Annotated in this window: 49 protein-coding genes and 1 pseudogene (1 of these 50 only partly in view); 21 read left to right on the top strand and 29 right to left on the bottom strand. The window is 42.7% G+C overall.

Annotation, left to right across the window (positions count from 1 at the left end; genetic code table 11):
- The 4 genes from L990_RS17430 to priA all read left to right on the top strand — a co-directional run.
- Positions 1-812: the 3' portion of a 4-hydroxy-3-methylbut-2-enyl diphosphate reductase gene (locus tag L990_RS17430; protein WP_047452086.1), read on the top strand. It extends 64 nt beyond the left edge of the window; 812 of the gene's 876 nt are visible here — the last part of the coding sequence; its start codon lies beyond the left edge, outside the window; the stop codon is at positions 810-812.
- A gap of 6 nt (positions 813-818) precedes the next feature.
- The gene (pfkA, locus tag L990_RS17435; protein WP_047452087.1) at positions 819-1,808 is read left to right on the top strand and encodes a 6-phosphofructokinase; all 990 of its coding nucleotides are present in this window, start codon (positions 819-821) and stop codon (positions 1,806-1,808) included.
- A gap of 201 nt (positions 1,809-2,009) precedes the next feature.
- On the top strand, positions 2,010-3,896 hold the full coding sequence (locus tag L990_RS17440) for a beta-N-acetylhexosaminidase (RefSeq protein WP_052181124.1): 1,887 nt from the start codon (positions 2,010-2,012) through the stop codon (positions 3,894-3,896).
- 138 nt (positions 3,897-4,034) lie between these two features.
- Positions 4,035-6,512, top strand: a complete 2,478-nt coding sequence (priA, locus tag L990_RS17445) for a primosomal protein N' (protein WP_047452089.1) — start codon at positions 4,035-4,037, stop codon at positions 6,510-6,512.
- A gap of 63 nt (positions 6,513-6,575) precedes the next feature.
- Here the strand turns inward: priA and L990_RS17450 are convergent, their stop codons facing one another.
- Together L990_RS17450 and L990_RS17455 are read right to left on the bottom strand one after the other, a co-directional pair.
- Entirely contained in the window at positions 6,576-7,070 is a 495-nt protein-coding gene (locus L990_RS17450; RefSeq protein ID WP_047452091.1) for a hypothetical protein, read from the bottom strand.
- Positions 7,070-8,350 carry an AAA family ATPase gene (locus L990_RS17455; RefSeq protein WP_047452094.1) on the bottom strand — a complete coding sequence of 427 codons (1,281 nt, stop codon included), beginning with the start codon at positions 8,348-8,350 and terminating at the stop codon, positions 7,070-7,072. Before L990_RS17455 ends, L990_RS17450 begins: the two co-directional genes overlap by 1 nt.
- A 699-nt stretch (positions 8,351-9,049) precedes the next feature.
- Here L990_RS17455 and L990_RS17460 point away from each other — a divergent pair.
- Both L990_RS17460 and L990_RS17465 read left to right on the top strand, forming a co-directional pair.
- A complete protein-coding gene (locus L990_RS17460; protein ID WP_052181125.1) occupies positions 9,050-10,399 on the top strand; it encodes a metallophosphoesterase family protein in 1,350 nt (449 codons plus the stop codon).
- A 162-nt stretch (positions 10,400-10,561) separates the two neighbouring features.
- The gene (locus tag L990_RS17465; protein ID WP_047452096.1) at positions 10,562-11,290 is read left to right on the top strand and encodes an SH3 domain-containing protein; all 729 of its coding nucleotides are present in this window, start codon (positions 10,562-10,564) and stop codon (positions 11,288-11,290) included.
- A gap of 52 nt (positions 11,291-11,342) precedes the next feature.
- Here L990_RS17465 and L990_RS19505 read toward each other — a convergent pair whose 3' ends face one another.
- A complete protein-coding gene (locus L990_RS19505) occupies positions 11,343-13,568 on the bottom strand; it encodes a DUF5018 domain-containing protein (RefSeq protein WP_052181126.1) in 2,226 nt (741 codons plus the stop codon).
- Positions 13,569-13,737: 169 nt separating this feature from the next.
- Between L990_RS19505 and L990_RS17475 the strand changes: the two genes are divergently transcribed.
- Positions 13,738-15,027: a S28 family serine protease gene (locus tag L990_RS17475; protein WP_047452097.1), complete on the top strand. Its 1,290-nt coding sequence runs from the start codon at positions 13,738-13,740 to the stop codon at positions 15,025-15,027.
- Positions 15,028-15,051: 24 nt separating this feature from the next.
- On the opposite strand, the gene L990_RS17480 is transcribed toward L990_RS17475, so the two are convergent.
- From L990_RS17480 to L990_RS17490, 3 genes are all read right to left on the bottom strand, one after another.
- On the bottom strand, positions 15,052-15,408 hold the full coding sequence (locus L990_RS17480) for a protease inhibitor I42 family protein (protein WP_081981786.1): 357 nt from the start codon (positions 15,406-15,408) through the stop codon (positions 15,052-15,054).
- A gap of 138 nt (positions 15,409-15,546) precedes the next feature.
- On the bottom strand, positions 15,547-15,921 hold the full coding sequence (locus tag L990_RS17485; RefSeq protein ID WP_197057328.1) for a protease inhibitor I42 family protein: 375 nt from the start codon (positions 15,919-15,921) through the stop codon (positions 15,547-15,549).
- Positions 15,922-15,923: 2 nt separating this feature from the next.
- The gene (locus tag L990_RS17490; protein WP_047452103.1) at positions 15,924-16,544 is read right to left on the bottom strand and encodes an NADPH-dependent F420 reductase; all 621 of its coding nucleotides are present in this window, start codon (positions 16,542-16,544) and stop codon (positions 15,924-15,926) included.
- A 180-nt stretch (positions 16,545-16,724) separates the two neighbouring features.
- Here L990_RS17490 and omp85 point away from each other — a divergent pair, with 180 nt between their 5' ends.
- Both omp85 and L990_RS17500 read left to right on the top strand, forming a co-directional pair.
- Complete coding sequence (omp85, locus tag L990_RS17495) at positions 16,725-18,053, top strand: Omp85 family outer membrane protein (protein ID WP_047452105.1); 1,329 nt, start codon at positions 16,725-16,727, stop codon at positions 18,051-18,053.
- 125 nt (positions 18,054-18,178) lie between these two features.
- A complete protein-coding gene (locus tag L990_RS17500) occupies positions 18,179-18,772 on the top strand; it encodes an acetate uptake transporter (protein WP_047452108.1) in 594 nt (197 codons plus the stop codon).
- Positions 18,773-19,222: 450 nt separating this feature from the next.
- Here L990_RS17500 and L990_RS20640 read toward each other — a convergent pair whose 3' ends face one another.
- Positions 19,223-19,621 carry a DUF2752 domain-containing protein gene (locus L990_RS20640; RefSeq protein ID WP_081981788.1) on the bottom strand — a complete coding sequence of 133 codons (399 nt, stop codon included), beginning with the start codon at positions 19,619-19,621 and terminating at the stop codon, positions 19,223-19,225.
- Positions 19,590-19,868, bottom strand: a complete 279-nt coding sequence (locus L990_RS17510) for a CD225/dispanin family protein (RefSeq protein ID WP_047452109.1) — start codon at positions 19,866-19,868, stop codon at positions 19,590-19,592. The genes L990_RS20640 and L990_RS17510 overlap by 32 nt, the downstream gene beginning before the upstream one ends.
- A gap of 260 nt (positions 19,869-20,128) precedes the next feature.
- On the opposite strand from L990_RS17510, the gene L990_RS17515 reads away from it, so the two are divergent.
- Positions 20,129-23,077, top strand: a complete 2,949-nt coding sequence (locus tag L990_RS17515; protein ID WP_047452111.1) for a PD-(D/E)XK nuclease family protein — start codon at positions 20,129-20,131, stop codon at positions 23,075-23,077.
- Between the two features lie 65 nt (positions 23,078-23,142).
- On the opposite strand, the gene L990_RS17520 is transcribed toward L990_RS17515, so the two are convergent.
- Entirely contained in the window at positions 23,143-24,747 is a 1,605-nt protein-coding gene (locus tag L990_RS17520; RefSeq protein WP_047452113.1) for a YfcC family protein, read from the bottom strand.
- A 113-nt stretch (positions 24,748-24,860) separates the two neighbouring features.
- Positions 24,861-25,391, bottom strand: coding sequence for an SRPBCC family protein (locus tag L990_RS17525; protein WP_047452115.1), 531 nt, complete (start codon positions 25,389-25,391; stop codon positions 24,861-24,863).
- Positions 25,392-25,663: 272 nt separating this feature from the next.
- Here L990_RS17525 and L990_RS17530 point away from each other — a divergent pair, with 272 nt between their 5' ends.
- Complete coding sequence (locus L990_RS17530) at positions 25,664-27,274, top strand: fumarate hydratase (RefSeq protein ID WP_047452117.1); 1,611 nt, start codon at positions 25,664-25,666, stop codon at positions 27,272-27,274.
- Positions 27,275-27,659: 385 nt separating this feature from the next.
- On the opposite strand, the gene L990_RS17540 is transcribed toward L990_RS17530, so the two are convergent.
- The 3 genes from L990_RS17540 to L990_RS17550 all read right to left on the bottom strand — a co-directional run bounded on the left by L990_RS17540 (position 27,660) and on the right by L990_RS17550 (position 30,194).
- On the bottom strand, positions 27,660-29,069 hold the full coding sequence (locus tag L990_RS17540) for a M56 family metallopeptidase (RefSeq protein ID WP_047452120.1): 1,410 nt from the start codon (positions 29,067-29,069) through the stop codon (positions 27,660-27,662).
- Positions 29,069-29,437, bottom strand: coding sequence for a BlaI/MecI/CopY family transcriptional regulator (locus L990_RS17545; protein WP_047452122.1), 369 nt, complete (start codon positions 29,435-29,437; stop codon positions 29,069-29,071). The genes L990_RS17540 and L990_RS17545 overlap by 1 nt, the downstream gene beginning before the upstream one ends.
- 130 nt (positions 29,438-29,567) lie before the next feature.
- The gene (locus L990_RS17550) at positions 29,568-30,194 is read right to left on the bottom strand and encodes a carbonic anhydrase (RefSeq protein WP_047452123.1); all 627 of its coding nucleotides are present in this window, start codon (positions 30,192-30,194) and stop codon (positions 29,568-29,570) included.
- Between the two features lie 154 nt (positions 30,195-30,348).
- On the opposite strand from L990_RS17550, the gene L990_RS17555 reads away from it, so the two are divergent.
- The gene (locus tag L990_RS17555; RefSeq protein WP_052181127.1) at positions 30,349-31,161 is read left to right on the top strand and encodes an ATP-binding protein; all 813 of its coding nucleotides are present in this window, start codon (positions 30,349-30,351) and stop codon (positions 31,159-31,161) included.
- A gap of 285 nt (positions 31,162-31,446) precedes the next feature.
- Here the strand turns inward: L990_RS17555 and L990_RS17560 are convergent, their stop codons facing one another.
- The 5 genes from L990_RS17560 to L990_RS17580 all read right to left on the bottom strand — a co-directional run bounded on the left by L990_RS17560 (position 31,447) and on the right by L990_RS17580 (position 35,150).
- Positions 31,447-32,139 carry a response regulator transcription factor gene (locus L990_RS17560; RefSeq protein WP_047452125.1) on the bottom strand — a complete coding sequence of 231 codons (693 nt, stop codon included), beginning with the start codon at positions 32,137-32,139 and terminating at the stop codon, positions 31,447-31,449.
- Positions 32,140-32,246: 107 nt separating this feature from the next.
- Positions 32,247-33,011 (bottom strand): sensor histidine kinase, encoded by a 765-nt coding sequence (locus L990_RS17565; RefSeq protein WP_047452127.1) that lies wholly within the window; start codon positions 33,009-33,011, stop codon positions 32,247-32,249.
- A gap of 74 nt (positions 33,012-33,085) precedes the next feature.
- Entirely contained in the window at positions 33,086-33,586 is a 501-nt protein-coding gene (locus L990_RS17570) for a hypothetical protein (protein WP_156121667.1), read from the bottom strand.
- A gap of 50 nt (positions 33,587-33,636) precedes the next feature.
- Positions 33,637-34,314, bottom strand: coding sequence for a hypothetical protein (locus tag L990_RS17575; RefSeq protein WP_047452131.1), 678 nt, complete (start codon positions 34,312-34,314; stop codon positions 33,637-33,639).
- 275 nt (positions 34,315-34,589) lie between these two features.
- On the bottom strand, positions 34,590-35,150 hold the full coding sequence (locus L990_RS17580; protein WP_197057330.1) for an outer membrane beta-barrel protein: 561 nt from the start codon (positions 35,148-35,150) through the stop codon (positions 34,590-34,592).
- Positions 35,151-35,412: 262 nt separating this feature from the next.
- Between L990_RS17580 and L990_RS17585 the strand changes: the two are divergent.
- Both L990_RS17585 and pepT read left to right on the top strand, forming a co-directional pair.
- Positions 35,413-37,413 (top strand): annotated as a pseudogene (locus tag L990_RS17585) (OPT family oligopeptide transporter).
- 46 nt (positions 37,414-37,459) lie between these two features.
- The gene (pepT, locus tag L990_RS17590; RefSeq protein ID WP_047452135.1) at positions 37,460-38,686 is read left to right on the top strand and encodes a peptidase T; all 1,227 of its coding nucleotides are present in this window, start codon (positions 37,460-37,462) and stop codon (positions 38,684-38,686) included.
- A 134-nt stretch (positions 38,687-38,820) separates the two neighbouring features.
- Here pepT and L990_RS17595 read toward each other — a convergent pair whose 3' ends face one another.
- On the bottom strand, positions 38,821-39,906 hold the full coding sequence (locus tag L990_RS17595) for a glutaminyl-peptide cyclotransferase (protein WP_052181128.1): 1,086 nt from the start codon (positions 39,904-39,906) through the stop codon (positions 38,821-38,823).
- A gap of 4 nt (positions 39,907-39,910) precedes the next feature.
- The gene (locus L990_RS17600; RefSeq protein WP_047452137.1) at positions 39,911-40,291 is read right to left on the bottom strand and encodes a hydrolase; all 381 of its coding nucleotides are present in this window, start codon (positions 40,289-40,291) and stop codon (positions 39,911-39,913) included.
- Between the two features lie 296 nt (positions 40,292-40,587).
- Between L990_RS17600 and L990_RS17605 the strand changes: the two genes are divergently transcribed.
- Entirely contained in the window at positions 40,588-41,424 is an 837-nt protein-coding gene (locus L990_RS17605; protein WP_047452139.1) for a CDP-alcohol phosphatidyltransferase family protein, read from the top strand.
- Positions 41,425-41,482: 58 nt separating this feature from the next.
- On the opposite strand, the gene L990_RS17610 is transcribed toward L990_RS17605, so the two are convergent.
- Positions 41,483-41,974 carry a YkgJ family cysteine cluster protein gene (locus L990_RS17610; RefSeq protein WP_047452141.1) on the bottom strand — a complete coding sequence of 164 codons (492 nt, stop codon included), beginning with the start codon at positions 41,972-41,974 and terminating at the stop codon, positions 41,483-41,485.
- 346 nt (positions 41,975-42,320) lie between these two features.
- On the opposite strand from L990_RS17610, the gene L990_RS17615 reads away from it, so the two are divergent.
- The 3 genes from L990_RS17615 to L990_RS17625 all read left to right on the top strand — a co-directional run bounded on the left by L990_RS17615 (position 42,321) and on the right by L990_RS17625 (position 43,984).
- Positions 42,321-43,022, top strand: coding sequence for a Crp/Fnr family transcriptional regulator (locus L990_RS17615; RefSeq protein WP_047452143.1), 702 nt, complete (start codon positions 42,321-42,323; stop codon positions 43,020-43,022).
- Between the two features lie 78 nt (positions 43,023-43,100).
- Positions 43,101-43,385, top strand: coding sequence for a LysO family transporter (locus L990_RS17620; protein WP_047452145.1), 285 nt, complete (start codon positions 43,101-43,103; stop codon positions 43,383-43,385).
- The gene (locus L990_RS17625; RefSeq protein WP_047452147.1) at positions 43,382-43,984 is read left to right on the top strand and encodes a lysine exporter LysO family protein; all 603 of its coding nucleotides are present in this window, start codon (positions 43,382-43,384) and stop codon (positions 43,982-43,984) included. Before L990_RS17620 ends, L990_RS17625 begins: the two co-directional genes overlap by 4 nt.
- Here L990_RS17625 and L990_RS20550 read toward each other — a convergent pair.
- Positions 43,968-44,096, bottom strand: coding sequence for a hypothetical protein (locus L990_RS20550; protein WP_262480656.1), 129 nt, complete (start codon positions 44,094-44,096; stop codon positions 43,968-43,970). The genes L990_RS17625 and L990_RS20550 overlap by 17 nt on opposite strands.
- A gap of 136 nt (positions 44,097-44,232) precedes the next feature.
- Here L990_RS20550 and L990_RS17630 point away from each other — a divergent pair, with 136 nt between their 5' ends.
- A complete protein-coding gene (locus L990_RS17630) occupies positions 44,233-46,572 on the top strand; it encodes a Sua5/YciO/YrdC/YwlC family protein (protein ID WP_047452149.1) in 2,340 nt (779 codons plus the stop codon).
- A gap of 39 nt (positions 46,573-46,611) precedes the next feature.
- Here L990_RS17630 and L990_RS17635 read toward each other — a convergent pair whose 3' ends face one another.
- The 4 genes from L990_RS17635 to L990_RS17650 form a co-directional block, all read right to left on the bottom strand.
- Complete coding sequence (locus L990_RS17635; RefSeq protein WP_047452151.1) at positions 46,612-48,249, bottom strand: S41 family peptidase; 1,638 nt, start codon at positions 48,247-48,249, stop codon at positions 46,612-46,614.
- Positions 48,250-48,260: 11 nt separating this feature from the next.
- Positions 48,261-48,707, bottom strand: coding sequence for a deoxycytidylate deaminase (locus L990_RS17640; protein ID WP_047452152.1), 447 nt, complete (start codon positions 48,705-48,707; stop codon positions 48,261-48,263).
- A gap of 224 nt (positions 48,708-48,931) precedes the next feature.
- The gene (locus L990_RS17645; RefSeq protein ID WP_047452153.1) at positions 48,932-50,968 is read right to left on the bottom strand and encodes a M13 family metallopeptidase; all 2,037 of its coding nucleotides are present in this window, start codon (positions 50,966-50,968) and stop codon (positions 48,932-48,934) included.
- 122 nt (positions 50,969-51,090) lie between these two features.
- Entirely contained in the window at positions 51,091-52,305 is a 1,215-nt protein-coding gene (locus tag L990_RS17650; RefSeq protein ID WP_047452156.1) for an acyloxyacyl hydrolase, read from the bottom strand.
- A gap of 223 nt (positions 52,306-52,528) precedes the next feature.
- On the opposite strand from L990_RS17650, the gene L990_RS17655 reads away from it, so the two are divergent.
- Together L990_RS17655 and L990_RS17660 are read left to right on the top strand one after the other, a co-directional pair.
- Positions 52,529-53,485, top strand: coding sequence for a TIGR01212 family radical SAM protein (locus tag L990_RS17655; protein ID WP_047452158.1), 957 nt, complete (start codon positions 52,529-52,531; stop codon positions 53,483-53,485).
- 20 nt (positions 53,486-53,505) lie between these two features.
- Positions 53,506-54,078 carry a 3'-5' exonuclease gene (locus L990_RS17660; RefSeq protein ID WP_047452160.1) on the top strand — a complete coding sequence of 191 codons (573 nt, stop codon included), beginning with the start codon at positions 53,506-53,508 and terminating at the stop codon, positions 54,076-54,078.
- Positions 54,079-54,125: 47 nt separating this feature from the next.
- Here the strand turns inward: L990_RS17660 and L990_RS17665 are convergent, their stop codons facing one another.
- The 3 genes from L990_RS17665 to pnuC form a co-directional block, all read right to left on the bottom strand.
- A complete protein-coding gene (locus L990_RS17665) occupies positions 54,126-54,857 on the bottom strand; it encodes a NigD-like protein (RefSeq protein ID WP_052181129.1) in 732 nt (243 codons plus the stop codon).
- A 259-nt stretch (positions 54,858-55,116) separates the two neighbouring features.
- Entirely contained in the window at positions 55,117-56,697 is a 1,581-nt protein-coding gene (nadB, locus tag L990_RS17670) for an L-aspartate oxidase (RefSeq protein ID WP_047452162.1), read from the bottom strand.
- A 114-nt stretch (positions 56,698-56,811) separates the two neighbouring features.
- Entirely contained in the window at positions 56,812-57,411 is a 600-nt protein-coding gene (gene pnuC / locus L990_RS17675; protein ID WP_197057331.1) for a nicotinamide riboside transporter PnuC, read from the bottom strand.
- Between the last annotated feature and the right edge of the window lie 260 nt (positions 57,412-57,671).

A 57,671-nucleotide genomic window follows, 5' to 3' on the forward strand; every position in this document is an offset into this window, starting at 1 on the left:
CCGAGGAAATTCTCGCATCCGAAAGCGAGCTGTACTGCCTAGGCGAAATTGTCCACAACGACGTGGAGGTAAGCCGGCTTGCCGATAAAGGGCTTGTAACCATCGACCACAACCTGCTAAAAAATATCAACAATCGTAAGGTGCTCATCCGTGCTCACGGAGAACCTCCTACTACCTACCAGCAAGCCAAAGCCAACGGGCTGGAGATCATAGACGCCTCCTGCCCCGTGGTGCTTAAGCTGCAGGAGCGTATCCGCAAAAGCTACGCTACGGCCCTGCAAAACGGAGGGCAAATTGTAATCTACGGAAAGAAAGGCCACGCAGAGGTTAACGGCCTTGTTGGACAAACAGAAAATAGCGCCATCGTTGTAGAGAGCATCAACGATATCGACGCTATTGACTTTGGGAAGCCAATATGCCTATATTCGCAAACAACAAAGAGCATCGAGGGCTTTAAGGCACTCAAGGCCGAAATTGAACGGCGCATTGCCGAAACAGGCAGCGATCTTTCCACGTTTGAATCGCACGACACCATCTGCCGGCAGGTTGCCAACCGCCAACCTCAGCTGATGCAGTTTGCCAAGACAAACGACGTCATCATCTTTGTAAGCGGGAAGAAGAGCTCGAACGGCAAGGTGCTTTACGAGGTATGCCGATCGCAAAACGAGCAAACCTACATGGTGGAAGACGAAAGCGAAATTGAGAGCAGCTGGTTTAACCAAGCACAAAGCGTGGGTATTTGTGGAGCAACATCAACCCCGCGCTGGCTAATGGAGAGAGTTGCCCAGCATATAAGAGAAATCAAACTATAACATCATATGGCAAAAATTAAAAAACTCGCAGTTCTTACTTCAGGAGGCGACGCCCCAGGAATGAACGTAGCTATTCGTGCGGTTGTTCGCACTGCCATCTATAACGGACTAGAAGTTGTTGGCGTAAAAGAGGGATACTCTGGAATGATCAACAACGATTTTATCCCAATGGCGTCAAAAAATGTGAGCGACATCATATCTAAGGGTGGAACAATTCTTAAGACTGCTCGATGCGAAGAGTTTCGTACCAAAGAAGGCCGCCAGATAGCTTACGACAACGCCAAGGCACAAGGCATCGACGCGCTTGTGGTTATCGGTGGTGATGGTAGCTTTCAAGGAGCAAAGCTTTTCTCTGAAGAATTTGACATTCCTACTGTAGGTATCCCAGGAACTATCGACAACGACCTATTCGGAACCGACTCTACCATTGGATACGACACGGCACTAAACACCGTTATCGATGCTATTGATAAAATTCGCGACACAGCAACATCGCACAAGCGTATGTTCTTTGTGGAGGTAATGGGTCGTGATGCTGGCTTCCTTGCACTACGTAGCGGTATCGGATCTGGCGCAGAGGCTATCCTTATTCCAGAAGTCCACACCCCATACGAAAAACTAAAAACCTACCTTAACGACAAAACCAAAGGACACAAAAGCAGCTCTATCGTAATTGTTGCCGAAGGTGCCGAAGGTATGAAGGAAGGTGGCGTATTTAAGCTTGCCGAGCGCGTTAAGGCCGACTACCCAGAGCTGGATATTCGCGTATCTGTTCTTGGCCATATGCAACGTGGAGGCGCCCCCTCTGCATTCGACCGCGTACTTGCTAGCCAGCTAGGCCGTGCTGCTGTAGAAGCACTTCTTGATGCGCAGCAATCTATCATGGTGGGAATTCAGAACAACAAAGTTACCCACGTTCCCTTCAATCAAGCCATCAAAAACAAGAAGAGCGTCAACTTAGATCTTCTAGCGCTGTCGGAGATCCTATCTATCTAGCATTTGCTTACATACCATACATGTTGAGCCAGGGAATCCCTGGCTTTTCTGCTTTATAAAAGGCAGCAGTGCAAAGCTTCGCCCTAAATCTGCCCATATTTGCCCAATTAATGCAAATCGTGCTTTACAACCAGCTCCGGTAAGTCCCTTTTTACTATTTTAGGCAGCAAATAAATCATTACTAATCAAACCTCATCACCAATGAAAAAAATGCTACTTGCAATGGCCCTCATAGGAACAGTACTGCAAGGCTCGGCGCAGGCTAGTTCGGAGTCGAATATCGACCCAAAAATTCAGGCACTAGGACTTATCCCGCTGCCAACAAGCGTAAATGTAAAAGAAGGTAAACTTGCCTTATCGCATAAAGTAACCATCGCAGCCTCATCGAAGGATGAAAAGAACGTAAGCTCATTCATCACCAGCTTTCTTAAGGGAAAAGGCGTTGCGGCTACCAACACCTCAAAAAAAGGAACCATCACCCTTAAAATAAACAAGACTGCCGATAGCCGATTCGGAAACGAAGGCTACGCGCTAACGGTAACCGGAGCTGGCGTAACCATCACCGCAAACGCAGGTGCAGGTCTTTTCTACGGAGCGCAAACCTTTATGCAGCTATTTCCTGTAGGACAATCGGCCACCATTCCTCAGCTCGAAATCGTGGATAATCCAACATTCAAGTGGAGAGGTATGATGCTTGACGTAGCACGCCACATGATGCCCGTTGAGTTCATCAAGCAGTACATCGACATGCTTGCCCAGTATAAGATAAACACCTTCCACTGGCATCTTACCGACGACCAAGGATGGCGCATCGAAATAAAGAAGTACCCTAAGCTAACCCAAATATCATCAAAAAGAAAAGGAACGCTTGTGGGCTGGTATGGCGACTACCCCAGCATGAACGACTTCAAGTTTGATGGCAAAGAGTATGGCGGTTACTACACCCAAGAGCAGGTAAAGGAAATTGTTGCCTATGCCGCCAAACGCTACATCACCGTTGTTCCCGAAATTGAAATGCCAGGACACTCGGTTTGCGTACTTGCCGCCTACCCAGAACTCGCCTGCAAGCCGGGCAACTACGAGGTGGCAACCTACTGGGGTGTATTCGACGATATTGTTTGCCCAACAGAGCAAACCATAAACTTCTTCCAGGATGTGCTTACCGAAGTAATTGGCCTATTCCCCAGCACCTACATCCATATTGGTGGCGACGAAGCCCCAAAAACGGTTTGGAAGCAAAGTCAGTATGTGCAGGATCTTATGAAAAAAGAAGGAATTGACGATGTTGAAAAGGTACAAGGTTGGTTCAACCGCCGTATCGAAGATTTCCTAAAGAAGCACAACCGAAAGCTTATTGGTTGGGACGAAATTCTTGAAGGAGGGATCTCTGAAAGCGCAACTATTATGTCGTGGAGAGGCGAGAAAGGAGGCATCGAGGCTGCTAACCACGGTAACGATGTGGTTATGTCGCCATCTAGCCAAGCCATGTACTTCGACCATGCACAAGGCAAAGTTGAATATGAACCTAAGAATATTGGACGCCGCGAAGGAAATGCAACGCTTTACAGGGTGTACAGCTACAACCCAATACCTGCCGAGATTGATGCAGAAAAGCGCAAGCACATCATCGGCGTTCAGGCAAACATCTGGACCGAGTACATCAAAACACCCGAAGCAACCAACTACGTAACCTATCCACGCATATTTGCCCTTTCTGAAACACTTTGGAAACCCGCTGATAGCAAAAGTTGGAATGGATTTACCGGCAGAATGGCAAAACACTTTAGCAAGCTAGACGCACTAAAGCTCACCTACCGCATTCCAGAACCTTTTGGGCTTGAACAAATGAGCAAAACGGGTACCGAATTTACCGTTTCCCTTTCTACTCCATTCGAAGGGGCAACCATTCGCTACACAACCGATGGCAGCATGCCCAACGCCAGCTCGGCAGCCTACGCTGCTCCTGTTACCGTAAAGGCTCCTAATAACCAAAAGGTAACCTTCCGCGCAGTAACCTTCCTAAAGGATGGAAGAACCAGCGCCCCTGCAGAGGCTACCTTCAACGAGCCCGCTCCCGAAAAGAAGTAGCACAGCTATCGCATAAAATAAAATCGCCGGAGATGAATTAATCTTCGGCGATTTTTATTTTATATACCCCTCCCATGCAAATGAGCCACCCCATCTTCCTCCGAAAAAGCTACCTTTGTGCTACAACCCCTGTACGATATGGAAAGTAACCTTTTTGTTGATGTTGTTTTACCGCTAGCCCTTCCCAGGCTGCTGACCTACTCGGTTCCTAACGAGCTGGCTGCCGAAGTGCAAGTTGGCATACGTGTTGGCGTACAGCTCGGCAAAAAGAAAATTTACTCGGCCATCGTACAGCGCATACACAGCGAAAAACCAAAAGAATACGACACCAAAGATATTCTTCTGATACTCGACAAGGCACCCATCATTCTGCCACAGCAGTTCGAGATTTGGAATTGGATATCTGGCTACTACATGTGCACACTAGGCGAAGTGATGAAGGCAGCGCTTCCCTCCGGACTCAAGCTCGAGAGCGAAACCAAGATCACCGTCTCCTCCTCCGAGGAACTCGATGTTGAGGCGCTAGGCGAAACGGAAAAGACCGTACTCGCATTCATATCATCGCGCAAAAGCACCACCCTAGCAGATCTTGCCGAGCTGCTCCCAAGCTCGCGCATCCTCCCCACCATTCGCACCATGCTCGACGATAAGCTCGTGCTGCTCGACGAGGTGCTTACTGGTGGATTCAAACCCAAAAAAGAGTATTTCGTTAGGCTGCATCCATCCATCATTTCGGAGGATGACGTGAATACCGCCTTCACCAAGCTCGACCGCGCTGCGGTACAGCAGAAGGCTTTTCTAGCCTACATCTCGATGGCCAGCCCCATCGACTTTGCCAAGCCAAAGGAGATAGAGCGCAAGCTGATTATCGAGAAGGCGGAGGTGAGCGCACAGGTTATAAAGGGGCTAAAGGATAAGAATATTTTGGATGTGTACGAGCGCGAAGTTGCCCGGCTGGGCTTCGACGATGACCCATCAAAGGCCATCAACCCGCTTTCGGAAACGCAGCAGGCGGCCATGGATTCCATCGGTACCGAATTTGAGACAAAAGACGTGGTGCTGCTACACGGCGTTACCGGCTCGGGAAAAACGGAGGTGTACATCCATCTGATAAATAAAATGCTCGACGAAGGCAAACAGGTGCTATACCTGCTGCCCGAAATTGCCCTAACGGCGCAAATCATCAACCGCCTAAAAAATGTTTTTGGTTCGAAAATCGGCATATACCACTCCAAGTTTAGCGACGAGCATCGCGTGGAGACCTACCTCAACCTGCTCGATGAGGACAACCCGAACCAGTACCAGATAATACTCGGCGTGCGCTCGTCCATATTTTTGCCCTTTAAAAATTTGGGACTGATAATTGTTGATGAGGAGCACGAAAACACCTACAAGCAGTACGACCCGGCCCCACGCTACAACGCCCGCGATGTGGCCGTGATTATGGCCCATATCGCCAAGGCAAAAGTGCTTATGGGAACTGCAACTCCCGCCATCGAAACCTACTTTAACGCCAAAACAGGCAAGTATGGGCTGGTAGAGCTGGCCAACCGCTTTAACGACGTGGCGCTACCATCCATCGAGATTGTAGACATACGCCGCGCCCGTAAGCAGAAGCAGCTGCACTCGCATTTTACCGCTACGCTGCTCGACACCATTGGCGCAGCCCTCGAAAAAAAGGAGCAGGTTATCCTCTTCCAAAACCGCCGAGGCTTTGCGCCCTTCCTCGAATGCGAGGAATGCGGCTGGGTACCCGAGTGCGAGCACTGTAACGTGAGCCTTACCTACCACAAACGCAGCAACCAGCTGGTATGCCACTACTGCGGCTACTCGGTGGCGGTGTACAACACCTGCCAGGCCTGCGGATCGCCATCGATGGTTACCAAAGGCTTTGGTACAGAAAAGATAGAGGAGGAGCTACAGATATTCTTCCCCAACGCCTCCATCGAGCGCCTCGACCTCGATACGGCTCGCAACCGCAACTCGTACGAGCGCATCATCAGCGACTTTGAGGAGCGGCGAATAGATATTTTGGTGGGCACACAGATGGTAACCAAGGGGCTCGATTTCGACAACGTGTCGCTAGTGGGCGTGCTCGATGCCGACACGATGCTGCGCTTCCCCGATTTCAGAGCCTACGAGCGCAGCTACCAGCTCATATCGCAGGTTAGCGGCCGGGCGGGACGAAAGGAGAAGCAGGGCCACGTAATTGTGCAAACCTCGCAGCCCGATAGCGACGTGCTGGCCCTAGTGAAGCGCAACGACTACAACGCCCTTTACCAATGGCAGCTGGTGGAGCGCCACGAGTACCTCTACCCTCCCTTTTACCGCATCACCAAAATCACCATAAAGCATGTAGACCGCAGGCTACTCCACGAAATTTCCGAGGTGCTAGGCTACCGCCTGCGCGCAATATTCGGCGAGCGCATCCTCGGTCCCGAGGAGCCCGCCATCAACCGTATACAGAACCGCTACCTGCTCAACTTTGTGCTAAAGATGGAGCGCAACAAGCCCACCGCCAAGGTAAAGGAGCTGCTCTGGAACGCCATCTACGAGGTGCAGGGCCAGCCCCAGTACAAGGGCATGACTGTTAGCGTGGATGTTGATCCGATGTAAGATTGCTTAAACGCAGAGGCGCGGAGATACAGAGGACACAGTTATTTATTTCACCATGAACTGCTACTTCTTCAAATCGAAGAATTTATCCAGAAAAACTTCAATACAGATTGCTTCGAAAGGTGATTTAAGTTTATACAAGCGTCGTAGGTCGGCTTGTGCTTGAGAGACCATATTCTTTGGAGTAATCAGGTAGTACTTCTTTTCTATTTGAATGCAATGGCCGAGTATTTGTACCGATCCTGCAACCTTTGCATCAAGATCAGTAGTGCTAAAGTTCTTGGGCTGCTTTTTCCTAAACTTAAAGTCAGTGAGCACCATTTTCCGATTACGTTCCCTTTCATCTGCAATCCCAAATGCAATATCCATTGTAGAAAGGGTTCGTCCGCTCCGCTGAGCATTAGCAATTTCATCGAGGCTAATTACAGGTTTATTATCCTCCGTTTTTACCAACTTTTTCCCTCCTTCCTGAGATATCATGGTGTTAAGACCAATAACAACAGAAGGGTACTTTCTACATATTGGATGATCTAACGTGGTTTGTTTATGGTATAGCATTACTCTAATGTTCCGTATAGGTTTATTCTATCAAAGGCAATATTAAACGAGCCGAATATATCATCTATCTCGGTTCCCAAATGGCGGTAGGTGTAGGTGAATTCGTTCTCTTCCTTTTCTGCTAGATAGTAGTTGAGGTTGCCATCGGTTTGCTCCTTTTCGGAGATGTATTTTATGGCACTCACCATATCGGGGTTGTGGCTGGCAATAAAAAATTTTACTCCAAGTTCCTTGTTGAGCAGCACCATCAGGCGAGCATACTCTACAATCCATTGCGGGTGCAGGTGTACCTCTGGTTCGTCAATAATTAGCAGCGTTTTGTCGCTGAGGTGTCCATTCTTGTAGAGCAGCTGCAGTATGGCAAACGATTTTACGCCTGTGGCGCAGTTCAGCAAGTCGAACTCTTTCCCGTCGTTGCGCTTGTAAAGAAAACGTTCGGTAATACTATTCTCAACAACAACCTCTCCGCTTAGGATTTGGTGTTGAATTAAAGCCAAACTTCCATTGGCCGATTGGCCACGCACTTCGCTAAGCATTTCGTTAAGATCGTTCCAATGCTCATTCTTTTTTGACCTTTCAAGGCCGACCATCATTGGAGTATCTACATACACGGCTTGTCTTACCGTGCTAATGTATTCTATATCCTCTTTCTCAGTTGAAAAAATCTGAATACCGAACTCTTTTAACTCTAGATATTTTAAAGTACTGCCTACTCCAAACGAATTTTCGAATATTCTCTCAAAAAGTAGAGTGGGCCTTTTGTCTCGGATAGCATAGAAGTCTTCGAACTTTTGAACTACCAATTCCTCAACTTGCAAAAGCAAGTACTCAATACTAAGTTTAGCATCAAAAGGGTCGATTTCTACTTTAAAATTATTATTGAGAGTATGAGCAATTCTTTGCAGCAATATAGTATCGGATAAGCCGCGATTCTTTCTGTCAGCGAAATCACGTTTTAAAGCTTGAATTCTTTTGGAAATATTCGAATAATAATCTTCAAGTGTAGAATTATGCTCAATTTGAAAAGGAAACTTTTCTGCTGTATTTTTCAGGATATAGTCTAGTATGAATGTAATGCTTTCCAGCTCATTTTTTACTACTCCTACTAGGTTAAACTCATACTCATTCGCCGTTTTAAACAGGTAGTAAAGCAGCTTCGAGAGGGTACTTTTTCCGCAGCCATTTTCGCCAGCTACCACGGTGATGCCGTCAAGTATTATTTCGGCTTTTTTAATAGCCCTAAAGCCTTCAATATCTACAACAAGCTGATGATTTTTCATGGGAGTATAAATTCTACAAGCAAATATACTGATATAAACAACATGTTCATGCTTTACTTAAAACATCAATTATAGTGGCCTCATCAGCAAGTTCATTTCCTCCTGCTCCACCTTTTCACCGCTAACATCCCCAACCTAAAAGCTGCTGCAATTCTGGCTTCCGAAAAAATAGGGTAGAGACAGCTCCATGAATACGCCCCTTTTTCGCTCTCCATAGCCGCTTTTAGCCAGAAGCAGGACGTTTTAAGCGGCAAGGCCAACGCTCTTACCCCCAAAATCGGCGGTTGAACGCTCCGTTTTTAGCTTAAAAGGGAAAAAGTTCTCCCAAAAAGGGAGAAAAAGGTCGTTCTGACCGAGAAAAAAGTCGGTTTTAGACTGGCCGTTGCTGCCGCCCCCCTCAAAAAGGTCGCTTTTTTCGAGAAAATGGAAGGAAAAAACCTTGGTTTCACCGCTTTCACCCTCCTTTTTGTGGCTCGAAGCGGCGGTTAACTCCCCAAAAGCGACCTTTTTCTCGGTTAAAGTGAGGATTTTCTCACTTTTTTGGAAGATTTTCTCGGTTTTTTAGTGGCAAATCGCCCCTAGCAACTCCCTAGGCTTAACATAAGCGACATCACAACTTTAGGCAATAGTAAAGAAGGGGTAGCTTAGCCGTCATACGTTTTTTGGAGCTTTGAGGAAACCAACAAAAACCGACAAAAGATGCTTTTAAGAACGTTGAAACGATGGCTACAAGCGATAACCTGCGCAGCTGCGCTCATTTTGGCAGCCTCGTGCTCCGAGAGCAACGACGGAGCCGACGAAAATCCGCTACAAAAGATTAAGATTGCCGTAATATCCGACACGCACCTGATGGCTCCTTCGCTGCTGGTACAGGACGGCAAGGCGTTTCAAACCTACCTGGCGGGCGACCGCAAGATGCTGGTAGAAAGTGAGGCGATCATGAAGGAGGTGGTCAGCCAGCTGCTCGCCGAGAAGCCAAACATTGTGCTGGTAACGGGCGATTTAACCAAGGATGGCGAGCTGGAGTCGCACCAACTCATGGCCACCTACCTCAAGAAGCTTACCGACGCGGGCATTAAGGTGGTGGTAACTCCGGGCAACCACGATATCAACAACCCGCACGCCATGCGCTTCGACGGCGACGCCGCCACCAAGGTGGCCAGCATCAGCCCCACCGAATTCAAAAATCTCTACAACCCCTTCGGATACGGCAACACCGTGGCGCAGGATAACGCCTCGCTGAGCTACGTTACCGAACCGGTGCCCGACTTCCGCATCATCGCCATAGACGCCTGCGAGTACTACAAGAACGACGCCAGCACCTGCGTTACGGCAGGCACCATCAAACCCGAAACGCTGGCGTGGGTAAAGGCTCAGGTAGGCGAGGCGCGCGCCAAAAATAAGGAGGTGATCGCCATCATGCACCACGGGCTACTGCCGCACTACGCCTCGCAAACCACCTTCTTCCCCGAGTACGTGGTGGAGGGATGGGAAAACGCCTCCAGCCAGCTGGCTGCGGCGGGGCTTCGCGCCGTCTTTACGGGCCACTACCACGCGCAGGATATCGCGCTACGCAACAGCCTCCCCGAAGGGTTTATTTTTGATATCGAAACCGGATCGACAGTTACCTACCCATCGCCCTACCGCGTGATGGTGTACCAGAATGGGGTGCTCGACATCACCACCAAGCAGGTAGAGCAAATTAGCGCAAGCTCGCTTCAGGGCAAGCCATTCCCCGACTTTGCAAAGAATTTTCTCGAAAAGGGACTAGAGGGACAGGCCAGCTACATGCTCACCCACGCGCCCTACAACCTCCCCGCCTCAACGGCTGCTGCCATTGCGCCATCCATACGCAACGCGTTTGTGGCCCACTACAGCGGCGACGAGAACCTATCTGCCACCGAAAAGGCCACCGTGGATCAGATAATTGCAGGTGCGGGCAGCTTCGGCACCACCTTCAAGGCGCTGCTCTACGGGCTCTGGTCCGATGGCGCCCCAGCCGACAGAAATGTATCGATCAACCTAAAAACTGGCGAGTATACGCGATAAGCACACATTAAAGGATGTAAGGGGGCTTCTGCTGGGGCAACGAGGAGGGAACAAACCGCCGCGCTGCACCAACAACGCCCCCTTTACGCTGCAAAAGGGAGGTCGATTTATAAATCGCAATATTTTTGATATTTTTAGGCATCATTTAAAAATACGTTTAGCATGAAAAAATGGCTATTGATTGTTGCCGGCTTGCTGGTTGTTATTGGCGGCGTTAGCTACTGGCTACTTACAAAGGATAAGGATGTTTCGGGCGGACTTGGCATTACCGAAAAGGATGCCGTTTGCCTTACTGATGGTGTTGCCCTAAAGGATGCTCCAGGAAAAGAAGGCGCCTACGTGGGTACCATCAACTTCGGAGAGAAGCTAACCATTACCGACAAGAAGGAGATCGAAACCTCGAAGGGATCGAAAATATACTACCAGGTGGAGCTTAAGGGTGGTCAGAAAGGATGGGTAAAAGAAACGGCCATCATCGTAGCCGCCCGTCCAGCAGCCATTGCCGAAGACGCCACCGTGTACAAGCGCCCCGACCTCATTACGCAAACCACCAAGGTATTTAGCCCGCTCGACATTATTGCCGTTACCAAAAAGCAGGGCGAATTTATTGAGGTGTACGGCAAAACCAAGGATGGCAAAAAGGTAAAAGGAGGATGGATTAAGAGCAGCGCCATCTCGTTTGAGGATGTAGACGTAGCTGTAGCCATCTACGTAGCTAAAGCCAACAAGAAGGGGAGCAACGATGCCCGCTTAGCCGCACTAAAAGAGATTGTAGAAAATCCCGACTTTAGCAGCTCGCGCTTTATCGGAGAGCTAACCGCCCTAACGGCTGAGGCTGCTCCCGTACCCGAACAGGTAACCGAAGAGCCAGATACTACCATGGCCGACTAAATAAAAAAACAAAAAGAAGGCGGAGAACATTTCTCCGCCTTCTTTTATTTTACTATTTCACCTCAAATTCCGTTGAGAGCAAAACTGATCCCTGTATACTCTTTATAACTAAAGTGTGCTTTCCCACACTTAAAGAGGGAGGCGTAATCGAAATAGTTTTTAAATCCACAATCTTATATGAACTACCCCATTCACCATCAACAAGGATGTTCATCATCCTATTTTCAGTATTATCGTAAATATATTTCCCATTTACAACAATCTCCTCGTTTGGTTTTACCGCAGAAGATGCTAATCCTGTTAGCGCTAGATTTCCATATGCTATACCAATCTTCGTCCCATATGAAGTAGTCTTTCCATTTGAAGTCACTTCAAGCGTATAATCAGAAGCCATTCTATCAGTAGGGAGCTGAACTTTTATTTGGGTAGCGCTTTCAGAAATAATAGTTGGCCTAAAATCGTATGCAAAAGATTCTTTAAACAACACCCCATTGCCAGATGCTGCAAAATTTGTTCCGTCGATGGTAAGAATATCACCAAAGAAAAGAGAGGTGGAACTTACAGTCGATATAGTAGGCGCTGGTTTTGTGTTTTCTAGAATGGTAACTTTAACAACACCTTCAACCTCTGAACCATCTGTATAACCCATATAAATTTCCTGTAGCCCCAAAGGAGAGCTCATTGGAACAACCAAAGAAGCCTGAGTCCCTGCATCGTTAACGCTAATATTGGTTAGATAACTTCCTATTTGGACAGTTGGGATTTTTCCTGCCTGCTTTAGGTTTTTTCCAGAAAGAATAAGCAAGTCAATCCCTCTCATAAACGACTGCTTATTGACACCCGTAATTACTGGTGCATTAGGATTAACAACCGTAATTTTTGAACCATAAGCCGTCTTCACTCCGTCTGACTTAACGGTTAGCGTATAGTTTCCTACCTTAATGTTTGCAGGAAGCATCACCTTCAATTCAGAAGATGATTCCGATGCTATCGTTAGCACATAGTTAGTTGTACCCTCTAGAACAACCTCTGTTTTTGATGGAGCAAAATTTCCTTTAATTGTTAAAGATTCCCCCTGCCCAATGGTTGTTGAGCTAAGTTCCTTAATTTCTGTTTTGAAAGGTTCAACCACAACAGAAACCGTATAGTTCACTTTAACCCCACTTTCTGAGGTCACAGCATAAACAACCGGATTAGAAAAATTTTGTGCCACTTCGGAATTAGGAGAAATAGCCGCATTTGCAGAATAGGTAACTGAAGGAACTATGCTAGCAACATTAGTACCGTACGGTACAGTTAACTTAACTGTTTTTTCAGCCTCATTTACGACACCCTCAACTGCTGGGTTAAGTCCGGCAAATTTAAATTTAAGAATCTTAGCTTCCGCATTTTTTGCCACCTCTACAGACACTATATATGCTTGCTTTGAACCATCCTGCGCGGTAACAGTATACTGTACATCACTGCTAAAATCCGTAGCAACACCAGATGCTGGATTAGCGGTAGCATTCGCAGAAACCGATAAAGTAGGTACTAAAGCCTTTACGTTAGTGCCAAAAGGAACAACTGCTTTAACGGTTTTCTTACCCTCATCAACTGCTGCAACAACAGCAGGCGAAATCCCTGCAAACTTGAACTCTAATAGCTGCTTTTCGGTGCTTTTACCAGCCTCTACAGTAACTGTATACTCTCTCTTGCTCCCATCTTCGGCAGCAACAGTATACACTACCGGTTTTGTAAAATCCTGCTTAACACCAGCGGCTGGAGTTACAGTTGCCTTTTCTGAAATCTCAATGGTGGGCACCAGCTCCTTTACGTTCGTTCCGAATGGAACAGACAGCCTAATCGCACCAGTCTCCTTATTAATTCCACCAACAACAGCAGGTGTCAAGCCCGCGAATTTAAACGACTTAATTTCCTTATCTCCGCTCATTACAATTACCGTAACAGTAAAAGTTTGTTTTGAACCATCTTCTGCGGTAACAGTATAAGTCACGGGTGCTGTAAAATCTTGGCTAACGCCGCTAGCAGGAACTACAGTAGCATATTTCGAGACCATCACCATTGGAACTAACGCTTTCACATCAGTACCTGCAGGAACTTTAAAAGTCACCGTTTTAGCTTTCTGATCAACGATACCTTTAGCATTTGCAGCTAATGATCCAATCGAAAATTCTGTAATCTCCTTTTCTGAACTCTTAAACTCTTCCTTCGAACAGGATAGAATAAAGGTTGCTCCAACCACAATCCCCAACACAAGGGACAAGAACTTTCTCATTTGTACTAAATATTTAAATTAAAATTAAAAAATGACTACAAAGGTAACCCTGAAAACGGTTAAGCCATGAGCAATTTAAAAACTTTCTCTACAGTATATCTTTCTTGGCTGAGTGACTTCCAAATACAATTCCTTTTTATCTTTGAAACTTACTAAAACCACACGACCTATGAAAAAAACAAAAGCAACATGCCTGCTACTATTACTGGTGGTGCAGGCATTTATTGGAACCGCGCAGTCAAACATTCCGCAGCAGCTAAAATCGCTTTACGGCATTAAATCTGTAGAGGCGGTTAAGAGTGAGCAGTATCCCGAAAAGTATGAGGCATTCATTGAGCAGCCGCTCTCCTACGCCGATACCACTTTAGGAAAATTCTCGCAGCGCTTTTTTGTGGCACACGTAGGTTACGACCGACCAACGGTTATTGTTACCGAAGGCTATAGCGCCGACTATGCGGCCAACCCTCGCTACAAAGAAGAGCTATCTAAGCTTTTCAATGCAAACCTTGTGTTTGTAGAGCATCGCTACTTCTCCAAATCTACCCCACAAAATGCCGACTGGAAATACCTAACAGCCGAAGCCTCTGCCAACGATTTACACCGAATTACTCAGGCGCTAAAATCGATCTATAAAGGGAAATGGATTAGCACAGGCATCAGCAAGGGTGGGCAAACAACCCTTCTTTACCGTGCCTACTTCCCAAACGATGTAGATATCTCGGTTCCATACGTTGCCCCTCTTAATTTTGGAGAGGAAGATGGACGCCACGAACCCTTTATTGCCAGTTTTGTGGGCACTAAAACCGATCGTCAAAAGGTACTTGACTTTCAAACCGAAGTTTTAAAGCGTAGAGAAAATCTCCAGCCTATGTTCGAAGCGCTATGCAGTAAGGAAGGACTAAAGTTCAATGCGCCATTAAGCGAGATTTACGACTACTCGGTGCTTGAGTACTCATTCTCTCTATGGCAATGGGGCACACCAGTAAGTACAATCCCCAGCATAGACGCACCTGACTCCACCATTTTTAAGCATTTTATTGCCATCTCTCACCCCAGCTACTTCCAGAATACGAGCCCAACCACCTCCTTTTTTGTGCAGGCAGCCAAAGAACTTGGCTACTACGGCTACGATATAAAACCATTTAAAAAGCTGCTTACCATTAAGAGTGCAAAAGGATACCTTCGCAAGCTCATGGTTCCTGAAAATGCAGCGCCGAAATTTAGCAAAGAACTCGCAAAAAAATGTCAGAAGTTCCTAAACGAAAATGATCCTAAAATGATATTTATTTACGGCGAATGGGATCCATGGAGCGCTGTTGCCGCCAGCTACAAGGGAAAGAAGGAGAACCTCTCCAGATATTTCCAACCTGGAGGTAACCACAGAGCCCGAATTTCAACATTACCCGCTCCGTTAAAAAAAGAGGTAACTGAGAAGATTGAAAAATGGCTAAAGGAATAAAAAAGGGCGGTTTTTACCGCTCTTTTATTTTACAACCAAAGAAACGCTCTTAACTTGAGCTGGATTTTTAGGATCCCAAGGCCTCACATACCTAAACTTCAAACTAAAAACGCCCTTAGAAATTGCCTTAAAACTCCAAGTTTCAGTACCACCACAAACAACTAACCCATCAATCGATTTTTCATACCGGTGCCCAATAGAGTCAACTCCGTTTACAGAATCAGCCTTGTCCCAAACCCATGAAAAACCAGTAGTATGGTTGGCGCTCATAATGACATTAAAAACATCACCTTGTTGAACATGAATGGAATCCTCCATTTCCACATGAATAGTTCCGACAAAAAGACTAGAGATAAAGAAATAAAAGACGGTTAAGTTCATAGCATATTACTTATAAAAAATTTCTATTAAAATAGTACAGCACCAATCATCTTCACAGATCAAACTATTACATACCAAATATAATTAATATTTTTAACACTATGCCGTTGTTTTTATAAAAATGTTGCATAAAGATTATCAATATACAATTATTACAATTTCCTTTCTTTTTACTACTACATCATTCTCCCATGGCCTAACATATGAAAAATGAAGATAGTAAACGCCTTCCTTTTTAACTTTAAATGTCCAAACATCAACTCCAGCGGCACCAATTGCTCCCGTTTTATTAGCGACAAATTTGCGCGATACAGAGTCTACATTAGCCACAGAACGATCTTTGTTCCATTTCCAGCTATACCCTGTAGTTGGGTTAGAAGGCATCTTCACTACAAAAGGCTTCCCCTTTTTCACCCGACAGCTATCAGAAAATGCAGCAGCCGACGCTCCTATTCCACTGAAAAACAGTAATGCAAAAAAAGGAATCATCATTCTTCCGAATATATATTTCATAATCATCCTCGCTTAAGTAACTTAAATGCAATATTTCTTCCTTGCCCTTGAAATAAGGCTAGATTAATCCAGACCTTTGCGAAATCCTCAAGAAGTTCAACCTCTTCTACTCCTCCAAAATCGTAGCATTCTGAGAACCCAATATCCCTTGCCAACTTGCGGACAACATCTTTCGAATGCTTATCACGCCCTGCCATAAAAGTGTCAATCGAAATTCCTCCAAAATTGGGATGAAGAATATTTTCAAAGCCAGTAGTGTTGAAGGCCTTTACAACATGACACGAAGGATAGATATGAGATAGTGCTTCAAAAGTATTTTTATGAGTCTCGGGATGCGAGTGCACCGAGTTCATCGTATCAACTATAATTTTTTCTTGAAGAGGCCCTATTCGACTGCAAACATCAGTAATAGCGGGAGGAACGGTGCAAAAAATAAAAATATCAGCCAATTCGCCCAGCTCTTCGATTGCATGAGTAGATATATTCTCGTGATAATTTTCGAGCGCAACAATTTTTGCTTCTCTACTTTCGCGAATCCCTACATACACTCTATAGCCAACCCTTGCCAAAGCGCGTGCAAGTGCACCTCCCATATTTCCAGCTCCAACAATAGCAATTTTCATAATTATAAGAATTAGGTATACTACATAAAACCAACATTATGTCAATTTGATCATAAAAAGAGCCTGTTTTTATCCTTACATTCTTCAACTCTCCATAAAACAAGACATGATTATCAATTTTAAATATATTTTTATACCGACAAGCAACGGAACAACCAACAATTAAACAGCTAATTTTACATGAGCAGAGCCCTACTTACGGCCCTATTGTTATTTCAAATACTTGCTGCTGCGGCTACTGACACAACCAGCACCCGTCAACCCGATCTTATAAAAAAAGGATGGAACCTTGGACCTATACCCGTCGTAGCATTTGACTCCGATTTAGGGTTCGAATATGGCGCCGTGATTAACTTTTTCAACTACGGAAATGGAAGTACCTATCCAGAATACCGGCACTCTATTTTTATGGAAGCCTCACGCTATACGAAAGGATCTGGTCAGTATCGTATTATCTACGACAGTAAATTTGTTCTAGAAGGCATAAGAATCATGGCTGATCTGCAATACCTTCCAACATTAGCCGCTGAATTTTACGGCTTCAATGGTTCTGAAAGCAGGTATAATAAGCAATGGATAAGGCCAGGGAATAAGGATTACCACTCCGAACTTTTTTACAAAATGAACAAGGATATTCTAAGGGCTGGGCTTGATCTACAAGGCCACTTTGAAAATCCCAAATTTGGATGGATTGCAGGCACCTCGTTTCAAAGATATAATGTTGGCCCATTAAAGATGAATAAGTTGAATGCAGAACCAAGCCCTTACGATGAATCGGACGTGCTGTACAACAAGTATGTAAAATGGGGAATAATAAAAGAATGGGAAAAACGAGGAGGCGCCCATATCACCTTAAAAGGGGCATTAATTTACGATACACGCGATAATGAGCCAAATCCAATGCGGGGCACTTGGGCTGACGCACTAATTTACTACGTGTCGCCAAATTTAAACGAAAAAGGAAAAGGTCATGCCAAACTTGCTCTTTCGATTCGAAAGTATTTTACCATTGTACCCAACGACCTGTCGTTTGCGTTTAGAGCAATGACACAAAATACAATTGCAGGAACATGCCCATTCTACATGCTCTCACAAATAGTTACGGTATCTCCCCGTCGATCCTTTTTCGAAGGATTAGGAGGAGCATACTCCCTTCGTGGAATCATGCGCAACAGAGTTGTTGCTGATGGGTTTGCCCTTGCAAACGCCGAGTTTAGATACAAATTTTGGCGACTTCATCTATTACGTCAAAATTTTTACTGCGCAATTACGGCATTTGGTGATGTAGGCCTCATTACGCAAAAAACAAAGTTAGACCTCGCAAAAGTCCCCATATCGGAATACAACAGCTACTTCAGCAACACGGCTCAACGGCCCCACTATTCGGTTGGCATTGGAGGAAAGTTGGTCATGAATCAAAACTTTGTTATATCGGGTGACATCGGAAAAGCACTGGACAACCAAGACGGAAATATGGGCGTATATATTGGCGTAAACTTCCTATTTTAAAGGTATTTTATTGCCGACATCAAATTTAACGAACTAATTTTGATCACTTCATTCCCTCCTATTTGAAAAATCAAAAAGCCGCTCTATTTTCGCGCGCCGCTGATGGCATAACCTAAAATTTAATCATGGAAAAAAATGACGGCGTTCTTACGCTAAAAGACACGACCGCCAATCCCGCACCTCTTGGGCTTCTTGGCTTTGGAATGACTACCATTCTCCTAAACCTACACAATGTGGGCTTCTACGAATTAAATGCGATGATTATTGGCATGGGGATATTTGTAGGAGGACTAGCACAAGTAATTGCAGGTGTAATGGAGTTCAAAAAAAACAACACGTTTGGGGCTACCGCCTTCTCCGCTTACGGCTTCTTTTGGATCACCCTTGTGGCAATATGGCTACTTCCTCGTACCGAAATGGGCGCAGAACTTAAGGCAACTGCAGATTCAATGGGATGGTTCTTATCTGTATGGGGAATATTTTCTGCATTCATGTTTATAGGAACTCTCCGAATGAACAGAGTTATGCAAATTGTATTTGGTTCGTTGGTAGGTCTATTTGCGCTACTTGCAATTGCAGACTTTAGTGGCAACGAATCTATTAAAGTTCTTGCCGGTGTTGTCGGAATTTTTTGCGGAGCAATGGCCCTGTATGCCAGCGTTGCACAAATCCTGAATGAAGTTTACGGAAAGGAACTTCTTCCTCTAGGAGCAAAGTAGTCTTGTTTAAAAAAGACCTTAAAACTACTTATAGCAAATAACAAGAGGCTCTTCCCGGAGCCTCTTGCTTGTTTTGGGATGTCTGTTACCTTCAACATTTAAGTTAATAAGGTAAATCCCTTGTTGATGCTCGTTTTCAGAATGGCATTGAAATTCAGCACCCATTCTCTTTCCCTTTTACACTCGTTGTCTCCTTTACACAAAAATTCTTCAGCAGGCTTACAATAAGAGCAAGCCAGAGGATGCTCTCGCAATTAAAGATTTCGTTAAAAGGACAGTTGAGAATAAAAGCATACGTGATTAGAATATTAGTTAGACCTTGAAATACAATCGCAAACTACACATTTTAACACAAACAATCAATAGAAATAGCCCTTTTTTCGACGTTCTAAAAAACAGGCTGCAAGAGCTTTCATACAGCCTATTTTTACGGAAGTACAAAATATGATTTTAGATATTCCTAAAGATCCAAAAAGCAAGAACAACGGTAAACATTATCCAAATTGCATAAACTCCGTATATTTTTTTTCGAATTTCAAGCATCCGTTGTGTCAAATTATTAGTCATATCAAACCAGATTCCTCCAAGAACGTATGGAATAAGTATAACTAACAGAGGATTTTGTCTAAAAGCCTGACCAATTTCCAAATTCAAAAGATGGTGAATTGCTCTTTGAGAACCACATCCTGGACACTTAAACCCAGTTAATACAAGGAATGGGCATTTTGGAAAAAAATCAACCCCGCTTGGATTGTAATTTTTGTATATAAAAACAAAAATTACAAAAAGCAAAAAAGCGAATATCCATTTTATACGGCTATAGCGCCATGAAAAGACTCGTTGCAACACCTGCCACTGCTAAAATAACATATAATATTACCACTACAAGTCCCAGCCAGAAGGCAACTTTCGTCCATTTTCCAGCTTCCTGAGAAGCACGCATAGCACCCTCAATATCACCAGCATAATAACGAGATTCTACTCGAGAAGCATTAACGATACCAACAATACCAAAAGGTAAACAACAAAAAATCGTTACAAGAATAGATTCCACCAGCCATGATTTAGGCGGTTTTTGCCCAGTTTGAGTTTCCATTTTCTAAAATTTATATTGTTAAACAAAAATATCTGAGACTATTTAAAGATTTCCCTCTCATCTTTTTCACAGTCCCAAATATGCATAAATAAATTTTATTTACAATATTTAGCTTAACAATCTTCAAAATAAGTGCTGTCCATACTGCCTTTTTATTTAAAAAGATGGAGGGTTAAATCCTACCATAAAAAGATAATACCCAACAGTTAAGTCCCATCCCATTTTACTATCTTCGCTTACATCGTAAACGAGATTACAAAATGACCGCATTCCTCTCCGATCTAGCTCAAGTTCTGTATCAAAAATATGGCAATAACATCCATACGCTTACCATTGTATTCCCTTCTAGACGTGCACGCTACTACTTTTCGCGCAGCTTAGCCGCATTGATAGATCAACCTATATGGCAGCCTAACTATGTGGGTATTGACGAGTTTATACATGGGCACACGCAGCTTAAGGTGGCCGACAGCTACCGACTGCTAATTGAGCTATACCGCGTTTTTGAAGAGGTAAAACGGTCCAACGAAACCTTTGATCAGTTCTATTTTTGGGGAGAAGCTCTACTAAACGATTTTGATGGTATCGATAAATATCTGGTCGACCCCGAAATGATGTTTCGCAACCTAGCCGAAGAAAAGGTGCTAACTGACGACTTCTCCTTCTTGACCAGTGAGCAAAAAGAGCTAATCGCCTCGTTCTGGAAGGCTTTTGAAACTTCTGAAGGAAAAAATCGGGAATACCAAAGCCACTTTTTATCCGTATGGGAAGCGCTATTCCCCATATATCGCCGGTTTAACGAACGATTACGAAGTCAAGGCATTGCCTATTCAGGAATGATATACCGCGACATGGCAGAACGCCTACAGGCTGGAGAAGAACTATTTAAAAAAAACGGTCCGATCGTATTTGCTGGATTCAATGCCCTAAATCGATGCGAGCAGGTTCTTTTTGACCATCTCAAAAAGCGGAATGCCGAATTTTACTACGACTACGATAGCTACTACGTAAACAATAAGGATCAAGAGGCAGGCCTTTTTCTGCGTAAAAATCTTGAAATGTTCCCTGAGTCAACCAACCTGAACCCTAACGGACTGTTTTCTAACAGCAGTAAATGTATTGATATAGTTGCAACCCCATCAGACACTGTACAGGCCAAATATGCAGCCGAACTGGCCACAAGCATAATTAGTTCAGGAGGAAAAGCAGAACAAACTGCCATTATTTTTACCGACGAAAATCTACTTACACCAGTGCTTTCTGCCATCTCTGAAGATGATAAAGCAATTAGCGGCAAGATCGAAACAGTAAACGTAACAATGGGATACCCCCTCAAAATTACACCTGTATACTCTCTAATTGAGCATATACTCTCGCTATACCGAACTCTAAAATCTAATAGCGAAGGTATTTTCTTTTACCATAAAGATGTAGCTGCAATTGTTGGCCACCAGCTGCTAAAAGGACTAAACATTGTAGAGTTTGACAAAATACGAACATCCATAAAAGAAGAAAACCAGATATTCCTTACGCAGCAGAAACTTATGCAACTTCCTATTATTGGACCAATATTTGGAATAGAAGCCTCGAACAATAAAGGTAAAGAAGGGAAAGTTAGCTACAAAGCTCTGTCTGCTGCACTAATATCCATACTTGAAGAGCTGCTCAACCGCGAACATGAGCAAAAAAATGAGCAATCAATACACTACACCGAATTTATCAACACGACTATTGTATCCCTACGCAAGCTGCACTCTGCATTACTACGTGAGGGAATGGATATATCGCTACAAGTCTACATCAGCTTAGTAAGAAAAGCGCTTAGCGGTATCCGTATTCCGTTCGAGGGATTTCCTGTAGCAGGACTACAGCTAATGGGTATTCTAGAAACACGTAACCTCGACTTCGAAAATGTGATTATCCTATCGCTAAACGACGACCGATTCCCAGCTGTAGCACAACAGCCCTCTTTTGTTCCCTACAGCATCAAACGAGCATTTGGCATGCCCACCTACGAGCAGCAGGAATCCATGTACGCATACTATTTCTACCGGCTGCTACAGCGTGCAAAAAATATCAAGCTACTATACAACACCAAAGCCGACGAACGCAGTACTGGAGAAATGAGCCGCTTTTTACAGCAGCTTAAGTTTGAAAGTGGGCTAGCGATAACCGAGCAAAGTATTGGCTATACGCTAGGTTTTAAAACAACCTCTCCAATAACCATCGATAAAAGTCCAGAGGTAATGGAAAAGCTACGCACCTACATAAATGGAAGCGGTAGCCGAACCCTCTCGCCGAGTGCTCTTTCGTCCTACCTAACGTGCAGGCTTAAATTTTATTTCAACTATGTGGCTGGCATTAAGGAGCAAGACGATGTAGAGGAAGATATCAGCAACCAAATATTTGGAAAAATACTGCACGAGGCTGTGGACAAAATCTACAGTGACATGGGCAAAAACCCGCTAACCGCGGAACAGCTAGAATCGATCGCCAAAAATGAGCTGCTAATCGGCGAAATAATAGACGCCGCCTTTGCCAAAGAGTTTATCCGTAGCGAGGAGGGAAAATCCCTTTTAAAGATGAATGGCAAATTTTTGCTAGTACGAAGAGTCGTGTCCAAATATCTCCAAGGAATACTTCGCTACGATGCCTCGCTTATACGCAGCGGCATGCAGCTCCAAATGGTAGCGCTAGAGCAAGATCTTAAAGCTTTTTATCCTTTTACTGTTGATGGAGAAAGCAGGCAGCTTTGCCTAAAAGGACGCCTCGACCGCGTAGACCGGCTAGGCGGTATAACCCGAATTGTGGACTATAAAACAGGAGCCTACAAGGACAAAAACACCTTTACTTCTTTCGAAAAAATGTTTATTGGGAAGGATACACAAAAGTATGCAGGCTCCATGCAAACATTCCTTTACTCGTTGATGTTTGACATCGCCAGCGAAGGAAAAGCCCACAATATAAAACCAGCGCTCTACTTCGTACGTGGTATCCAAACCAACGATTTTGACCCCTATCTTGCGATTAAGGAAGGACGAAATAAAACAACTATCGAAAACTATTTTGACCATAAGGAGGAGTACCTTCAGTACCTAAATCTAGCCTTAACCGATCTTTTTGGAGCCACCCAACCCTTCGATCAAACGGGAGATCCTGCTCAAATGTGTCGAAAATATTGTCCCTACAACGTAATTTGCAAGCGATAAACGTAATCAACAATAAAAAAGAGGCGCAGTTTCTTTCTGCGCCTCTTCCATATACGTTAGCCAACCTACTTGGCAAGGTGAATATTCTGCTCAAAACCACTTAGGTTCATCGTTACTGTTGGTATAAGCAGCAGCGCTCCAATAATAACTACCACTACAATGTAGGGCAATACCCAACGTATCCATTTAGCGTAAGGAACCTTTGCTACTCCCAAAACACCAATCAGCACACCAGATATAGGGGTAATCATTTCGGTAAAACCGCCACCCAGCTGGAAAGCCATCACTGTTGATTGACGCGAGATGCCCACGATATCGGAAAATGGGGCAAATATTGGCATGGTAAGAGCTGCTTTTGCGCTACCCGATGGCATAATTAAATTAATTAGGGTGATGATCCCATAAATAGTTTCGGTAGCTGCAATTTTTCCGTAGGCGCCAAGCGTCGACGACAAACCGTGAAGAATGGTATCAACCACCTTACCATCTTTTAGTATAACAATTATTCCACCAGCAAATCCAACAATCAGCGCTGCCGACATAAAATCTTTAGCCCCGTCCATAAACTGCTTTACCAGCTCGTTGGCATTATATCCGATAGCTATTCCGCTTAAAATTCCCATTGCAAAAAAGAGTCCGGCTATTTTATCTATTCCCCAACCGTAACCCATTACCCCAACAATAAGGTAAACAATGGTAAAAGCCAACAGCTGCAGAATGAAAAAATGTACCGATTTACGCAAGCTTAGTACGCAAAGAATCGCGTACATCACCACTGATATAGGAATAATAGGAAGCGGCGCCAGCTGCGTTTTTCCCACCACAATGGTAGTTGTAGGATAAACGATAGCGAAAACAATAAGAGCGATCATGCTTAGTCCAAAGGCAATCCAAGCCGTTTTGGGAGTGCTATACTCCACATGAGATTTTTCTTCACTAAAGCGTTTACGCCAAAACTCGTCCTCCTCATATACTATCGATTTTTTAGGATCCTTCTTTATCTTGGCCGCATAACTAAGAATAAAAATTAGCAGGGCAACATTTAAAATCATCCATACCACAAAACGGTACTCCAACCCCGAGAACAGTGGAATGCCTGATAGCTCCTGCGCAATACCAATGGTAAAAGGATTTAGCATGGCACCTGCAAATCCGGTGTGAGCGGCCACGTACACAAGCCCTAACCCGACTAGCGAATCGTAGCCCATCGAAATAGCAAGCGGAATAATAACCACCGCAAAGGCAATAGTCTCCTCACTCATCCCAAATACTGCTCCAAAAAGGCTAAAAATAATCATAATGCTTACCATGATTACATTATTTACACCCAGCTTGCGCACAAGCCAAAATCGCTCCCAACCTTTCGAGCGGCGAAGAAAGGAGTAAATCCCCACATCAATAGCACCGTTCGAGTTAACGACCCAAAAGGCACCGCCTACCACCAAAATAAAGATGATGATCCCAGCCCCCTTCTCGAATCCAGCAAAAAACGAGGTGAAAATTTGGTAGGTTTGCGGAACGCTCTCTACCTGATTAAAGGTTACCGTGCCATCGGCTGCTTTCACATACTCGCCTCCTGGCAAAAACCACGTCAGCGTGGCGCAAATAAGGATAATCCAAAAAACAATAACAAAGTTATTGGGTATGGTAAATTTACTTTTCGTTCCCATTATTTAGTTAGATGTTAATGGATGCAAATATAAAAAGTTAATTAGGGGGCACAACGAAAAAAGCCGCTGCAAAACAGCGGCCAACCCAAAATAAGGAGAAATGAAGCAGGTGGCTACATCCCTTCCTCGCAAATAGACGAGATATTTTTAAAGCCTCTCTCGTAGCTATCCTGCATCATGCCGTTCATAAATAGTCCCATAATGCGCCCCATCGGATATGATAATCCCTCGACAGTGGTAGACCAGGTAACCTTAACCCCTTTCCCCTGCTTCTCGAAGATCCACTCGCTCGAAGCCTGCCCGTTTTTCATAAAATCGAGAGCAAAAACAATGCGCCTATATGGCTCCGATCGGGTAATAATCATCATTCCATCGCCCTGCTTTTTGCTGGTCCAAAACATCTGCGCGCCCACTCCTGCATCTGGCCCGTGAAACTGATTTTCCATTGTAGAGTCTCCTTCGGCAAATGGCGACCACTGCTCCCAGGCATGCAGGTTATTTACCATTCCAAAAACCACGCTATCTGGAGCATTAATGGTAGCGCTCGCCTTCATCTCAACGCGGCTAGGAGCAAATGCAGCTACTATAAGAACAAGAGCGAAAAGAATAAGAATAGAAAAACCAATCCAATTAAAAACTTTCATAGCATCAATAATTAAGTCAAGGCTGTTGTATCTTTCTTTAACACTTTTACGGCAATATTGGTCGGTATGCCGCCAAGTATTTAGCACAAGTTAATAAATACTTGCGAATAAAGTCAAGTATTTCATGAAACTTTACTGCCAAAGACATCCTCTTTAATGTTGTAAGGCAGCATTAAAAATGGACAAGCTGATTTATTAACTGCTATCTTTGTGAATCTAAAAACAAAATAAAAACCGACGCCCCTCGTGCGGGACGTATAAATGAGGAAGCAATGGCAGAATTCATCTATCAAAAACCTTTCCCGATAAAGGAAGATACCACCGAGTATCGTTTACTTACCAAAGACTACGTATCGACCATCGAGGTTGATGGCCGCAAGATTTTGAAGGTTGCCCCAGAGGCACTTCAGCTAATCGCCCGCGAGGCTATAGCCGACGTTTCGTTCTACCTCCGCGCCTCTCATCTCACCAGCCTTCGTGCCATACTCGACGATCCAGAAGCTACAGACAACGACCGCTTCGTGGCCTACACCATGCTGCTTAATCAAGTGGTTGCCGCCGAAGGCGAGCTGCCAACCTGCCAGGATACCGGTACCGCTATCGTAATCGGAAAGAAGGGCGAGGGCGTTTGGACCAACGTAGAGGATGCAGAGCACCTTTCGAAGGGTATCTTCGAAACCTACCGCGACCGTAACCTGCGCTACTCGCAGGTGGTGCCATTTACCATGACCGAGGAGAAGAATACAGGAACCAACCTTCCTGCTCAAATAGACCTATACGCCGAAAAGGGCAACAAGTACGAGTTCCTGTTCATCACCAAGGGTGGTGGTTCGGGTAACAAGACCTTCCTTTACCAGCAAACCAAGGCGCTGCTCAACGAGGCTTCGCTAACCAAGTTTATCAAGGAGAAGATTAACGACCTAGGCACATCGGCCTGCCCACCCTACCATCTGGCCATCGTTATTGGCGGTACTTCGGCAGAAATGAACCTAGCCACCGTTAAGAAGGCTTCGGCTGGCTACCTCGATCATCTACCAACCTCGGGCAACGAGGGGGGACAGGCATTCCGCGACCTAGAGTGGGAAGCTAAGGTGAAGGAAATTTGCCAAAAGTCGGGTATCGGTGCTCAATTTGGTGGAAAATACTTTGTACACGACGTTCGCGTCATCCGTCTTCCACGCCACGCGGCATCGTGCCCCGTAGGAATGGGCGTTAGCTGTAGCGCGGACCGCAACATCAAGGGAAAGATTACCGAAGAGGGTATCTTCCTAGAGCAGCTGGAGAAAAATCCTCGCCGATTCCTTCCTACCGAGGCTCCTTACCTGGCTCCTGCCGTAGAAATCGACCTTGACCGTCCAATGGAGGAGGTGCTTGCCGAGTTAACCAAGTATCCAATCAAAACCCGCCTCAACCTTAAGGGAACCCTTATCGTTGCCCGCGACATTGCCCACGCGCAAATCAAGGCGATGATTGATGCCGGACAGCCAATGCCCGAGTACTTCAAAAAGCATCCTGTTTACTATGCTGGTCCAGCAAAAACGCCAACAGGAATGGCTTCGGGCAGTTTTGGGCCAACTACCGCAGGCCGTATGGACAGCTACGTAGACCTATTCCAAAGCCTAGGTGGTTCGATGGTTATGGTCGCTAAGGGTAACCGCTCTAAGGAGGTAACCGACGCCTGCAAGAAGCACGGAGGTTTCTACCTTGGCTCAATTGGTGGTCCAGCCGCCATCCTTGCTAAGGATAGCATCAAGAGCGTAGAGGTGGTTGACTTCCCCGAACTGGGCATGGAGGCCGTTCGTAAAATTCGAGTGGAGAATTTCCCTGCCTTCATCATTGTAGATGACAAGGGCAACGATTTCTTTGAGAGCATGAGACACTAGTCGTACACGTTAAATTTTAGATAGCAAAAAGGCGGAGCTCGTAAACTTCGCCTTTTTGTATTGATAGCCCTATCCCCAATATTGTAGCAACAGTAGTAGAAATACACTTGTTTTTCTACTACATTGCAGCAACAGTAGCACAATTACAGATGCTTTTCTGCAACATTGAAACCGCAACAGTAAAATTACGCTCGCACTTCCAACACCTTGCAGCAAAAGGAGCACCTCAACAGATGTGCTTACGAAACATTACATCAAGGGCTCGAATTCGGGCAACCTGGTTCACTTGGTCAAGGTTATTACAATACGCCAGCGGATTACCAATAAAAAAAACCCTTGCAGGAATAAATGCCTACAAGGGTAATACAATTATTTTGAAGCAACTTTAAAACAATAACTCATTCAAAACACTTTGGTCTCCATCCTTTAATCTCTGAAATTTATCTTTCAGATTTTTCATCTTCTCCTCATAAGCAGAGTTTGTCATCAAGTCAAGTTGAAAGGATTTACCCTTATTTACTCCATGCTTTGCATTTTTAGCCAACCGCGACAAAGTGTAGCTTTTGAAATCTGTATTTTGGTGTTTCGACAAGATGCCATTATCAGCATAATGCTTACCATCTATCCATAGACCAAAAGTAGACGTATTACTCCACTCCTTCATTTGTGCATTAGTTGGAACTTTGAGTTCAAATCGCTTCATCCACTCTTTCTCCAAACCTTCAAGTTCTTCCTTCGAAAGATCGGTTAAATTACACCATGTTTTGCCATTATCTTTTGTGACCTTAGCCACAACAGAAGCACCATTTGCCGCATCATTTCGAATTATTTTAATCAGATAAGGCTGAGGTTTGCCTGAAGCAACTCGACCCCTATTTTGAGTTTGAGGATCAACAGCCCCCTCTTTTGCTTGTGCTGATACCACACACATAGAGGTAGTAAGCAATGTCGCTATACTAATACAAATAAATCCTAGCAGCACTTTTTTGTGTAAAGATGTTTTCCTTGTCATCATAATTAATCGTTTTTTTGTAAGTGAAAATCCAATGTTACTTACCAAGCTTGGGGTATTCTTCCGGAATATCGTATCCAGCAGCAAATGCTGGTATTTATGTACGTCTTGATGATGAGTAATCACATGCTCATCGGCAAGGTATTCATGCGTGAGTTTAACCTGCTTTTTATAGAGATAAATAAGCGGATTAAACCACAGGGCAACCTGCAGCAACTCCAGCAGCAGCACGTCTAGCGAGTGCCGCTGACAAACGTGGGTCATCTCGTGGCTGATGATCTCCGAAGCCACATTTCCTTCCTGATAGTCGATCTTATGAACAAAAATGTACCTGTAAAAGCTAAATGGAGAAATCAGATCATCAACAAGGACAATGGTTGCTCGTTCATTTTTCAGATGCAGACTCGTCCTAATTAAGCGCAGCATTGCCTCAACATTAGCCACCAATCGACCCAACATTACCGCAGCACCGAGCAGATAGAGGGCCAAAGCAATCAGCCCAAAATCAACCTTAATACCTCGCGAGTCTTCCGCTACCGCAGAGTTAAGTGGTAACACATCGGTGCTCAACATCATCCTTTCCACAATGCGATTGCTACTAATGGCTGGTAAAGAGGATGGTTGTATTTCGAAATGAATAAGCGGAACTACTAGCGACAAAATAAGTGCCCCCATCAAATAACATCGACTAAAACGGAGCAAACGTTCTCGACTAAGAAATAAATGGTACACCGCTAATAGCAGCGCCATCATAAGCGTCAGTTTAAGCAGGTAGAGCAGCATCACTTCTTATTTTTTAGCTGTTCGTCAACGATCTTTTTTAGTTCCTCCAGCTCCTTCTTCGAAAGGTTTGCCTCAGCGGTAAAAAATGAGGCAAACTGAGAGACGGAGTTTCCGAAGTAGCTTTTAATAAGTCCCTTTATATGTTTGGAGAAGTAGTCCTTTTTTTGAACCAAAGGTCGGTACTCTCGCGAATTTCCATATACCTCAAATCCAACAAAACCTTTATCCGCCATACGCTTTAAAAGAGTTGCAACGGTAGTTGCTGCAGGTTTGGGCTCTGGCAAAATCTCTAGAATATCTTTCATAAAGACTTTTTCCTTCTCCCAGATAATGTTCATCAGCTGCTCTTCTGTCTTAGTCAACTTCATATTCTACATTTGTAGTTTTACTTCTACAATTGTAGAAGCTTTTATTCTAAAAAGCAAATTTTTATCCAATTTTATAAAAAAAGGCCATGGAATAACTCCCATAGCCTCTCTAGCTCAGCACGTACAACTGCTACTCTATTTTTTCGAAGGTTTCCGTTGCAAAGTTGTAGTTAAACACCTCTCCCGTTTCGATGATGTAGTGCCAACCGTACACATTAAGTTCACCGCTTTTAACCTTCTTCTTTACCGTTGGGTAAGTCATCAGATGGCGCAGCTGGTGAACTACGTTAACCTGCTCGGTCAGCCATTCGCGCTTGGCAAGGTTATCCTCTCCGTTCATCATCTTCATCACCTGAGGCTTCACGCACGCCGAAAGTTCGAGCCACTTCCGCATATGCGGAACGGTAACCAGCTCGTCTGGCTCCATAAATAGCGCCTTGCAGCCGCCGCAGTTCGAATGGCCGCATATAACGATGCTCTTCACGTTTAGGATCATCAGCGCAAACTCGATGGCCGAAGTGGTGGCCAGATACTCCCCGCTCTCGCGGTACATGGGCACTATGTTGGCGATGTTCCGAACCACAAAAAGTTCACCAGGTAGCGTACGCGTTATCAGGTTAGGCACAACCCTAGAGTCGGCACAACCAATGAATAGCGTATGCGGATTTTGCTTCTTTCCGAGCTCCTTAAATAGTTCTTCGTGCTCCTCAAAGTCTTTCTGATTAAAATGGATGACACCCTCAAATAGTTCCTTCATTGTTGCTCAATCGTGTTTTCAAAGATGAAGTGCTTGTATTAAACATTCAAGTCTCGCTAAAAACCGAATAAAACACAAAATGTTTAGCTATTTATAAAGATGTCTACCAATTTTTTAAGCCAGTAAGCGCATCTCCGTTCTATCTTTGCGCGCTATGAAATCGGTAGAAAAACGTGCGATAGAAAAGGCTTTTAAAAAGATCAGCGCCAAAGTCATACAGTATATCTACAAGGTAAACCTCCTATGCGATAACGATCATATCATGGTAGGCCTATCAGGAGGAAAAGACTCCTACCTTCTCCTCGAAATTTTGTCCGAATGCAAGCGTAGGCTACCGTACAACATAACCGTAAGCGCAGTTCACATTGCGCTAGATAATGTAGGATACGAAGTCGACACGAATTACATGGCTACACTATGCCAAAAGCTCAACATTCCGCTGCACATCGTTCACCAAGACATCGCTACCGACGAGGAAAAGAAAAAGGGAATGTGCTTCGTTTGCTCATGGACCCGACGCAAGCTAATCTTTAACCTCCTGCACGCACAGCAATGCACAAAGCTGGCATTTGGCCATCACATGGACGATGCCGTACAAACCATGCTCATGAACCAGGTTTGGCACGGGACTCTCAGCTCCATGCCCTGCTCGCTCTCCATGCTCGACAATAAGGTAGAGCTTATCCGCCCGCTTCTATGCCTTACAGAAGATGATGTGCTTGCCTACATATCGCTACGCGACTACCCTGCATCCATAAAAGTTTGTCCCCACGACGACAAAACAAAAAGGCAAGAAATTCGGAATATCATGTCGCAGATAAAGAATTTGAATAGAGCGGCTCTTAAAAACATGTTTCGCTCCATGGAAAATATTTTCCCCGAGTATTTACCGCAATCAGGAAAAGATCTAAAAACAAGGAATAGCGAAAATCTTATAGAAAAAAATAAGGCATCACGGATTTCGTAATGCCTTATCGCTAAATTAAATTTAACACTGCCGTTGATACAAAATCTTCTTATTCTTAAAGTATTATCTATAATATACCAATTAATCGCCTCAAAAAAATCATGCAAACAATCTAAAAACAGGGTGTCGTTTTTGCTGTTGCTGTGTTTTGAGAACAAGACAAAGGTGCGCAAAAAGCCCCCTCTCTTCTAGGTAGAAAATACCTGTTTTTGCAAAAGAGGTAAAAATACGGGGCAAAAAAAGGAGCCCTTCGCCCCTTAATTTAGAATACTACGATACAGTTGATTATTGGGCAAAGAGACATTCGTCAATACTAATAATGCCCTTCTGGATGGCATATACAACTAGTCCAGCCGTATTTTTCGCCCCTGTTTTAAGCAAAAGATTCCCCTTATGACCTTCCACTGTCCTTTTTGTGATGAACAGTTTATCAGCAATTTGCTGGGCCGTTAGCTGCTGGCAAATCAGCTTAAGAATTTCCACCTCCCTGTCCGATAAAGACTCTTCCGTTGTCAGCGCAGGTTCTGGCACATTCGAGGATATTTGGTTTCTCATAACCTCAACCTGCTCGTTCATAAAGTAAAATCCTTTTGCCTGCACCTCAAGAATTGCCTCTACAAGAAGGTTGGGTGCGATTCCCTTAGGAAGAAATGCATTTACACCCAACTTAAGCATGTATCCCATAAATGACTTTTTGTAATGGGATGATATGATTACAATTTTTAAGTTCGGATGATCTTGCTTTAAAGCAGAGGCTGCTTCCATACCGTCCATACCGCCCATTTGAAGATCTAGCAATATCACATCAGGAGTTGGCTTTTTCGTTTGGAGCAACTTTATAATTTCTTCTCCACTAGAAGCAGTATAAAGAACTTTTAACCCATCGTATCTAGAAAAATACTCGGCAAGAAGCGTAGTAATCAGCGCTTCGTCATCAACAATAGCAATTTTAATTGCTTCACCCCCATTATTAGTCATCTAAATAATTTTTAGTAGCACTCCACACCGATGCCTAACACAATAAGTCCGCATACGAGTACCATTAAATTTTCAGCAATATTAAATTATGGGAGAAAGTTAGCTAATTAACTCTTAGCATCAATCTTGAACACCAATAAAAAGCGAGATCCTCTCCCTTTAATAGATTTAAATTTCCAAGAAGCCTTTAAAAGCTGAGCTCGGAGTTCAATATTTTTCAAGCCTAGTCCTTTTGCTTGAATATCGACATCAAAACCAACACCATTATCACCTACGACAAGAGCAATACTTTCCTTAAATAGATGAACCCTCACAAAAAGAGTAGATGCCTTTGCGTGCTTTAGCGCATTATTAATAACCTCCTGAACAATTCGAAACAGCTGCAGCTTCACCTCTGCATTCAAGTCAACTTCTCGACAATAGCTATAGTGGCAATCTAAAGCGTACGCCGACTTTAGAGGTGACATAAAATCATCTATCAGCTCGCATAACGTCGTTTGCTCCAGCAATGGTGGACGTAAATCGTGAGTAATTCTACGCGCTATCGTAATTGAATTCCCCAACAATTCAGCAGGATTAACCTTATCGCTTTTCATTTGCAAAGCATAGGTAAGAACCGTTAACTTAGAAATAAGCTCATCATGAAGATCTGAAGCGATCCTATTTCGCTCCTTTTCCTGCACCCGAACACTATTCCATAGCAACTCCTGCTGATGCTCCATTTTTGCCTTTACAAATTTCCGTTGCTCGGCAACAACCCTCTTTATGTAACTTCTGGTAATAACAATAATGCTCCCAACCAAAAGCACAACAAATAGTAGCGCTATTCCTAAACCAAACGCAAAGACTTGCGGGTCTTGCCATTCCGCCATATTAGATAAATTATTATTATGTAGTAGAGACAAACAATGGTAAGATTAAAAAACCAAAAAAACATTACAATACCTTAATTTGCATTTACCAAAAAATTAATTGCCAAAAAAATAATCAAGTTTAGTGAAAAGAAAATGAGACTTGCAGCATTAAGTACATTAAGTTCAAATGTCGGCTTTATCTTACCTTTAACAACATCTAAATAGTAGATCAAACAGAAAATAACAATACCAGCATCTGCAATAACCTTACCATAAGATTGAAAGCTAGACGCATTAAACATACTTCCAATTCGAGATAAATCAATCAATATTAAGCCTAGCAAGACAAAAATAAAATATAAAAAATATCTATTTTTACTTTTAACTACATGCTTGTAATACAATATTGAAAACAGCAACAACTCCAACAATGCATATATTGGAATTAAGAATAGATTATATTTTAAATTAGAAAAAGATCCAAAATATTTGGACATAACTTCTGTTACAAAGCCAAGAATTAGATATAACAACAATAAACGAAAGCATCCTGTAAGATGCTTTCTACAATAGATCCCAATAGCAATTCCCAATATAAGAATTATGGGAGAAATCAACGTTATCGCAAAAAGAGATTTAAACATTAAAACAGAGTCATCTCATTAGGTCTAAAAGGAGGAACAGGACTAGTAAAATCCTCAACAGGCACACCATCCCTAGATTGAGCAGCAGCAAAAGCAGTTGTCCGCATTCTTCCCTCCATATGTTTTGCTTTAGGAGCCATAGTTACGCCCCAAAGCATCAAATCTGCGGCATCTCCATTAAGACCAAAAACAAACATGCTTTCCTCTACTCCTGCTTCGGCAAAGTGACTAACAAGGTTGCTAAACGGAATTATGAAAGCCTTAAACAAACCTGCCTCGGTGTTAACCTGATTGCTAACCCAAGCATCCATGGTGGTATTCCAACGCATAATACGTTTTAAGGCATCCATTACTGTAATACTGCCGTTTACAGCATTGTCTATAAAGTTTCCATCCAAGATGTCTAGACTTGGAAGATAAGGTTGTGCAAAAATACGATCAGTATTTGCAGCAATATCTTTGCTAGACTCACTATCAACAAAGATGAACTTTAGTTCTTCACCAAAAATCCCGATATATGCATGAAGCTCGCTAGGGGCATTTTGGTTCCAAACCTCGAATTGCTGACGGTTAATAATTACACAAGCACCTTGATTTAAGTAAGAGAGGGCTTGTTCTGCAGAATTCCTTACTGAATCCCACTTTTGAATGGCTTGTTTTACTTCGTTAAGTTCCATGTTTAGTTAATTTTTAAGTTAGATTATCGAACTCACAATAATACTTTTTTAAACTCAAATATTAGCATTTAACATAGAACTTTTTTCAGCACAACCTTCATTTTTCAATAATCATTCGTATACAAACAAACTGTAGGCAAGATCCTTGTTATAAATCTTGCCTACAAGCCGCCATCTAAAGAATATGAAATTAATAACAAAAAGACACAACAACTTCAATTACTCACAGCACAACAATCACATAATCAAAATTATGTAACATTAAAATCAAACTATTAAAAATTAAATCCTGCACCAAAAGTTATATTTAACGCCTGCACCTTTTGCTCTCCATAGTCGTACCGATACTTTATTTTCGCATCAAAATAATCTAAAGAGGCATTAACTGTCCAATGCGTTCCTATAAAACAACGTAAGCTAACCCCTGCATCATAAGAAAAACCACAGCCAGAGACATCCATCGCAAAGCCATCATTTATTTGAAGCTGAGAATACCCTCCCATCATCCGCATATCGATTCTTACTCTTTGAGAAGCGGGAACGCTAAATACAGGCCCCACCAACAAAGCATTGTAAAGATATTTTGGATTATCCCCCCAATTAGAATCTGACATTTTAGAGAAAGTTGCATTGGCCATAACCCCAAAACCGAAGTTGCTATTAAACAAAACTCCACCATTAAGCAGAACATTAAAACCTGTTTTGGCAAAACCTCCTGAATTGGAATTTTTACTTGCAAAATCTCCCACCGCAAAAGATGGACCAACTGATAAATTGGCGAATACGGGAAAACGCTGTGGAAAAGAACGTTGATAGGTAGCCACTAACAGTAGCATAAAACCTACCATTTTAAATAGCCTTCTCATAATAATGCTCCTCCTTCAACACAAAATCTACATCCCAAAAGCATTAATCAAGTGAGAATCGCCTGAATATGTGCCATTGTACATATAAGACAAAAGCGACAAAAACTAGTTCATGTGTAACACATAAATAAAGCTCAACCGCAAGTTTTGAAGTGTTATAAAATCTAACCATCATAATAGCAACCAGAAAGAGTATTTGCTATATTGGCAAATCATTTGAAAACTTAACACTATGCATACAGACACTGACGAAAAACCAAAAGGGTTACCAGAAAATGCCTATCGCGAACTAGGTGAAGGTGAGGCTTACGAGCCTATCCTATCTCCGCAAAAAAGCTACCCTGAAGTTACAACCTACTCTCTTCTCATGGGAGTTGTAATGGCAATCATCTTCTCTGCAGCAGCAGCCTATCTAGGCCTCAAAGTCGGGCAAGTTTTTGAAGCGGCAATTCCAATTGCCATTATTGCTGTCGGCCTTTCGACCGTACTTGGACGAAAAAATTCGCTTGGAGAAAACGTAATCATACAATCCATCGGAGCCTGCTCAGGAGTAATTGTTGCTGGAGCGATCTTTACGCTTCCTGCACTCTATATTCTTCAGGCAAAATATCCTGAACTAACAGTTAATTTTTTGGAGGTATTCCTATCCTCGCTTTTTGGAGGTGTACTCGGGATTCTTTTTTTAATTCCATTCCGTAAATACTTTGTATCAGATCAGCACGGGAAATACCCATTCCCTGAGGCTACAGCTACGACTGAAGTTCTTGTATCGGGTGCAAAAGGAGGAAACCAGGCAAAAGTGCTTGTAGTGGCAGGTTTAGTTGGTGGACTGTACGACTTTATTGTTGCCACCTTCGGAGCATGGAGCGAAGTTGTTACAACCCGTATAATCCCTGCAGGAGCAGAACTTGCCGACAAGGCTAAAATGGTATTTAAAGTAAACGTTGGCTCCGCACTTCTTGGCCTTGGCTACATTATCGGGCTTAAGTATGCGGCAATTATCTGCGCGGGTTCATTTGTTGCTTGGTTCGTGCTTATCCCTATTATATCATACTTTGCCGATGGACAAACACTAGCCGTTGGTGCGAATGTGGTGAAATTGCTAAGCCAAATGTCAGCCGAAGAAATCTTCCGTTCTTAGGTACGTAATATTGGAATTGGAGGTATTGCCATGGCTGGAATCATCGGAATTATTCGCTCTTCTGGCATCATCAAAAATGCTATTGGATTGGCTGGGAAAGAACTTGGAGGAAAGCACACGTCTAATAAAAATCAACCTCGCACGCAACTCGATCTTCCCATGAAGTTCATTGCAATAGGAACCATCGTTGCCGCCATTCTCATTTTCGTATTTTTCCAGCTGGGAGTTGTTCAAAACCTAACATTTGCTCTTGTTGGTTTAGTAATTGTAATGATTATAGCCTTCCTTTTTACCACCGTTGCCGCTAACGCTATCGCCATTGTAGGCACCAACCCCGTATCGGGGATGACCCTTATGACTCTAATTATCTCTTCAGGAATTTTGGTTGCTGTTGGACTTAAAGGAACATCAGGGATGGTTGCAGCCCTCGTTATTGGCGGCGTTGTTTGTACAGCACTCTCAATGGCTGGCGGATTTATTACCGACCTTAAGATTGGATACTGGATTGGAACAACCCCTCGCAAGCAGGAGACTTACAAATTTTTAGGAACGCTAGTGTCCGCCGCTACCGTAGGTGGTGTAATTATGGTTCTAAACAAAACTTACGGATTTTCAGGAGAAGGTGCGCTTGTAGCGCCACAGGCCAACGCGATGGCCGCCGTAATTGAGCCAATGATGTCTGGACAACCAGCGCCTTGGATGCTTTACGGAGCAGGAGCAGTTCTATCGCTTATCCTTACTATGATTGGGGTTCCAGCTCTAGCATTTGCTCTTGGAATGTTTATTCCTCTTGAACTAAATACCCCATTACTAATTGGTGGACTTGTAGCCCATTTCGTTGCAACGCGCGCTAAAAACCCAGCCATCAACAAGGCAAGAAAGGAAAGAGGAACGTTAATTGCCTCCGGATTTATTGCAGGTGGCGCACTGATGGGTGTTGTAAGTGCCATCATTCGTTTTGCGGGAACAAATCTAACCCTAAAAGGATGGGCCGAGAGCCACGGTGCAGAAATTCTCGCAGTTGTAATGTATGCCGCCATTATCGGATACTTTATCTGGGACTCTCTCCGAGCTAAACCTGAGGAGGAATAATTTGTTAGTGCGAACAGAAGTAAAAACAGACAAATAAAACATAGAAATGTCAGAGAATATTTTAGACAAATTTTTGCGTTACGTAAAGATCGATACAGAATCCGACCCTAACTCAAAATCATATCCAAGCACCGAAAAGCAAAGAGTACTTGGTCGCCTGCTCGAAGAAGAACTTAAAGCGATTGGCCTAGCAAACGTAGATGTTGATGAACATGGCTACGTAACGGCAACCTTACCTTCGAATGTAGACAAAAAGGTGCCAACCATTGCCTTTATGGCGCACATGGATACTAGCCCAGATATGTCTGGAGCCAACGTTAAGCCTCAGCTTTGGCCAAACTACGACGGAAACGACATACTTCTAAATAAGGAAACAGGCCTTACCCTAAAGGTGGCCGACTTCCCAGAAATTGCTGATTACGTAGGTCAAACCATTATTACTACCGACGGAACCACCCTTTTGGGTGCAGATGATAAAGCGGGGATTGCAGCCATTATGTCGGCCATGGAATACATGGTACAGCACCCTGAAATTAAGCATGGAGACATTCGAGTTGCCTTTTCGCACGACGAGGAGATTGGCTGCGGTGTAGACTACTTCAACGTAGAGAAACTAAACGCCGATTTTGGCTACACCATTGATGGAGGTGCAATTGGCGAACTCGAGTTCGAAAATTTCAACGCGGCAGGTGCTGTGGTAAAGATTCAGGGTCGCAACATACATCCAGGCTATGCTAAAGACAAAATGCTAAATGCCATCCTTATTGGACAAGAATTTAACGCCATGCTACCCGTAAATCAGCGCCCAGAATATACCACTGGCTACGATGGTTTCTACCACCTAATGAAATTTGACGGAACAGTAGAGCATGCCACCTTCCAGTACATCATCCGCGACCACGATCGCGCCAAGTTTGAGGCAAAAAAAATAGAGATTCAGCGCGTAGCCGAATTCCTAAATCAACGTTATGGAGCAGGCTGCGTTACCGTGGAGATTAAAGATCAATACTTTAACATGCGCGAAATGGTTGAACCTCATTACCACATCATCGAAAATGCGGTGAAAGCAATGGAGATGGCCGACGTTAAACCACACATCATGCCAATCCGCGGTGGTACCGATGGCGCTAGACTTTCGTTCATGGGACTACCATGCCCTAATATATTTGCCGGTGGCCATAACTTCCACGGAAAATTTGAGTACATTCCTTTAGAGTCCATGGTAAAAGCAAAAGAAGTTATTGTTAATATTGCATCGCTTTACGCTGAGTAAGCAAAATGGAATGCTAGACCATACACGGAGGAGTAAGGGCAACCTTACTCCTCTTTTTTATTAAGGAGTCCCACATTTGTAGATATGTTTAGCGCCAAGAAAAATCTTGGCGCTAAACATATCCGCAAAAGGAATTACTTTTTCTGTACCTTGATTTCAAACAATTTTGGCCATTTTTTCCCAGTTACAAATAGCTGCCCCGTATGAGAATTGTAAGCAATTCCATTTAGAACATCAGTATCAGGACCGTAATCGGCCTTAGGAAGTAGCCCTTTAAAATCAATATAACCAAGAACTTGTCCTGTTTTGGGATCAATTCGAGCAATATTATCTGTCATATAAATATTTGCCCATATTTCTCCATTAATATACTCAAGCTCATTCAAATAAGCCACAGAACTTTTATCATCGTATACCTCAATACGCGAAATTTCAATCAGCTTTTCAGGATCAAAAACTCTGATGACATTCGTCCCATCGCTGAGAAATAAAACGGTTCCATCGGTAGTAAGCCCCCAACCTTCACAAGGGTACATAAACTCACGAAGCTTTTCAAACGACCGCTTGTCGTACACAAAGCCGCGCTGTTCTTGCCATGATAGCTGAAAAATCTTATCTCCTAAAATCGCAATTCCTTCCCCAAATATATCACTAGGAAGCTGAAGACTTTTCTTAACAGCGCCCGATTTGAGATCAACAATCCTCAACTCCGATTCTCCTTTTTGTCCCGTTCCTTCGTACAAAATATTATTATCGAAAGTTAATCCTTGCGTATAGGCACGAGTATCGTGTGGATATGTTTTAAGGACGTTATAAGTATATTGTGTTGGCTTATTTGCAGATTTAATGCTGATTGAGCTATACTTCTCAGCGGCAACGGCACCTCCTTTATAGGCTTCTATCTTAATTTCCTGACGCCCCATTTTCAATCCCGTTGTTTGTATAACCACCGCTGGTTCCGTTCCTCTCGAGACTACCTTTCCATTAAAAGAGATCACGGTAGAGTCTACATCCTTCACGCCCTCGGGAAGTGAATATTTTACAGGCACAGAAGTTCCTTCTGCGATCAGCTCTCCATCCTTCGGAGATGACATTTCAATTAAAGGCAGCGCCTTTATTTCCTCTGCGCTGCTTGCTACCTTATTTGAGTTTCCATCACATGACTGAAAAATTACAGAAACGACAGAAACAGCAAGTAGCTTACCTAAATTCACTATCATTCGTCTAAAATATTTTAAAACGTTTTTTCTTAAAAGATCTCCCATCATCAGGGAAAAGATACTGAAAAGTTTCGCCCCACCCCATGAAGGCTGGCAACCCTCTATCATCCAAATAGTACTGGGCATCTATTTTTCTTGACGACGGACTCTCAAGTGATTCTTCGGGATAGTTTTTATTTACGGCATAAAACTCTACCCCCATCGCAGAACAATACTTCACGGCATCCTCCAATAGGGTTCCTTCGCGACACGTCCACAAAATGAGCATACAACCCTTCTGTTGCAATGCCTTTAGCGTTTCAAATGCAAAAGGTAGCGGCTTTCCTATTTTAGGGTAGCAATTCTCTACAATAGTTCCATCAAAATCTACTGCAATTCTGTACATCTGAGACTTATTTTGGGTCGTTATTGTTCGCGATAAAAGTAACGAGTTTATTAATTTTCACCAAAGATGGTGGCACTTCTTCCGTTTTGATGCAGATAGTTTATTTTCATCTCAGATTTCAATAACCTAAAGAATTACTCTCCGAACAAAATGATCTAACAGCCTACAGATTACCTAAAGATAAATACAGCGTTAAATTATCTAATAATAAGGTTATACGATTTTGGTTAATACTGCAAAATACGGGTTCGTACAGATTTTAGGTTACATTTGCAACAAAGAAAAACATTATAATAATGACCCAATCAGGTTTTATTAAGAATATTCCTAATAGCATAACCTCCCTAAATTTAGTCTCGGGGATAATTGCAATAGCCTTAGCGTTTCATGGTCAACTAACAGGTGCTGGAATCTTCATACTACTTGCTGCTGTTTTCGATTTTTTTGACGGAATGGTCGCTCGCCTTTTAAATGTTCACTCAGAAATTGGCAAGGAGCTTGATTCTCTTGCTGATGTGGTTAGTTTTGGGGTAGCACCGGCTGTTATCATGCTTCAAATGATGGCTCAATCGTTAATGCCCGAAGATTTATTTATCGGTTTCTTTGAATCTTTTTCGAACAACGGAATAGATCCGCTCGCAAAACTTCTTTTATACCTAAATGCTGGAGGCATGAACTTCTGGGTTTACTTCTTTTTAGCTATACCTTTCTTTATAGCCGTTTTTTCGGCCTTTCGACTAGCAAAATTCAACCTAGATACACGCCAAACAACCTCCTTCATTGGGCTTCCAACTCCAGCAAACGCAATCTTCATTTTGTCATTGGGAATAATTGTTGAGCACACCCACTCCACATCACTCCTAAACTTCATTCTTCACCCAATGACACTGTTCTCCATCACCGCACTATTTTCATTTTTGCTTGTTTGTGAGCTCCCGATGTTTGCCCTAAAGTTTAAAAATTTCAGCTTTAAAAATAACGCTCTGAAATACGGATTTATCACCGTTTCGGTAACATTACTAGCCGCATTACAGCTATACGCTTTGCCCCTTATCATACTACTTTACATTGCCACCTCCTTTGTAATATGGGTTACCACTGAGCTTAAAAGCGATAACAAGATGCTTTACTAGCATTCGTCATACTGTTATAGCAGAAGGGCCGTAAATAATTTACGGCCCTTCTGCTATACTATCCCAAACGCTGCTGCAGTCGCTCTACAACTAGCGCAACTGCGGGACAGAAGAACGTATTTTTATAGGTTATACTCAGTATCTGCTGCATATTCACGCGGTCTGTATGCGGATACTCGCGGCAGGCTCTAGGCCTAACCTCATATACACTACAACACTTATCGTCCATTAAAAAGGGACAAGGTGTCACCTTAAACACATAGTCGCTGTCCGAATCCATATATAAATATTGGTCTAGCATCTGAGAAGGTTTTATGCGCAAATGCTTTGCCACCCGAGATATATCATTATCTGTAACTATAGGGCTGATCGTAGAACAGCATCCTGCACAATCGAGGCAATCAACTTCTTGAAAAACCTCATCGTGTAACTCATGAAATAGCGAGTCTAAATTTTTCACCTTTCGTTGCTTCAGCCGCTCAAAAAACGCCTTGATTTTTTTCTGGTTATCCTTAGCTCTACGAAGTATATCAGCAAGTTCTGTTGTCATACAACCGTTTAAATTTCTGCAAAGAAAAGAAATCTTTTTTCGAGGTTCAACAGAGAGCACCTCAGCCATGTCTGCTTAGGATTACTTTTATGTTCTCCTCATTTTTCACCCAAAAAAAAGGGATCAGCCTGATGTTCAGAATACAGGCTCCGAAAAACAATATAGTAATTAACCGTACTGAGTTAAAATGAACTAAAAGAAAGGAATAAGTTTTTTATCCCATCTATGTTTAGTAATATTGAGCTAATTTTCAATGTTGTAAAACAGAAAAATTGTTGCAAGACATACTTTCTGCAAGTTGAAATGGTTCAATAGTTACTGATTAAAAAATGGTGGGTTAGATAACATGAGGCATCACGAAATTGACGCAAACTTTTACATCGAGAATGTCTACAGCGTATTTGCACATCTCACACCTGAAGACAGAGAACAGATAAAAGAACACTGCACATGGCATAGATACCGTAAAGGAGACATCATCTTCAAAGAGGGTGATAAACCTGCAGGGTTGGTAATACTTGTAAGCGGAAAGATTAAGCTATTCAAGGAGGGAGTTGGAGGACGCGAACAGATAGTAAGAATGTCCAGACCAAGCAGCATGATAGGCTATCGCGCGCTTTTTGCTGAAGAAAATTACATTTCCTCGGTACAGGCCATTGAGGAGAGCATTATTTGCGTGGTAGACAAAGCAACTCTTTATCGAATTATGCGCAGCAATATCGATATGACATTTGCAATACTAAAAGCGGTTGCTTCCGAATTAGGATTCTCTACAAACAGAACCGTAACGCTTACCCAAAAGCACATTCGAGGACGGCTTGCCGAGTCCCTTGTTTTTCTAAAGGAAACTTATGGTTATGAAGATGATGGAGCGACTCTAAAGGTTTACCTATCACGTGAAGATCTGGCAAATCTATCCAACATGACCACCTCAAATGCGATTCGAACGCTTTCCAGCTTTGCCTCAGAGGATATAATCCATTTAGATGGACGACGCATTAAAATTCTCGATTTTAACAAACTTGAACGAATTAGTGAGCTAGGTTAATATATCCAACAGGCCCATCATTGCGATGGGCTTGTTCTTTTTCTATACTATCTTTGTGGCTCAAACCATTTCGATATTATGCTTGCGGTAATTATTCTCTTTATTATTGGTTTTGGTGTAGGATTACTCATTCGCCGATGGCTTAAAACCACGAAGCCAATAGAATATATGGTAACCATTGCAATCTGGCTACTACTATTTATCCTTGGCGCAAGCGTTGGAACAAACCGGGTCGTAATGGAAAACCTGCCCACGCTTGGTATATGGGCTCTTGTAATTGCAGCAGGAGCAATTGGTGGCAGCATTGCGACTGTATCCCTCATTCAACACTATTTTTTCAGCCAAAATAAAAGTAAGAAATGAAAGGCAGCCTAATTGTACTAGCCATATTCCTACTAGGAATGGTACTTGCATACCTTGGTGTGCTCCCTCAACAAATGGAAGAATACGACCTAAGTACCGCATCTCTTTATTTTCTAATGTTCATGGTAGGAGTAAGCATTGGGGTAGATGAGCATGCCATCAGCATACTAAAATCGGTAAACTACAAAATAGTTCTAGTCCCAATAGGTATTGTGGTAGGAACTATACTAGGCTCATTGCTGGTCTCCATAATAGTAAAAGGAATAGACACCAAAAATGTACTTGCGATCGGCTCTGGTTTCGGGTACTATAGCCTATCAAGCATTTTTATTGGCCGAGCAAGCGGCAATGAAATGGGGGTTGTTGCTCTTCTTGCCAACATGATTCGTGAAATTTCTACGCTCATGCTAGCACCGCTTTATGTACGTTTATTTGGCAAGTTAGCACCAGTTGCAGCAGCAGGCGCTACATCAATGGATACATGCCTTCCGATGATAATGAAATACTCGGGAAAGGATGTTGCAATAATAGCCTTATTCAGCGGTATTGCCCTAACTGTGCTCGTACCATTTTTAGTTGTCTTTATACTTTCAATTTAACAGCAGCACCTAAGCTTCCTGCAATCTTAACCATTATTAAAACACCAACAGCGAGGTTAATAATCACCAATAGCAAAACTACAGCCAATGCGATCTTTTCTTTCTTGGTCATTCTAAAATAATTTTAAACAAAAATAGCTATTGATTAGGTTCAAAGTGACATAGGCGATAATTTATATTTCAGATATCAACCTTTACCTCAAGCCTCTTGTTTACACTAAAGGATCTCAAAAAAAGAAAAGAGGCAGGTGAAAACAAACGATGCAAATATTAAGGATACGAATGTAGCAACAAAGGAGAGTTTCCAAATCAAGTTGCATGGATGTGTTCAAGGTGTTGGACTTAGAAGGCTTGCTTGCACAATTGCCAGCAAAATGGGAGTAGCAGGAACTGCAAAATACGATGGAGATGGATTAAAACTTACAATTTCTGCGGATAAAGACACTGTAAATATCTTTCTAAAAAAAATTTTAGGGGAGTCATCCACACAAGCCATAATAGAACGATTTGAAGTAAGTCCTACAAAAGGAGCATCATACAAGAACTTCATCATAGAAGAATCCGAATCGTGTGAAACCCCAACTGCAAGACCAACCCCAGATTTAGGTCTCTGCACAAGCTGCCGGAACGAACTCTTTGATCCAGCAAGCCCCTGGTACAGATTTCCCTTTATTTCGTGCAATAACTGCGGTTGGAGGTTTTCTATTACAGAGCATCTTCCGTCTATTAGAGACAACCTCACAATACGAAATTTTCGGATTGCTCCCAAGGATGATGCATTTAGCGCTGAGAGCCGGAGATATTTGGCAGAAACAGTTATTTCGCAAAACGACCATCCAGAAATTTCGATGTTTGACAGTAATAATACAATTATTGCAAACGGAGAAGACGAAGTCATTACGGCTGCCGTTTTACTGCTAAAACAAGGAAAGATAATAGCTTTAAAGGAAACATCCTGCTTCTATCTAATTGCAGATGCAAATGCCGATAATGCAGTAAAAACCATACGAAAACGTAAAAACAGCGGAAAACCTTTCAATTTTATATATCCAAACTTAACCTTAATCGAAAAAGATTTCTCAATCGAGGAGCACCATCGTACTGAACTACTAGAAAATTCAGGATTCGTTCTACTACATAAACAGGCATTAGCCGAACTTTCAGAGTCGGCCACATTAGGTCTATCCAAGATTGGGGTAATGCTCCCCAGTAGCCCCATAATGGCCCTAATTGCCCACGATTTTGAAAAACCAATTGCTATCACCAGCGCAAACCATAGTGGTGAAGCCGCGTTCTTTGAAAATGAACGCTACCTCGAAGCAAACTCCTCGTTAGGAGACTACACTGTTCTGTACAATGCAGACATGACAACAACTCAAGAAGAAAGCATTATCCAATTTACAAATATTAAGAAACGAAAAATAATAGTACGGCGCTCTAGAGGGATGGCACCTAACCACTACGGCTATACACCAAAGTCTGAAAGGACACTACTAGCTACAGGAGCGTCAACTCGCGGTGGCTTTGCCTTGATACACAACAGAAACACCTTTGTTTGCCAAAATCTGGGAGACAGTTCAAATCTGCAAGTTCAACACTCCTATAAAGAAACACTCGAATACTACAAAACACTACTTAAAGCTAATCCCAAAGTCGTTTTATCAGACTTTCATCCCAACTATTTTAGCCATCAAATTGCGGAAAAAATTGCCGAAGAATTGAGAATTCCATCAGACACAATCCAGCACCACAAGGCTCATTTCGCCGCTGTTCTTGCCGAAAATGGATTATTTAACACCACCTCTCCAGTACTAGGAGTTATTTGGGATGGAGCAGGCCTCGGCGATGACTCCCACTTTTGGGGTGGAGAGTTTTTTTTGTACAATTCAGGATCAATGAGCCGAATAGCACATCTTAGCTACTACCCCTACTTAATTGGAGAAAAAACGGCTTTTGAACCCCGCATAAGCGCTATCTCCTTATGCTCGCATATAGAACCCAAAGAAAATCTCGAATCCAGATTTAGCGAGCGAGAATGGCTTTACTACAACAAACTTCTAGGAGCCCGAGTGTCTACTCAATGCTCATCTATAGCACGTCTAATAGATGGAGTTGCCTCGATACTTAACCTATGCAACCGGCAATCTTTCGAAGACAATGCGGCTATTCTATTGGAAGATGAGGCTTCTAAATTTGTATCAAAAAATGGCCACTCTAAAGTCCAACTCTACGTTCATGAAGATACCGAGCTGGACGAAGCATTAGATCCTACACTAATATTAGAACAGATTTTTGAAGACCTTAAAAAAAATATTGAGACTGATTTTATTGCCTATAAATTCTTTTACACGCTAGCTTATGTAGCCATTCTTGCAGCAAAGAAACAAAATACAACACAAATAGCCTTTAGTGGATCTGTCTTTCAGCATGTGCTGCTTGTTGACATTCTTGACCTTTTTTATGGAGACAAGTATCAACTTTACTTCCATAAGCAGCTTTCTCCAAATGATGAATGCGTCTCTTTTGGCCAGCTCGTTTATTACGATCAAGCCATAGACAGTCTTTTTTCTGACATTACACTTGGTTAGAAATAAAAAAGGCCTGCAAAATACATGCAGGCCTTTTCTCTATCTCTTGGCTTTCGATGCCACATATTTCTTCGTGTGCATCTCTTTTATTGCTCTCTTTAGAACATTGTCTATAGGCTCTATAAAAGGGTAAAAACCTTCATCATTCAAAGGGGTATTACGCCCAATAAACGCTTTGATCTGAGCATCGATCAGTTTATACGATTGACCTAACTCCCTACCCTTTGGATAAACACCATTATTAACGGCAAATTGAACAAACTGTCCCATTAGATTGTGACCCGTCAAGTATGCTTTTAGATTTCTTAATGATGTTATTTTTTGAAGATCATGCCTGTGTTTATCTGAAAAATCGGCGGTAAACTTAAAAATCAGGCTCTGCTCGTACACCTTTTTATAGAAATTTCCAACACCAACAGTATCTAAAGGAACAAAGATATCTGGCATAATACCACCACCTCCATATACTATTTTTCCACTAGGAGTCTTATACTTTAACTTTTCGTTTTGCTTAATGCTATCTTGGTTTGCCATCTCTCCATGTGCGTAACGCTTGTTGAGATCCATGTAGTAGTCAACTCCATCACCAAGCTTGTATGGTTTCTGAATTGAACGACCTGTTGGCGTATAGTATCGAGCAACGGTAAGCCTAATGGCAGAGCCATCGGTTAAGCTAGCCTGCTCTTGCACCAATCCTTTTCCAAATGAGCGACGACCAATAATCATCCCTCTATCATTATCCTGAATTGCTCCTGCAACAATTTCGCTGGCAGAAGCACTTTCCTCATCTATAAGAATTACCAACTCATCCTTTTTCGCAGCCCCATTAGACTCTGCATACAAATTCTGGCGAGGTCGCGCTTTCCCCTGAGTGTAAACAATCAAACTCCCTTCCGGCAAAAACTCATTAACAATTTTGACGGCCTGATCTAAATAACCTCCAGTATTCCCCCTAAGATCCATAATAACTTTGGTCATGCCTTGATTATGCAACTTATCAAGAGCCTGCACAAATTCTTCATAGGTATCTTTCGCAAATTTAGAAATCTTGATATACCCCACTCGAGGTTCTACCATATAGGCTACATCGACACTTTTAACAGGAATCTTCCCTCTTGTTATGGAAAAATTTATGAGTTGAGCCACGCCTAAGCGCCTAACACTCACTTTTACCTTAGAACCAGTTACTCCTCTCAGCCTTTTCATTATTTGGTCTTGAGGAAATTTTATTCCAGCAACAAGGGTATCGTTTATTTTCACAATCCTATCTCCAGACATGATTCCTACTTTTTGGGAAGGACCACCTGGTATCGTATTTAAAACTACAATTGTATCCTTGGGCATATTGAACTCTACACCAATACCAGTAAATTCCCCGTCCAAAGATTCATTTACCCCATCCAACTCTTTTGCTGGTATGTAAACGGAGTGAGGATCCAAATTTGACATCATCAAAGGAATGGTTTTCTCTACCAAAGAATCCTTTGCTATGGTATCGACATACTCTTCCTCTATGTAGTTCATAATGGCATTTAGTTTATCTGATTTTGAACTAAAAAGCCGACTACGCTTAATGTCATTCTCTCGCAGCTGAAGGCCTATAAGAATTCCTACAATAAGCGAGGATGCTATTAAAATGGGAAGAAGAATATCGCGTTTCTTATTGTCGTATGACATTTGTTGGAAATTTAAATGGTAATACGGTCTACTTGAATTCCTGCTTTCAGGAGTAGATCGATTCCATCTGTATTATGATATAGGTCTATATAAACAACTCGTATGATACCTGCTTGAATAATCAACTTAGAGCACTCTACGCAGGGAGATGCCGTAATGTAAAGCGTAGCACCTTGACTTGAGTTATTACTTTTGGCGACTTTGCTAATGGCATTTGCTTCGGCATGCAAAACAAAAGGAAAAGTTTTACCCTCCTCGTCCTCGCACACATTGGCAAAGCCCGCAGGCGTTCCATTATATCCATCGGAAATTATCATCCGATCCTTTACGATAAGCGCACCAACCTTACGTCTTACACAGTAAGAATTTTTCGCCCATATTCGAGCCATTTCAAGGTAGCGCTGGTCGAATTGAAGCTGTTTTTCGGTGCTGTTAGTCAATTCTTGGCATGAGTCCATACCACAATTTTTTGGGGTGCAAAAAACGCAAACCCGTGGTTAAAATTCTGCAACAAGGCTAATTTATTCCTTACAACGATTAATTAGCAAATATAGAACTTTTCCCCTATTCCTGTTAGCAACTATTTTACTTAACAAAATTTAAACGCGAAAGATTCTTCCTCATCCAAGAAAAATGGCTGCAGAAAATATTCTGCAGCCATTACCAATTCTATCATAACCGATCACCATATTTTCACCCTTTGGTTTTCGGGAATATACATCTTATTGCCGGGTTTCACATTAAAGGCAGCATAAAAAGCATCAACATTTGAGAATGGTCCATTAACACGCACTTTTGCAGGCGAGTGGACATCCGTCATAATTTGGTTTGCAAGCGCCTCATCTCGATGATGCCCCAACCAGCCTAACGCATAACCCAGGAAGTAGCGCTGAGCTGGTGTCAATCCATTAATCTTTTTACCCTCCTTGTACTGCTTGGTTTTAGTAAATGCGTCCCAAGCAATTACAATTCCGCCTAAATCCGCAATATTTTCGCCTTGAGTAGCCTCTCCATTTACATGCAAGCTATCAAGAACTACATACCCATTGAATTGCTTCACAATTTTCTGTGTTCTCTCTTTAAATTTGGCCTCATCGGTAGGCGTCCACCACTTGACAAGGTTTCCTTTTTCATCATATTGGCTACCTTGATCGTCAAAACCATGGGTAATTTCATGACCAATGGTTGATGCTGCAGCATAACCATAAACTATAGCATCATCAATATCATCATCACTCCACCCTGGTATTGTAAAGATTGCTGCAGGTAAACAAATCTCATTATTGGAAGGATTGTAGTATGCATTGTAGGTTTGAGGTGTCATCCCCCATTCGCTTCTATCCACCGGTTTACCCAGCTTACTAATGTTATCTGCATACCAAAACTCACCTGCTCTTTTCATGTTTAGCACATAAGGACCTCTGTCAATCGTCAACTTGGAAAAATCCTTCCATTTATTAGGATAACCCACCTTTTTTGAGACCTTGGCCAGCTTATGAATTGCTTTTGCCTTAGTCGAATCGTTCATCCAGTCTAACTTCTTTATCCGCTCGCCAAAGGCTGCCTTCACATTTTCAACCATATCCTCATAGCGCTTTTTTGTGTGCGCTGGAAAAAATTCCTTCACAAAAAGTTGACCTAAAACCTCTCCCATTGCACCTTCTTCTGCCCCTAGCACTCTTTTCCATCGGGGACGCTGTTCTTTTGCTCCAGAAATTACGGTTCCGTAAAATCTAAACGTCTCCTTATTAATTTCGTTATGAAGGTAAGACGAATACTCTCCAACTAAGCTTAACGTTAAGTACGATTTCCAAGTATCAATAGAAGATGATTTTAGGCTAGCAGCTACCTGCTTAAAGAATTCGGGCTGCCCTACAATCACAGACTCAACCTTCTGGATTTTCATCATTGGAAACATTTTTGCCCAATCTATCCCTGGTGTTAACCGATTAAGATCAGCGACTGCCATCTTATTATAGTTTTTATAGGGATCACGTAGCGCCTCTAACTTACGCGAAGCCTTAGCCAAATTTTCCTCCAAGCTGTATATTTTACCAGCCTCAGAGGTTGGAAGTCCAACCAACCTCAACATATTAACGAGGTAACCAGATTGGTACTCCTTCCTAATCTTACTTGTTCGAGCATCTGTATTAAAAAAATAGTCGCGATCTGGAAGCCCAATTCCTCCTTGCTCCAAATAGAGAGCCATTACTGCTGAATTTTTTTGATCCTGACCGACATACATAGAAAACAAAGGCTGTATCCCAAGTGTATGCTGGTAGGCTACCTCTGCAAGCACACCTTCCACATTGCTTATTTTGGCAATTCGATCAAAATCTGACTTTAACGGACTAAACTTATCCCGCTCAATAGCAACGGTATCCATTCCGCTATACCAAAAATCTCCAATTTTTTGAGCGTTACTTCCAACCTTTCCGCCATCTTTTAGGGCATCCTCGTTGATCTTCTTTAAGCGGTCATAAATTTCATCGTTAATAACATTCCCAATCCCCCAGCTGCTGTAGGCCGCCGGAATAGGATTATTCTTTATCCATAAACCATTAGCGTATGAAAAAAAGTCATCAGCAGGATTTACCGTTGTATCCATCGTTGAAAGAAGCAAGTCTTTCGATTCTGATTTTGACTTCGAGCATCCCGCTGCAATTAAACCAAGAATGGCCAATCCTAGCAGCGATTGCCCAATAAACCTGTTGTTCATAGCAGTATATTTTAAATGTTGTGGTAAATATATACGAATAGCAGCAACAAGACACCATCGCGAGAAAATTTAGATAAGAAATTCACCGAAAAACACCTACCAACCACCAGCCAACCTCACAATCATCTACGGATTACGGAGTGGTGATTGAACGAATATCCCAAAGAAATGAACGTACAGTTTGCTTTACGCGAAGGAACCATCTGAACGCCAAAACTGGCGTTGAATCCTTTATAAACATATGTTTTTGCCCCAATATTTGCGCACATGGTACTATAAAAACCTTCCGTCCTACTAAATATGTAGCCCACGTCCGCGAATCCAGAAATATACCCCATTGAAATCTCCAGCTTCCCAAGAAATCCAGGAGAGAATCTTTTCGATATCTTAGATGGCTCATACTCATAGCTAACCTGAGCACTTTCCTTATCGATTAGCTGCTCTACAACAATACCTGTACTTTCATCATAAATCAAAGAAAGTCCGACCCCTGCTCTAACATAAGGCAAACCAACAAACATCAAAAAAGCATTTACATTTGTAGTCTTAAACGAATGGTCGATAATTCCCGTTGACTTAGTATTTTCTGGCTGCCCCCGTATTTGACGAGATCCGTACATTACATTTAGGTCGTACTCAAAATGTGGTACCATCCTATAGTTCTGTTTTGTCCCTTTGGAGAAGCTAGTCTTATCTTCACTGAAATTGTAAAGGAGATCACCATACCCTCCCAACGTATTTAAGCCTGTATTCGGAAGCCGATATCCACCATTGGAGTTGTGAGTAAACGTTACTCCAAACCGCGCTTGTATCCTTTTTCCCAAAGCATATTTCAGATAAAGATCTGCAGCAGCATGATAGTTATTTCGTCCTCCAAGTAGCCTATTCGCTGGATTATCATTCTTGTCATATGATTTCCATCGAAAGGCACCCCCGAGTTTTATCTCAAAACCTAGCGACAATGCTTTGCTTGGCTCAAGGATAGTCAGCCCATAAGATAAGTAAATGGAGTAGGGATTCCCTAAAAAATCGGATTGATGAAAGTAGGGCTTATTGAAGCCTATACCAAAATAGGGATTGCCAAAAAGAGAGTCGACAAGAGCCGCCCGATTAGGCCTGAAGTACAGATTGACAGAAAATGATTCTGCATTTGGAAAGTGCAAATTCATATTGCGCGCATATTCAGGCCTAAAGACATAGCTGTAGCTACCTCCAGCAGAAATTGCAAGTGGCACAACCTGCCTAACGGATATGCTATCGGAAGGTTGAGCAGACAAGTAGCTCTGAGTGGTCGTACAAATCAAGAGCGCTAAAAATGCAGCTATTCTAACTCTCATTATTAGAAATCATAAATAATAAACAACAAATTATCCGCTAAGGGCATTTTGTGTTCAATATTTCTAGAAGAAGGTATGACCTTAAATCATCAAAAACACTCCATTTTAACAAATTCGCAAAAGAATATTGGGCAACATTTCACGCAAGTGTTTGTTTACCTGTCTCTTTTTTTGAAACATGTTCCGTACTAAATTTAGTACATTTGTACGTTAAACCAAACAAATGAGCAGCGAACCAACATTTTTATGGGGAGATAACCGTCGATTCAACTCGTACTCCCGATATTTTAAAGGGCTCTTTGGAGAGCGAGTTCAAAAGTTAACCATCGATGCTGGCTTTACCTGCCCCAATAGGGATGGTAAGGTTGCACACGGAGGATGCACCTTTTGCCTAAACGACGCCTTCAACCCCTCATACTGTACTCCCGAAAAAAGCATCAGGCAACAGCTCGAAGAGGGCATTGAGTTTCATGTTAAACGTTACCAAAAAGCAACCAAATACCTCGCCTATTTTCAGGCCTACTCCAACACCTACGCTCCTTTAGAGCGACTAAAGGAGATATACAGCCAAGCATTTGAGGTTCCTGAGGTAATCGGAGTGGTCATTGGGACTCGCCCTGACTGTGTAGATGAAGAAAAGCTAGACTATTTTGCAGAACTCTCGAAAGATAAGTATGTAACTATAGAGTACGGTATCGAAAGTTGCTATAACAAAACTCTCGAAAAAGTTAATCGTGGCCATACCTACGAACAAGCCATTTGGGCAATCGAAGAAACAGCCAAAAGACATATAAAAGTTGGCGCCCATATGATTTTTGGGTTTCCAGGCGAAACTCGCCAAGAAATGCTCGCGCAAGCGGAGATCCTATCCAAACTTCCCTTAGATACAATTAAATTTCACCAACTACAGATATTTAAGGCAACGCAAATGGCTAAAGAGTACGCACTTTTCCCTGAGCGATTCAGCTTCTTTGAGTTGGAAGAATATATTGATTTTTTTGTTCATTTTTTGGAACGACTAAACCCAAAATTTGTTGTGGAGCGCTTTGCAGGAGAGGTACCTCCTCGCTTTCAGGCTGGTCCTGGCTGGGGAATGGTTCGCAATGAGCAGCTCGTTTCCATGCTCGACAAGCGTCTTAACGAGCTAAATACTTGGCAAGGTAGGCTATATCACCCTTAACAACACCCAATACTAATAGCATGTACCTATTTTTTGACACAGAAACCACAGGTCTTCCCAAAAACTGGAAAGCACCAATCGAAGATTTAAACAACTGGCCTCGATTAGTACAGCTAGCATGGCTCGTGTACGACAGGAATGGAAACCAAATCTGCGGCAAAGATTACATTGTACGTCCTGATGGGTTTACAATACCTGCAGATTCTTCAAAAGTACATGGAATTACCACAGAACGGGCAATCAGCGAAGGCATGCCGCTGGCATACGTAATGTCAGAATTTCAAAAAGATATCAATCAGGCAGAATACCTTGTTGCCCACAACATGAGCTTTGACGAGAAAATTGTTGGCGCCGAATTTCTCCGTTTACGCCAAGCAAACCCTGTTGCGTTCAAAAAGAAGATCTGCACCATGCAAAAGACAACTGACTTTTGCGCCATCCCAGGTCCATATGGCTATAAGTGGCCCAAACTATCGGAGCTGCATATCAAGCTTTTCAACAAAGATTTTGAAGAAGCACACAACGCCGCTGTAGACATTAATGCAACAGCCCGTTGCTTTTGGGAACTAAAAAAAATTGGAATAATACGCTAAAAAGGCAGCCTAGGCTGCCTTTTTTCACTTTTTCATTAATTTCTGAGCTATTTCACTTCAACGAAATTCGATAGATTTTTCACCGTTTTGGTTACCTGTGCCGCCTTGTTAGACCAATCATAGGTAACTTCAAAAGTGCTTACGGTTCCATTTTGATCTGTAGAGCTAACCTTTAACTTAACAGAAGTTTGCCCTTCTTTCTTCAGCTTGGTCAAATCAAAAGAAACAATGCCTCGATACCAGTATCTCTTCTCATCGCCATAACCATTTTGCCTAAATTGAAGGTTAACCGCGTCGCCGCCATTGTCAAACAAATCGCTATATACAAGGTTCACCATATGACGCTTATTATAACCTGGGTATTCAAACTCAATATTTAGGTAATCAGAACCGACCCAAGCATCAAGAACTCGTAATGGGTCATTTCCAATACTATCGGCATTAGCTTGCGTAAGTTCCATCACGGGCTTGGTTAGCACTTGATATACATCGTTTAACTTGATATCGTGATCGTAGCGGCTATTGCCATCCGACAGAATAGTATAGTTGGCAACCACCCGTTGCCCATCCTTTGGATTGTACAACGGCAGGTTGGTCGCTGCAGGCCACAACTTATCGCCATTATCAAGTATCAGGTAAAAATCATTGGAGCTCTCTGAAATTTTATCTACGGTAGCCATACCTATCCAGTAGTTATCCAGCGAATAGCCGTCGTTATCGTCGCAACTTGTAAATGCGAAAGCCGATACTAGACCTAAAAGGAATATAATCTTCTTCATACGATTTTGTTTGGTTCTACATGAACCTGACAAATATTGTGCCTTTCTGCTACAGCATCATGCTTATTTAAAAAGATTACCACCTACAAATGACATTTTTTAGATCTTGTTAGCTTATTTCATCATGGCTTAATAGCACTGACACATCCAGAAGACCATTCAAAATATTATCGTTCTTCGAGTTTTCCCACGGCTAGCCATAAAAAAGAAGCCCCGCTAATGCAGGGCTCCAAAATATAAGTTGAGTATGTCGCTACCATTAAAACTCATAACCAGTTTTATTGCTAGGATAGTCGAGCGAATAGTGAAGTCCTACGCTCTCCCTCATCGCCTTTGCATGCTTTATAATCAGATATCCAACGGCAACAAGGTTACGAAGTTCGCAGAGACTTTGCGTAAGAATTGATTTTTTGTAAAGTTCCTCGGTCTCTTGATACAGAATTTCCAAACGCTTAAGCGCCCTTTCAAGCCGAAGGTTAGAGCGAACAATTCCTACATAGTTGCTCATTATCTGCTGCATCTCCTTATAGTTTTGGGTAATCAGCACCATCTCTTCGGTGTGCGTTGTTCCTCCATGATCCCAATCAGGAATATTCTCCTGAAAAGAAATGGTTTCAAGCTTAGCAAGCGCATCCTGATACGCTTTTTCCGCATAAACAACGGCCTCTATTAGCGAGTTCGACGCCAAACGGTTACCTCCATGAAGTCCCGTACAAGAGCACTCTCCAACAGCATACAGCTTATGAATTGTGGTCTCTCCCTTCAAATCGACCTTAATACCTCCACAAAGGTAGTGAGCAGCAGGAACCACCGGGATATAGTCCTTTGTAATATCAATCCCAATGGATAGGCATTTTTTGTAGATATTCGGGAAGTGATATCGTGTTTTGTCGGCATCCTTATGGGTAACATCGAGGTAAACAAAATCATCACCTCGCTGCTTCATTTCATTGTCGATAGCTCTGGCTACAATATCGCGGGGAGCAAGGTTGCTGCGCTTGTCGTACTTAGGCATAAACTCTCGCCCATCGATGGTACGAAGAATCGCTCCGTAGCCACGCATTGCCTCTGTAATAAGATACGATGGCCGCTCGTTGGGGTTATACAGCGATGTAGGATGAAACTGTATAAACTCCATATTCTCGATAATTCCTTTGGCCCTATGCACCATTGCAATACCATCACCGGTAGCTATCGATGGGTTCGTCGTTGTGTGATAGGCATTACCTGTACCTCCAGTAGCCAGCACCGTAACCTTCGACCTAAACGTATGGACTGTTTGGGTCTTTAGGTCAAGTACGTAAGCACCATAGCACTCTATGTCGTTCATATTACGCTTTACCAACCTTCCTAAGTGATGCTGCGTAATAATCTCAACCGCAAAGTGGTGCTCCAGCACCGTGATATTCTTATGTGCTCTCGCCGCCGCCGATAGCCTACGCTGCACCTCAAAGCCTGTATTATCCTTGTGATGAAGAATTCGGTGTTCCGAATGGCCCCCTTCCCGGTTAAGGTCGTACTTTCCCGATTCCTCTTTGTCAAACTTGACACCCCAGTTTATGAGCTGTCTTATTTGGTTGGGTGCTTCACGAACCACCATCTCTACCACCTCTCGGTTGCAAAGTCCTGCTCCAGCTTCTAGCGTATCCGAGATATGCTTTTCAAAAGTATCAGGATCGTACATTACCGAAGCAATTCCCCCCTGTGCATAGCTGGTGTTGGTCTCCTCAATATTTGTTTTGCTGATAATTATCACTCGTCCATGCTCGGCTGCCTTTAGGGCAAAACTCAAACCGCCGATACCAGCTCCAACCACCAGAAAATCCGCTTCTCTATTCATGTCTTCGCGAAAATGGTTGAGCAAATATAGAAATAACCACAAAACCAGTGAAACAACTTTCCGTGTCTTACAGCAGGGAATTTGATGCTTTGGGCAAAATAACGCTACCTTTTTTCACGATTTTGAGACAGACTGAAAGCGAAATTCATTAAACCATGATCGATAACCATAAATACATAAACCAAACAAAATAAGATATTCAAAAGACATCAAAAGAATGCCTTGCATCAGATATACAACTACACAGATTATGTCAACAAACATCCATAAATACCAATTCTCAAGTTTTCTAGTAGCCATCAGACAATTAGCAATCATACTTAAGATTACTGAGGAGGCATTTACAAAAGGAAATGATGCGGGTTCTGGAAATATGCTTGGAATTAGCAGGTGAATTCGGCTCATGAAGACCCCTAAACTCCCAGCACCAACAATTGCTATTCCTGCAACCACAAAGTAATCGCTCCTTCTCAGCCGCTCAACAGGCTTGGTCGCTTCAGCGCAGCCACGACGCCAGTAGTACCATCCATAAATGGCTATACAAAAAAAGTAAATCTGCAACAGCATGTCCGAGTAGAGCCTTACCTGATAAAACACAAGAAAAAATGCGATGGTATTTATAAGTGTCACAGGCCATGCGAGCACTTTTGAACGAGCAGCAAACCAAACAGAAAGCAAGCCAAAAATTGTCCCAACAAACTCAACAAGGCTCATATTGTAACCCATTAAGCTAAATAGAACGCAGTCAATATCCAATAAATATCCCATAATCACCATTAAACATAGACGGCAATATACTTTTTTTAAGATATCTGAAAAAGAGTTTTGTTAAGGAGAATGATTGATTCCAAAATTCGCCAAATGCAAAAATTTAATATCTCAAAAGATTTTATCTTTGTTCGCTTGGCAATTGCTGCCTATTCTGAAGTTTTGCATTTGCAAGCAATTCAGACAAAAAACATTTAAGAGAGATA

This window comes from Alistipes sp. ZOR0009, assembly GCF_000798815.1.
Classification (GTDB): domain Bacteria; phylum Bacteroidota; class Bacteroidia; order Bacteroidales; family ZOR0009; genus Acetobacteroides.

Excerpts from the sequence above, each read along its gene's own strand:
- L990_RS17595 (WP_052181128.1), bottom strand. The coding sequence starts at position 39,906 with ATGATAGTGAATTTAGGTAAGCTACTTGCTGTTTCTGTCGTTTCTGTA.
- L990_RS17635 (WP_047452151.1), bottom strand. The coding sequence starts at position 48,249 with ATGTCATACGACAATAAGAAACGCGATATTCTTCTTCCCATTTTAATA.
- L990_RS17465 (WP_047452096.1), top strand. The coding sequence starts at position 10,562 with ATGAAAAAATGGCTATTGATTGTTGCCGGCTTGCTGGTTGTTATTGGC.
- L990_RS17660 (WP_047452160.1), top strand. The coding sequence starts at position 53,506 with ATGTACCTATTTTTTGACACAGAAACCACAGGTCTTCCCAAAAACTGG.
- L990_RS17655 (WP_047452158.1), top strand. The coding sequence starts at position 52,529 with ATGAGCAGCGAACCAACATTTTTATGGGGAGATAACCGTCGATTCAAC.
- L990_RS17580 (WP_197057330.1), bottom strand. The coding sequence starts at position 35,150 with ATGCTACTGTTAGTGGCTACCTATCAACGTTCTTTTCCACAGCGTTTT.
- L990_RS17460 (WP_052181125.1), top strand. The coding sequence starts at position 9,050 with ATGCTTTTAAGAACGTTGAAACGATGGCTACAAGCGATAACCTGCGCA.
- nadB (WP_047452162.1), bottom strand. The coding sequence starts at position 56,697 with ATGAATAGAGAAGCGGATTTTCTGGTGGTTGGAGCTGGTATCGGCGGT.
- L990_RS17515 (WP_047452111.1), top strand. The coding sequence starts at position 20,129 with ATGACCGCATTCCTCTCCGATCTAGCTCAAGTTCTGTATCAAAAATAT.
- L990_RS17565 (WP_047452127.1), bottom strand. The coding sequence starts at position 33,011 with ATGGCGGAATGGCAAGACCCGCAAGTCTTTGCGTTTGGTTTAGGAATA.
- L990_RS17455 (WP_047452094.1), bottom strand. The coding sequence starts at position 8,350 with ATGAAAAATCATCAGCTTGTTGTAGATATTGAAGGCTTTAGGGCTATT.
- L990_RS17615 (WP_047452143.1), top strand. The coding sequence starts at position 42,321 with ATGAGGCATCACGAAATTGACGCAAACTTTTACATCGAGAATGTCTAC.
- L990_RS17645 (WP_047452153.1), bottom strand. The coding sequence starts at position 50,968 with ATGAACAACAGGTTTATTGGGCAATCGCTGCTAGGATTGGCCATTCTT.
- L990_RS17640 (WP_047452152.1), bottom strand. The coding sequence starts at position 48,707 with ATGGACTCATGCCAAGAATTGACTAACAGCACCGAAAAACAGCTTCAA.
- L990_RS17480 (WP_081981786.1), bottom strand. The coding sequence starts at position 15,408 with ATGAACTTAACCGTCTTTTATTTCTTTATCTCTAGTCTTTTTGTCGGA.
- L990_RS17540 (WP_047452120.1), bottom strand. The coding sequence starts at position 29,069 with ATGCTGCTCTACCTGCTTAAACTGACGCTTATGATGGCGCTGCTATTA.
- L990_RS17610 (WP_047452141.1), bottom strand. The coding sequence starts at position 41,974 with ATGACAACAGAACTTGCTGATATACTTCGTAGAGCTAAGGATAACCAG.
- L990_RS17530 (WP_047452117.1), top strand. The coding sequence starts at position 25,664 with ATGGCAGAATTCATCTATCAAAAACCTTTCCCGATAAAGGAAGATACC.
- L990_RS17450 (WP_047452091.1), bottom strand. The coding sequence starts at position 7,070 with ATGCTATACCATAAACAAACCACGTTAGATCATCCAATATGTAGAAAG.
- L990_RS17560 (WP_047452125.1), bottom strand. The coding sequence starts at position 32,139 with ATGACTAATAATGGGGGTGAAGCAATTAAAATTGCTATTGTTGATGAC.
- omp85 (WP_047452105.1), top strand. The coding sequence starts at position 16,725 with ATGAGCAGAGCCCTACTTACGGCCCTATTGTTATTTCAAATACTTGCT.
- L990_RS17620 (WP_047452145.1), top strand. The coding sequence starts at position 43,101 with ATGCTTGCGGTAATTATTCTCTTTATTATTGGTTTTGGTGTAGGATTA.
- L990_RS17550 (WP_047452123.1), bottom strand. The coding sequence starts at position 30,194 with ATGAAGGAACTATTTGAGGGTGTCATCCATTTTAATCAGAAAGACTTT.
- L990_RS17555 (WP_052181127.1), top strand. The coding sequence starts at position 30,349 with ATGAAATCGGTAGAAAAACGTGCGATAGAAAAGGCTTTTAAAAAGATC.
- L990_RS17510 (WP_047452109.1), bottom strand. The coding sequence starts at position 19,868 with ATGGAAACTCAAACTGGGCAAAAACCGCCTAAATCATGGCTGGTGGAA.
- L990_RS17525 (WP_047452115.1), bottom strand. The coding sequence starts at position 25,391 with ATGAAAGTTTTTAATTGGATTGGTTTTTCTATTCTTATTCTTTTCGCT.
- L990_RS17665 (WP_052181129.1), bottom strand. The coding sequence starts at position 54,857 with ATGAAGAAGATTATATTCCTTTTAGGTCTAGTATCGGCTTTCGCATTT.
- L990_RS17625 (WP_047452147.1), top strand. The coding sequence starts at position 43,382 with ATGAAAGGCAGCCTAATTGTACTAGCCATATTCCTACTAGGAATGGTA.
- L990_RS17475 (WP_047452097.1), top strand. The coding sequence starts at position 13,738 with ATGAAAAAAACAAAAGCAACATGCCTGCTACTATTACTGGTGGTGCAG.
- L990_RS17575 (WP_047452131.1), bottom strand. The coding sequence starts at position 34,314 with ATGGAACTTAACGAAGTAAAACAAGCCATTCAAAAGTGGGATTCAGTA.
- L990_RS17650 (WP_047452156.1), bottom strand. The coding sequence starts at position 52,305 with ATGAGAGTTAGAATAGCTGCATTTTTAGCGCTCTTGATTTGTACGACC.
- L990_RS17600 (WP_047452137.1), bottom strand. The coding sequence starts at position 40,291 with ATGTACAGAATTGCAGTAGATTTTGATGGAACTATTGTAGAGAATTGC.
- L990_RS17490 (WP_047452103.1), bottom strand. The coding sequence starts at position 16,544 with ATGAAAATTGCTATTGTTGGAGCTGGAAATATGGGAGGTGCACTTGCA.
- L990_RS17520 (WP_047452113.1), bottom strand. The coding sequence starts at position 24,747 with ATGGGAACGAAAAGTAAATTTACCATACCCAATAACTTTGTTATTGTT.
- L990_RS17545 (WP_047452122.1), bottom strand. The coding sequence starts at position 29,437 with ATGAAGTTGACTAAGACAGAAGAGCAGCTGATGAACATTATCTGGGAG.
- pfkA (WP_047452087.1), top strand. The coding sequence starts at position 819 with ATGGCAAAAATTAAAAAACTCGCAGTTCTTACTTCAGGAGGCGACGCC.
- L990_RS17485 (WP_197057328.1), bottom strand. The coding sequence starts at position 15,921 with ATGAAATATATATTCGGAAGAATGATGATTCCTTTTTTTGCATTACTG.
- L990_RS17605 (WP_047452139.1), top strand. The coding sequence starts at position 40,588 with ATGACCCAATCAGGTTTTATTAAGAATATTCCTAATAGCATAACCTCC.
- L990_RS17440 (WP_052181124.1), top strand. The coding sequence starts at position 2,010 with ATGAAAAAAATGCTACTTGCAATGGCCCTCATAGGAACAGTACTGCAA.
- L990_RS20550 (WP_262480656.1), bottom strand. The coding sequence starts at position 44,096 with ATGACCAAGAAAGAAAAGATCGCATTGGCTGTAGTTTTGCTATTGGTG.
- pepT (WP_047452135.1), top strand. The coding sequence starts at position 37,460 with ATGTCAGAGAATATTTTAGACAAATTTTTGCGTTACGTAAAGATCGAT.
- priA (WP_047452089.1), top strand. The coding sequence starts at position 4,035 with ATGGAAAGTAACCTTTTTGTTGATGTTGTTTTACCGCTAGCCCTTCCC.
- L990_RS17500 (WP_047452108.1), top strand. The coding sequence starts at position 18,179 with ATGGAAAAAAATGACGGCGTTCTTACGCTAAAAGACACGACCGCCAAT.
- pnuC (WP_197057331.1), bottom strand. The coding sequence starts at position 57,411 with ATGAGCCTTGTTGAGTTTGTTGGGACAATTTTTGGCTTGCTTTCTGTT.
- L990_RS19505 (WP_052181126.1), bottom strand. The coding sequence starts at position 13,568 with ATGAGAAAGTTCTTGTCCCTTGTGTTGGGGATTGTGGTTGGAGCAACC.